The organism is Rhodococcus sp. T7 (assembly GCF_009872365.1).
In the GTDB taxonomy this organism is placed as follows: domain Bacteria; phylum Actinomycetota; class Actinomycetes; order Mycobacteriales; family Mycobacteriaceae; genus Rhodococcus_F.
Window position 1 is genome coordinate 25045 of the sequence record NZ_WXYH01000390.1, and the last position, 57671, is coordinate 82715.

The 57671-nt window shown below is 63.9% G+C and carries 50 protein-coding genes (1 of these 50 running past the window's edge); 30 read left to right on the forward strand and 20 right to left on the reverse strand.

All coding sequences use genetic code 11. The features are described from left to right. Positions 1–586 precede the first annotated feature (586 nt). The 4 genes from MLGJGCBP_RS48615 (at position 587) to MLGJGCBP_RS48630 (ending at position 4373) form a co-directional block, all read left to right on the forward strand. Positions 587–1399, forward strand: a complete 813-nt coding sequence (locus MLGJGCBP_RS48615; RefSeq protein WP_160098631.1) for a hypothetical protein — start codon at positions 587–589, stop codon at positions 1397–1399. Between the two features lie 909 nt (positions 1400–2308). Beyond that, a complete protein-coding gene (locus tag MLGJGCBP_RS48620; protein WP_160098629.1) occupies positions 2309–3208 on the forward strand; it encodes a hypothetical protein in 900 nt (299 codons plus the stop codon). A 132-nt stretch (positions 3209–3340) separates the two neighbouring features. Next, positions 3341–3940: a recombinase family protein gene (locus MLGJGCBP_RS48625; RefSeq protein WP_160098627.1), complete on the forward strand. Its 600-nt coding sequence runs from the start codon at positions 3341–3343 to the stop codon at positions 3938–3940. 175 nt (positions 3941–4115) lie between these two features. Beyond that, positions 4116–4373 carry a helix-turn-helix transcriptional regulator gene (locus MLGJGCBP_RS48630; protein ID WP_160098625.1) on the forward strand — a complete coding sequence of 86 codons (258 nt, stop codon included), beginning with the start codon at positions 4116–4118 and terminating at the stop codon, positions 4371–4373. 58 nt (positions 4374–4431) lie between these two features. On the opposite strand, the gene MLGJGCBP_RS48635 is transcribed toward MLGJGCBP_RS48630, so the two are convergent. From MLGJGCBP_RS48635 to MLGJGCBP_RS48680, 10 genes are all read right to left on the reverse strand, one after another. Beyond that, positions 4432–4686: a helix-turn-helix domain-containing protein gene (locus tag MLGJGCBP_RS48635; protein ID WP_160098623.1), complete on the reverse strand. Its 255-nt coding sequence runs from the start codon at positions 4684–4686 to the stop codon at positions 4432–4434. Beyond that, the gene (locus MLGJGCBP_RS48640; protein ID WP_160098621.1) at positions 4686–4901 is read right to left on the reverse strand and encodes a hypothetical protein; all 216 of its coding nucleotides are present in this window, start codon (positions 4899–4901) and stop codon (positions 4686–4688) included. Before MLGJGCBP_RS48640 ends, MLGJGCBP_RS48635 begins: the two co-directional genes overlap by 1 nt. Positions 4902–5272: 371 nt before the next feature. After that, on the reverse strand, positions 5273–6103 hold the full coding sequence (locus MLGJGCBP_RS48645) for a hypothetical protein (protein ID WP_160098619.1): 831 nt from the start codon (positions 6101–6103) through the stop codon (positions 5273–5275). Between the two features lie 186 nt (positions 6104–6289). Beyond that, positions 6290–7270: a DUF2637 domain-containing protein gene (locus MLGJGCBP_RS48650; RefSeq protein ID WP_160098617.1), complete on the reverse strand. Its 981-nt coding sequence runs from the start codon at positions 7268–7270 to the stop codon at positions 6290–6292. A gap of 215 nt (positions 7271–7485) precedes the next feature. Next, positions 7486–7857, reverse strand: coding sequence for a hypothetical protein (locus MLGJGCBP_RS48655; RefSeq protein WP_236581336.1), 372 nt, complete (start codon positions 7855–7857; stop codon positions 7486–7488). Then, positions 7854–8492 carry a ParA family protein gene (locus MLGJGCBP_RS48660; protein ID WP_160098615.1) on the reverse strand — a complete coding sequence of 213 codons (639 nt, stop codon included), beginning with the start codon at positions 8490–8492 and terminating at the stop codon, positions 7854–7856. Before MLGJGCBP_RS48660 ends, MLGJGCBP_RS48655 begins: the two co-directional genes overlap by 4 nt. A 1613-nt stretch (positions 8493–10105) precedes the next feature. After that, positions 10106–10519: a MaoC/PaaZ C-terminal domain-containing protein gene (locus MLGJGCBP_RS48665; RefSeq protein WP_160098613.1), complete on the reverse strand. Its 414-nt coding sequence runs from the start codon at positions 10517–10519 to the stop codon at positions 10106–10108. Further along, on the reverse strand, positions 10516–10983 hold the full coding sequence (locus MLGJGCBP_RS48670; protein WP_328799594.1) for an FAS1-like dehydratase domain-containing protein: 468 nt from the start codon (positions 10981–10983) through the stop codon (positions 10516–10518). The genes MLGJGCBP_RS48665 and MLGJGCBP_RS48670 overlap by 4 nt, the downstream gene beginning before the upstream one ends. A gap of 71 nt (positions 10984–11054) precedes the next feature. Beyond that, the gene (locus MLGJGCBP_RS52860; protein WP_160098611.1) at positions 11055–11429 is read right to left on the reverse strand and encodes a hypothetical protein; all 375 of its coding nucleotides are present in this window, start codon (positions 11427–11429) and stop codon (positions 11055–11057) included. A gap of 1107 nt (positions 11430–12536) precedes the next feature. After that, complete coding sequence (locus tag MLGJGCBP_RS48680) at positions 12537–12875, reverse strand: hypothetical protein (RefSeq protein WP_160098609.1); 339 nt, start codon at positions 12873–12875, stop codon at positions 12537–12539. Between the two features lie 210 nt (positions 12876–13085). On the opposite strand from MLGJGCBP_RS48680, the gene MLGJGCBP_RS48685 reads away from it, so the two are divergent. From MLGJGCBP_RS48685 to MLGJGCBP_RS48695, 3 genes are read left to right on the forward strand one after another with little or no spacing between them, the layout of a single operon-like run. Then, a complete protein-coding gene (locus MLGJGCBP_RS48685) occupies positions 13086–13553 on the forward strand; it encodes an ImmA/IrrE family metallo-endopeptidase (protein ID WP_236581335.1) in 468 nt (155 codons plus the stop codon). Continuing rightward, positions 13550–14692: a DUF6545 domain-containing protein gene (locus tag MLGJGCBP_RS48690; protein ID WP_160098605.1), complete on the forward strand. Its 1143-nt coding sequence runs from the start codon at positions 13550–13552 to the stop codon at positions 14690–14692. Before MLGJGCBP_RS48685 ends, MLGJGCBP_RS48690 begins: the two co-directional genes overlap by 4 nt. Before the next feature lie 30 nt (positions 14693–14722). Beyond that, positions 14723–16093 (forward strand): cytochrome P450, encoded by a 1371-nt coding sequence (locus tag MLGJGCBP_RS48695; RefSeq protein WP_268960772.1) that lies wholly within the window; start codon positions 14723–14725, stop codon positions 16091–16093. Here the strand turns inward: MLGJGCBP_RS48695 and MLGJGCBP_RS48700 are convergent. Both MLGJGCBP_RS48700 and MLGJGCBP_RS48705 read right to left on the reverse strand, forming a co-directional pair. Continuing rightward, a complete protein-coding gene (locus MLGJGCBP_RS48700; RefSeq protein ID WP_160098601.1) occupies positions 16080–16511 on the reverse strand; it encodes a helix-turn-helix domain-containing protein in 432 nt (143 codons plus the stop codon). The two genes, MLGJGCBP_RS48695 and MLGJGCBP_RS48700, sit on opposite strands and share 14 nt — an antisense overlap. Then, positions 16508–17278 carry a helix-turn-helix domain-containing protein gene (locus MLGJGCBP_RS48705; protein ID WP_160098599.1) on the reverse strand — a complete coding sequence of 257 codons (771 nt, stop codon included), beginning with the start codon at positions 17276–17278 and terminating at the stop codon, positions 16508–16510. Before MLGJGCBP_RS48705 ends, MLGJGCBP_RS48700 begins: the two co-directional genes overlap by 4 nt. A 696-nt stretch (positions 17279–17974) precedes the next feature. On the opposite strand from MLGJGCBP_RS48705, the gene MLGJGCBP_RS48710 reads away from it, so the two are divergent. The 21 genes from MLGJGCBP_RS48710 (at position 17975) to MLGJGCBP_RS48810 (ending at position 41312) form a co-directional block, all read left to right on the forward strand. Beyond that, positions 17975–19645 carry a cutinase family protein gene (locus MLGJGCBP_RS48710; protein WP_160098597.1) on the forward strand — a complete coding sequence of 557 codons (1671 nt, stop codon included), beginning with the start codon at positions 17975–17977 and terminating at the stop codon, positions 19643–19645. A 112-nt stretch (positions 19646–19757) separates the two neighbouring features. Further along, a complete protein-coding gene (locus MLGJGCBP_RS48715) occupies positions 19758–20828 on the forward strand; it encodes an insoluble domain protein (protein ID WP_160098595.1) in 1071 nt (356 codons plus the stop codon). Between the two features lie 55 nt (positions 20829–20883). Continuing rightward, entirely contained in the window at positions 20884–22011 is a 1128-nt protein-coding gene (locus MLGJGCBP_RS48720; RefSeq protein ID WP_160098593.1) for a hypothetical protein, read from the forward strand. Next, positions 22008–22787 (forward strand): hypothetical protein, encoded by a 780-nt coding sequence (locus MLGJGCBP_RS48725; protein ID WP_160098591.1) that lies wholly within the window; start codon positions 22008–22010, stop codon positions 22785–22787. Before MLGJGCBP_RS48720 ends, MLGJGCBP_RS48725 begins: the two co-directional genes overlap by 4 nt. Then, complete coding sequence (locus tag MLGJGCBP_RS48730; RefSeq protein WP_160098589.1) at positions 22784–23335, forward strand: hypothetical protein; 552 nt, start codon at positions 22784–22786, stop codon at positions 23333–23335. The genes MLGJGCBP_RS48725 and MLGJGCBP_RS48730 overlap by 4 nt, the downstream gene beginning before the upstream one ends. A gap of 23 nt (positions 23336–23358) precedes the next feature. Then, positions 23359–23643 carry a hypothetical protein gene (locus MLGJGCBP_RS48735; protein ID WP_160098587.1) on the forward strand — a complete coding sequence of 95 codons (285 nt, stop codon included), beginning with the start codon at positions 23359–23361 and terminating at the stop codon, positions 23641–23643. 297 nt (positions 23644–23940) lie between these two features. After that, positions 23941–24633, forward strand: coding sequence for a hypothetical protein (locus tag MLGJGCBP_RS48740; RefSeq protein WP_160098585.1), 693 nt, complete (start codon positions 23941–23943; stop codon positions 24631–24633). Further along, entirely contained in the window at positions 24630–25001 is a 372-nt protein-coding gene (locus MLGJGCBP_RS48745; RefSeq protein WP_016885092.1) for a hypothetical protein, read from the forward strand. Before MLGJGCBP_RS48740 ends, MLGJGCBP_RS48745 begins: the two co-directional genes overlap by 4 nt. Next, positions 25001–25618 (forward strand): hypothetical protein, encoded by a 618-nt coding sequence (locus MLGJGCBP_RS48750; protein ID WP_160098583.1) that lies wholly within the window; start codon positions 25001–25003, stop codon positions 25616–25618. Before MLGJGCBP_RS48745 ends, MLGJGCBP_RS48750 begins: the two co-directional genes overlap by 1 nt. After that, positions 25615–26484: a hypothetical protein gene (locus MLGJGCBP_RS48755; RefSeq protein WP_009475971.1), complete on the forward strand. Its 870-nt coding sequence runs from the start codon at positions 25615–25617 to the stop codon at positions 26482–26484. Before MLGJGCBP_RS48750 ends, MLGJGCBP_RS48755 begins: the two co-directional genes overlap by 4 nt. Beyond that, complete coding sequence (locus MLGJGCBP_RS48760; RefSeq protein ID WP_236581337.1) at positions 26478–27974, forward strand: hypothetical protein; 1497 nt, start codon at positions 26478–26480, stop codon at positions 27972–27974. Before MLGJGCBP_RS48755 ends, MLGJGCBP_RS48760 begins: the two co-directional genes overlap by 7 nt. Then, entirely contained in the window at positions 27971–29467 is a 1497-nt protein-coding gene (locus MLGJGCBP_RS48765; protein WP_160098579.1) for an SCO6880 family protein, read from the forward strand. The genes MLGJGCBP_RS48760 and MLGJGCBP_RS48765 overlap by 4 nt, the downstream gene beginning before the upstream one ends. 10 nt (positions 29468–29477) lie before the next feature. Continuing rightward, positions 29478–31343, forward strand: coding sequence for an ATP-binding protein (locus tag MLGJGCBP_RS48770; RefSeq protein WP_160098577.1), 1866 nt, complete (start codon positions 29478–29480; stop codon positions 31341–31343). Beyond that, on the forward strand, positions 31340–31645 hold the full coding sequence (locus MLGJGCBP_RS48775; protein ID WP_160098575.1) for a hypothetical protein: 306 nt from the start codon (positions 31340–31342) through the stop codon (positions 31643–31645). The genes MLGJGCBP_RS48770 and MLGJGCBP_RS48775 overlap by 4 nt, the downstream gene beginning before the upstream one ends. Continuing rightward, positions 31645–33282, forward strand: a complete 1638-nt coding sequence (locus MLGJGCBP_RS48780; protein WP_160098573.1) for a M23 family metallopeptidase — start codon at positions 31645–31647, stop codon at positions 33280–33282. The genes MLGJGCBP_RS48775 and MLGJGCBP_RS48780 overlap by 1 nt, the downstream gene beginning before the upstream one ends. Before the next feature lie 405 nt (positions 33283–33687). Next, complete coding sequence (locus tag MLGJGCBP_RS48785; RefSeq protein ID WP_442972121.1) at positions 33688–34239, forward strand: hypothetical protein; 552 nt, start codon at positions 33688–33690, stop codon at positions 34237–34239. Positions 34240–34319: 80 nt separating this feature from the next. Further along, positions 34320–35549, forward strand: coding sequence for a hypothetical protein (locus MLGJGCBP_RS48790; protein WP_160098571.1), 1230 nt, complete (start codon positions 34320–34322; stop codon positions 35547–35549). A 79-nt stretch (positions 35550–35628) separates the two neighbouring features. After that, positions 35629–37620: a type IV secretory system conjugative DNA transfer family protein gene (locus MLGJGCBP_RS48795; protein WP_160098569.1), complete on the forward strand. Its 1992-nt coding sequence runs from the start codon at positions 35629–35631 to the stop codon at positions 37618–37620. Next, positions 37620–38216 (forward strand): DUF4913 domain-containing protein, encoded by a 597-nt coding sequence (locus MLGJGCBP_RS48800; RefSeq protein WP_160098567.1) that lies wholly within the window; start codon positions 37620–37622, stop codon positions 38214–38216. The genes MLGJGCBP_RS48795 and MLGJGCBP_RS48800 overlap by 1 nt, the downstream gene beginning before the upstream one ends. 593 nt (positions 38217–38809) lie before the next feature. After that, positions 38810–39901 (forward strand): hypothetical protein, encoded by a 1092-nt coding sequence (locus MLGJGCBP_RS48805; protein WP_160098565.1) that lies wholly within the window; start codon positions 38810–38812, stop codon positions 39899–39901. Positions 39902–40106: 205 nt separating this feature from the next. Continuing rightward, positions 40107–41312 carry a protein kinase family protein gene (locus MLGJGCBP_RS48810; protein WP_160098563.1) on the forward strand — a complete coding sequence of 402 codons (1206 nt, stop codon included), beginning with the start codon at positions 40107–40109 and terminating at the stop codon, positions 41310–41312. Positions 41313–41425: 113 nt separating this feature from the next. Here MLGJGCBP_RS48810 and MLGJGCBP_RS48815 read toward each other — a convergent pair whose 3' ends face one another. The 3 genes from MLGJGCBP_RS48815 to mobF all read right to left on the reverse strand — a co-directional run bounded on the left by MLGJGCBP_RS48815 (position 41426) and on the right by mobF (position 48682). After that, positions 41426–42724: a PIN domain-containing protein gene (locus MLGJGCBP_RS48815; RefSeq protein ID WP_160098561.1), complete on the reverse strand. Its 1299-nt coding sequence runs from the start codon at positions 42722–42724 to the stop codon at positions 41426–41428. 212 nt (positions 42725–42936) lie between these two features. Further along, positions 42937–44283, reverse strand: coding sequence for a hypothetical protein (locus MLGJGCBP_RS48820; protein WP_160098559.1), 1347 nt, complete (start codon positions 44281–44283; stop codon positions 42937–42939). Positions 44284–44341: 58 nt separating this feature from the next. Further along, the gene (gene mobF, locus MLGJGCBP_RS48825) at positions 44342–48682 is read right to left on the reverse strand and encodes a MobF family relaxase (protein WP_160098557.1); all 4341 of its coding nucleotides are present in this window, start codon (positions 48680–48682) and stop codon (positions 44342–44344) included. 236 nt (positions 48683–48918) lie between these two features. Between mobF and MLGJGCBP_RS48830 the strand changes: the two genes are divergently transcribed. Together MLGJGCBP_RS48830 and MLGJGCBP_RS48835 are read left to right on the forward strand one after the other, a co-directional pair. Next, entirely contained in the window at positions 48919–49551 is a 633-nt protein-coding gene (locus MLGJGCBP_RS48830; RefSeq protein WP_160098555.1) for a hypothetical protein, read from the forward strand. Between the two features lie 192 nt (positions 49552–49743). Then, positions 49744–50313, forward strand: a complete 570-nt coding sequence (locus MLGJGCBP_RS48835) for an HNH endonuclease (protein ID WP_160098553.1) — start codon at positions 49744–49746, stop codon at positions 50311–50313. Between the two features lie 27 nt (positions 50314–50340). On the opposite strand, the gene MLGJGCBP_RS48840 is transcribed toward MLGJGCBP_RS48835, so the two are convergent. From MLGJGCBP_RS48840 to MLGJGCBP_RS48860, 5 genes are all read right to left on the reverse strand, one after another. After that, positions 50341–51333 carry a pentapeptide repeat-containing protein gene (locus MLGJGCBP_RS48840; protein ID WP_160098551.1) on the reverse strand — a complete coding sequence of 331 codons (993 nt, stop codon included), beginning with the start codon at positions 51331–51333 and terminating at the stop codon, positions 50341–50343. Positions 51334–51543: 210 nt separating this feature from the next. Beyond that, positions 51544–52509 (reverse strand): Fic/DOC family protein, encoded by a 966-nt coding sequence (locus MLGJGCBP_RS48845; RefSeq protein WP_160098549.1) that lies wholly within the window; start codon positions 52507–52509, stop codon positions 51544–51546. Then, a complete protein-coding gene (locus tag MLGJGCBP_RS48850) occupies positions 52506–52694 on the reverse strand; it encodes a hypothetical protein (protein ID WP_160098547.1) in 189 nt (62 codons plus the stop codon). Before MLGJGCBP_RS48850 ends, MLGJGCBP_RS48845 begins: the two co-directional genes overlap by 4 nt. Before the next feature lie 46 nt (positions 52695–52740). Next, on the reverse strand, positions 52741–53490 hold the full coding sequence (locus tag MLGJGCBP_RS48855) for a hypothetical protein (protein ID WP_160098545.1): 750 nt from the start codon (positions 53488–53490) through the stop codon (positions 52741–52743). 62 nt (positions 53491–53552) lie between these two features. Next, positions 53553–57671: the final stretch of a helicase-related protein gene (locus MLGJGCBP_RS48860; RefSeq protein WP_160098543.1), read on the reverse strand. It continues 4944 nt past the right edge of the window; only the last 4119 of its 9063 coding nucleotides appear in the window; its start codon lies off the right edge, out of view; the stop codon is at positions 53553–53555.

The window sequence follows — 57671 nt, forward strand, 5'->3', positions numbered from 1 at the left end:
GATTCTCAGCAATCATTCGAATCCGAACGACGCACGAACTTTCAATGAGAATCCGAACTCTTCAACGAGAAGCTACAACAACAGACAAAATGGACATTCGCTGCCCAGTACCTATCGTGTCCTGACTCGGTGAAGGTGGCGACGACTCAGTGAATCTGGCGAGTGTGGCGGTCTATCTGGCGGACGGCTCAGCGAACCTGCCGAATCCAAGGTGGTCACCCCAGCGATCGGGAATGAATCGAGGCACCGAGTTCCATGCTCGCCACGTTCTTTGAGTCCGAAGTCGCCGCGGCGACTGAATAGACCTGGCGAACAGCAGGTGCGGCCGCTGCGATCTCGCCAGATCCACTGAGTCAGGACATATCGCTCGACTGGGGAACGCACAACAGGGGACGTGTCAATCCCCCACCCCTCTTCAACGCCGGGGCGGTGGTCGAATCGCAGGTCGGCGATCCCGCATCGGACAACCCTGACCCGACGCACCGGAAGAGCGCATTCCGAACGACTCCAATGCAGCGCCCGGATCCGGGCGGGCAGCCGCAGCGAGCGTAACGATATGAAATGAATTAGCCGATACGATTTCCCCATGGGCGAGCGCAAGCCGGGTAGACCCCGGGAGTATCCGTCGGACGCCGACCGGGTTCGGGCCTGGCGCGCCAGGCAGAAGGAGAAGACCACCCAGGCCGCGCCGGACACCCCGGAGACACCGCCGGATCCGGCCGAGGCTGCGGCCACGCTCACTCAGGCCCTGCCGCTGCTACGGCAGGAAACCGGTGACGCCGTAGCGAAGCTGTCCGCGGTCGCCGACCGGATCACCAGCGCCGTCGACCGTCTCGGAGATCCCGCCGCCATCGATGCGCACCTGCGCCGCGCCCAGGTAACCGCGGACAAGGTGCGGGCCGACGCCGCCGCCGAACTCGAGCAGCTCCGCGACCAACTCGACACAGCGCTCGACGACCGAACCAATGCCGATGCCGCCGCCCAGGCCGCGGAGCGGACGGCAGAGGAATCCGCCGCCGAATTGGCCGACGCCCGGCGTCAGCACACCGAGCAGGTGCGCGCGCTGACGGCCGCCCACGAGGAGGAGATTGCCGAGCAGCATCGCCTCGTCGAATCCCTGCGTACCCGGGCGACCGAGCGCGAGAACGAGATCACCCTGGTCCGCAAGGAAGCGGACCGCGCCTCCGCTGCCGCCGCGGCGACGATCGACCGCCTCGAATCGGACCTCCACGACGCTCGATCCGCGGTGCAGTCCGAACGCGCCCGCGTGGACGAAGTCCGCGACGAACTCGCCACCACCAAAGCCGATCTCGCGACCGCCCTGGCGCAAGCAACTGCCGCCCGTGAACGAGCCGAAGAGCTACGTGCCGATCTCGCCGACGCTCGCAGCCGCGCATAGGCGAGAACGTCCCGCGGTGAGCGCCGGGTCCGGTAGCGGGGGCCCAGGGCCCGTGCTGTCCGGCTGCAGTGTTCGACGAGATCGACGCACAAGTGGTTACCCAGCCCGGAACATCCCCGTGCAGTCGAGTATTGATGCAGTGCAGCCGACTTCTGAGACTGACACCCAATACGGCGCTCACAGAGCAAGACTGTCTCAGAAACGTCCGACACCCACGAGCGGGCGACTCAGGGGCTGAGACGGGTTTCTGAGACACGTCACAGTTTGATAACTTTCGACTTCGGATTGACCGGTAGACCTCCCCCAACGTGCCGATCTGCTCGAGCAGCCCTCACTTGCGGCGTTAGCCCGACGGTGTCTCGCGTTTCGGTGTCTCGGAAATGACCATTTCTGGGGCACCTTCGATCCGAGAACTTCCTCCGCATGGGGCCCGGATGGGAACGCCGGACAGCCGTCGCGCCGGATTCGACGGACAGAGAGATAGCTCGCCAGAGTCCACCGAGACGACCACTCCGTCACGGGTGGTGAGATCCGTAGATCCGTAGATCCGCATGTCCGTCGATCCGTAGACGCTCACCTACAGACAGACCTTGGGTCACGTGTGTCTCACGACCCGGTGTATAAGAAATGGTCGAATCTGAGACTGTAGGACTCGTCAAAGCGGCCGGAGTCCAGGCGACCAGCTGCCTCCAAAAGGGGAGGGGCCCGCACCTGCCCTCTCTTCAAGCGGCGCCGACTGAACGACTTTGCTGCAGCGCAATGCTTCTGCGAAACTGATATTAGCGATCTTGCGACAAGAGTAATGTTTCGGAGGTACTGGACCGAAGGGAGTCAAGCTCAAGCTTTCGGGGTTTCTATATCCGAGAACATCCTATGTTCAGTCGATTATTTCGCAGCAGAGGTGTCAGCATGGATCTATCCCCAGTGCACCGTCGTCCTGGAGAATCTAACGAGGCTCTCAAAATTCGGGAGAAGTGGGCGTCGTACGCCAATAGTAAATGGTGCGATCAGGCCGCATTCGACAGAATTAGATCCATCTATTCATCTCCGCCCGACTGGAACATCGACGAGAATATTTCAATTTACGCCCGGTCCGCACTCTCTACTAATGAGATACTCAATAGCGGGAAGTACAACCCGGTTCCGTGGACTATCAGACGGGATCCGCCTAACGTCTTCAAGCCAACATGGGCGCAGACCCCACTACCTCCAGCGCCTTCCTACCTGGAACCTCGATTCTATGGATCGATGGCGCGTCCTCCGGACTTGATGAACACGACATCGAAATACATCCCTGCTTGGTCATTGCCAATAAAATACGAGCCAAGCATTGATTTGAGCACACGTGCACCTAACGAGAGCGTCCTCGAAGCCATCGCCGATCACGCCAGCTTGAATGCACGGCAAGCCGAACTGGCTAATTTCTTGATCGACCGCAGCGGTCCCACGGTAATTGACCCGTGGGATAGATCAGGTTGGGGACCTCCGAGATTCCAACAACAAGTGCTGCCAATGTCGTACGCAAGTGTCGGAAAGGCCATTAAACGCGGCGCACAGTTAGTCTGGGACAACAAGAAATGGGTGGCGAAAATCGGGAAACATATCCTCGGGCCCGTGGGGCTAGTGGGTGATGCCATTGATGCAGCAAGGTTTATAGCCTGGATGCACGGAGAAGGCGTCTTTGACAATGTAATTGTGGCGAATGCCCCGAGGCTTGAATATCAACCAGGCCCACAAAATTTTGTGTTCGTATGGCCGGATAAAACTAGCACATCCGTTCCACAGACATGGGTGCCGATACTAAGCTGACGCGCGCCATAGATAGTGCGTCGCGGAGTCGCACCTGGTCCTGAGGGGCAGCGATACCAAGAACCAGCAGATGAGGCGGACCCGACGGTCGTGACTACGTGAAGAGGTCTATTCGTAGAATACGATGGTTGGATGTTGACCGGGTACGCACGCTGTTCGTCGTCCGCGGACGACGAACAAGGCCAGCGTGATCAGCTGCGAGTGTTAGGCGTGGACGGCGAATCCATCTATGTGGATCACGGCCTGACGGGCACGGACAGGCCCCGACCAGGGTTGACTGCGGCCTTGTCGGCGTTGTCCGCGCGGGACACCCTGGTCGTTACCTCGCTGGATCGGCTGGCACGCTCGGTCGCCGATCTCAGCGCGATCGCCACCGATCTCCAGGCCCGCGATGTGCTGTTGATGTTCGACGGCACGGTCCACGACCCGCGGGATCCTATTGGGCGAACGGTGTTCGCGATGTTGTCGACCACCTTCGCCGAGTTCGAGTCCGGCCTGATTCGTCTGCGCACGATGGAGGGCAATGCCCGCCGTAAGGCTGCGGGCGGTTTCGCCGGCCGCAAGCCACTCCTCAACCCTGCGCAACAGTCGGAACTTTACGACCTGCACAACGCGGGGCATTCCGTCGTAGAGCTGACGAAGCGTTTCAATCTCAGCCAGCCAGGCCTGTACAAGTACCTCGCCCGCGAGAAGGCCCGACGGAACGCACCCACCTCCCCCGCCGACCACTGAGCAACGCCACCAGCTGGCATAAGGCGGCAAGTCAGCGCGGAGCGGTGTCGCGGCAGCACCGTCGGCCATTGGCACCCTGAGACACGCGCGCCAGCCTCGCGCGGACCGGGTCTGTGACTGTCCACTCGGTGTTAAGTAGGTCGTTATGGACACACCCAGCACCGAAACTGACCCTATGAGCACCGCGATCGCGAACCAGATGCGTATCCAGCGGATCATCCGGCGCTGGTCGCAGGACGACCTCGCGAAGGCGGCCGGTCTTGGTCGGTCGACCATTCTTCGACTCGAAACCACGAAGATTCCCATGAACATTCGGCACATGCAGGGGATCTCGACAGCGTTCGAGATGCCCTGGTTCGAGTTCCTGAAGCTGGTCAATGCCGAACTGGAGGGGTCCACCCAGAAGCGCGGCGACGGACTGCCCGCGTACTGACCCCGGACACGACAAGACCCCAACCCGCAGGGAAGGGCTGGGGTTCGGTTGGGTCCTATTAGCTGGTCAGGCGCTTTTCCATCGCGGCAATCAGCTTGCTGAGGGGGATCCCGAGCGCCTTCGCGATCAGGACCGCCTCCTCGACCGGTGTCACGCGGGTACCGCGGAGAATGCGCCCGATGGTCGGACCACTTATCCCGGTCATCTCCGCCAGCTGGGTGTTCGTCGTGATCCCGGCGTCGATCATCGCGTGAGCGACCACCTTCCCGAACTGCACGGAGATCTCACCCGGTTCGGTCGTCTTCTGGCCCATCAGGACACGGCGGCGAGGGTCGCCGCGTTCGGGAGTTCAGCCTGGTCACGGATCCACGCGGCCAGGTCGTCATGGTTCACGTAGCCGTCCGGATCCACCGGGGCCGGCCGACCGGACCGGCGGGCATCGAGGGTCACCTGGACGTAGTGGAACCGCTGCTCAGCGGTCATGTCGTCGCGGTGGAGGGGCTGGGGTTCGATACTGGTGTTGGTCATCGTTCGAGTCCTGTTCGTTCGGTGATCAGGTCGGGGTGGGCGCTACCGACGCCACCCCGACCGTCTTCTGGTGAGGCTATCCGGGCTGTGGGCCTCGTTTCAGTCGGCCTCATGTTCGTTTGCGCTGGGCTGCACGGAGGATCGGCGCGCGCCTACGCGGGTGCGCCCGCCGAGGAAACAGCGCGTGCAACACCGCCCACTGCGACTGCAACAGGCCGATCTCTGCCACCTCCGTGTGCAACGACGGTGTGCGCCTCCGGAAGGCTCTGCACGCCACCAACACAGGCTGTGCAACCAGCTCGTTCGAGCGAAACGGTGTCGCAGCGGCACCGATGCCGGCATCAGTTAACGCAATGCATGCATGAACTCACTCATGCATTCCGGTGTGGTCCGATGAGACTGTCGAGGTAGGCGACCTGGGATTCGAGGGCTGCGCGGATGTCGTCGATGTCGTTGCGTAGCGCGGAGGTCCGCTCGATTGAGTACTCGGCGCCGACGATGTCTTCGTAGAGTCGGTCGACGTCCGCTCCCCCGGTTGCCATCTCGGTGACGGCGTGGAGGTTGTGCACGCTCGTTGCGATAGGTGTCAGCGCGGCCTCGTAGGCGCGGAGTGCTGCGACTCGGTCGATGAGACCAGCCTCCGCCTTGGCAGCAACCACCTGCCGGCGTTCCCATTCGGCGCGTGCTCTGGCGAGGTTGTCGGTGATGTCGTTGTCCGGGACCGCTGGGGTGTTCGCGCGCAGGCTGAACAGGTCGTGTGCCGCGGCCGCGACCAGGTGTAGCTCGATGGTGAACCCGAGGACGGTTCGGTGGCCGTCGAGTAGCGGGTGCTTCCATGCGGCGTGGGAAACAACGCGTGCAACAACGTCCTCGGCGACTGCAACCAGGCGGATCTCGGGCCCCTCCTCCCGCAACGGCCAGTGCAACGACGTGTGCGCTTGTCGAAGCTCTGCACGCTGCCCGGTTGTCAGTTGCGGGTATCCGCAAGGGCGGCCCGTGACGCGGCGCCACCAACTCGGCTGTGCAACGATCTCGTTCGGGTCGATGATCACGTTCGAGAGGCCGGCGACCGCCGACTGTGTTGTTGCGGAGACGTGGGACCAGGCGATGACGGCCGTTGTACGCGGTGCACGTTGGGGGAAACGGAGTTGTTCGACCACCCACTCGCGGGCGACGTGCATCGCGTCGGTCAACTCGATCACCGTCTTTTCGCTGCGAAGGGATCAGGATGGTGCATCGCCCCGGAACGGCCTAACACTCGCGGAGAAACCGAAAGACCTCCAGCGGAGCTTTGCCACCCATTTCATCACGTGACAACAGCGTTGCTGGCCGGAGGAACTGCCGCCAACGTTGACGGCAGTTCGCTCCGGCCATGCAACGGGACATGTTTACGCGGGCTGTAGTTCTCGTGCGGGCCGGAAGTCGGTCTCGGTGTCGAACGGTTGCGGCAGTGGAGGCACGGAGAAGCCCTCGTCTTCCGCGGCGGCGACGAACGCCTTCCATCGTCTGCACACAGTGGATCGGTCCACGTTGATCTGCTGTGCAACGGTGACCTGCTTGAGGTGCGGTTCACGCACAAGCATTTCCGCAACCTCCTTCACCGGCTCGGGCAGCGCGCATTCCGTGAGGAACTGGGTGAGTCCTTCGTGGGTCTGCGGCCACCCGTTGCGGGTCCGCGGTACAACTGGTTCGTCCTGTTGCCTGGGCGGCTCAACGATGTTGACGTTTCCGGTTCGAGTGGCGCCGAGGTCAGCGGTTGCTTCGACCTGTTGCGCCACCGGTGCGGCTTCGGGTGCAGCCTCGTAGGTTGCCGGTGCGATGGATCCTGCTCGCTCGATAACCGGTGAGGGCTCGCCCGTAGGCCCCTGCAACGCGTGTGCACGCTCTTCACGGAAGGCACGCAACATCAGGGTCGACATGTGCATCAGTCCCAGCCACAGCAGCGGGAAGATCATCGCCATGCCTAACGCAGCGGGTGCCGGTTGCGGGATGAAGCCGAGATCCTCTCCCGCTGCAACACGAGCAGCGTTTCGCACTGCGAGCTGGTAGGCGTGGTAGCCGTTGCCAGCAACGCTCAGCCCCACAGCCCCCACGGCAAACGCCAGGCAATACCGACGGGACCAGCGGTGCCTCTCAGCTTTCAGCTCAACATAACCGAACGTTGCGGCAGCCTGCGCAATGTCGATTGCAACGGGTGCCATCCAGGAGAATCCGGGGCGTACGCCGATCTCAACGGCGAGCTGCCGGAGCGAATCGAACGACAGCGTGAAGGCGAGCGCGCCCATCCCCACTGCCATCAGGCCAACAGCGGTCAACGCGAGCGTGCTCGCCCGCAACGGTGGTGCATCCTGAGTTGTATCGTCTGCCATAGCTGGGAAACCTCCAGATTCCTGGTGAGGGGCCCGCCACACGGAGCTGCAACTCCCCGGCGGGCCCCGCTGCGTGTGCGGTCGACCGTTGCGTGTTTCCGCATCTGCGGCTGCGGTGGCCTGTGTGTCTAAGGGGGTCCGTCGGTGCGCGCCGGCAGGACTTCCCCGTATCCGCGTTTACGGATCCTCGTGTTTACGGATTTACGGATTTGCAACTAGAAACGGGTGCTGTGCAGGTCCTTCTTGACCTGCTCGCTCAGGTCGGGATCTGCAAGGAGTCTTTCCACGAGTGCAACAAGCACGTCCTGGGCCGTCACTCGGGCTACGCCGAGTTCTCTTGCTGCGGCGCGCTGCCAGTCCCCCAGCCGGTCATTCTGATCGGGCGAGAGATCGACGTTCTTACGGATGTCCTTCTGACGGGGAGCGATAACCGCGCGAACAGCAGCCTTACGGGGCTTGTCTTCTTGCACCCTCGTCACTGGGGCCGCCGCTACTGGCTCTTGATCCTCCCCCGGTTGGGGTTGCACCACCGCTTGCATTCGCGCACGCTCGGCACCCGCGCGGATCCGATCTTTTGCGGAAGTCATGCGATCTCCTTCTGCACTTCGAGGTCGAGGAGCTCGCTCACCGCATCCCCATAGGCCGAGTTGAGTGCATTCTCGATCGGCAACCCGAACGCCTGGGCGTAGCGCTCGAGGCGGCCAACAGTTGGCTTGAGAACAAGGTCACCTTCTTCTGCAACCGCTTCTCGATACCCCTCCGTCGAAGCCGCATTTGCAACGGTCCGGGTGAACAGGACCGCAAAGATCGGCGCGTCCCCATCCCGAAGTTCGGTGACTTCCACGAGCAATTGCCGCACCGCGGGAAGTCGGTTGTACTCCATCGGAGTCGGGGCCATCGGGCAGACTACGTGCGTTGCAAGTCGTGCAGCCGAGAGCACGATACTTCGCTGCTCCTTCATCGGCGGCGTGTCGATGACCACAGCGTCGTACTTGCCGTTCGCAATACCCGGCAGCTGCCTGTGCAAGTTCGGGACAGCCATGCCGATGACCGGGAAAGGCCATTCACCGAGACTCCCCCACTGCAGAAGTGACTCGTTCTCTCCGTCTGCGTCAACGGCGAGGACCTTGAGTCCCGATTCGTGGAGTGCGTGGGCGATGAAGGCGGCTGACGTGGTTTTCGAGGAACCACCCTTCAGATTCAGTGTTGTGATGACAAGCATGTCTCCCACTTCCGCATGTCCGCTCCTACGTGTTTCCGTATTTCCGTGTGTCCGCATGAATTTGCACTGGTAGACCCCGAATTTTGCGGGCGTACAAGCTGAGTCGCACGAACTGCAAGGTGCGTACTAGCGGATCTACGGAGGTCAGCGTACGCGGACTTCAGCATCTACTGATGGACTGACACGCGGAAAAACGGCTTTCCGTGTTTCCGCAAATCCGTATTTACGGATCAGCGTGGTACATCCGCGCACCCCACCTCGCACCGTCGCAGCAACGCTGACTCAAAGGCCCTGCGCAACGGTTGCGGAGCTGCACGACCCGGTTGCCGACGCTGCACGAAGACCTTGCATGATTGCGGCCCCAGGCCGGCCGGTGCAATTCACGTGCACCCGCTCCGCTTCTACGGATCTGCGGATCTACGGACTTGCGAAGGCAGGGGGCTCTCGTCGCGGTCAGTGCGGGCTTATGCGCCGACCACGGCCGTGGCAGTGCGATATCCGGCCGACCGACTCCCGCGGCTACCGGTTTGCGGATCTACGGACTTGCGGATCTACGGACTTGCGGATCTACGGTCAGCGTTTGCAGGAATATTCGCCCGCCGGCTGGCCCTGGCAGTGCTCGTTGCCCGTGGTGGGCGGTCGCGGCTCCGTTCCGACCTACGGAAATACGGATCTACTGACTTACGTCGTGGCCGCCGGGGGTGGATACCCCCGTGCGGTGCGGTTGCACGACTATGGTCGCGGCAGTGCACGACGGTCGGGTCGCTCCGCAAATACGGATCTGCGGATCTACGGACTTGCGGTCTGGGTGCAATCGCGGCCGCAAGGTCTGCGTCGGATCTCGGTCGAGCTTCCGGCAGGGGAATGGTGCTGCAATCCGACCGAGCTCGCCTGCACGACCGTTGCGGTCCGGAACGCAAGACTTGTCGCGCGTGCACTCTTGCCTCATCGTCCGCGTCTAATGATTCACGGATCTACGGACTTACGGAGTTACGTCAACCACCGTGCACGACACGCCTTCACGGTGCACGCACGCCTGGGTAGCGAGTGCGGTCGAGCCCAAACGGTACGTCTACGTATTTACTGATATGCGAATATACGGAATTACGGATCTCACGCCCAGTTCCATGTGCCGCAGTCGACCCCTGGGTAGGACTAGTCATCCCGTTTCGATGGGGGAGTGGGTGGGTTACGCCGGATCAGCATCGCCGCACCGTGCACATCTCCGCCGCCGCCGACAGCGTGTCGGGTTGCGAGTGAGCGAACCATTCGGCAGTGTGAAAGTAGGCCGGTTGCGGCGGGTCGGCCTTTCCTCCCCGTTGGGCGGACGGGGCGTGAGCATGGATGAAGAAGCCGGGCTCCATTGCCGCCGCACCTCTACCATTGCGCGCCGACGAGTTCCGCTACGTGATTCGGAGTAGTCGTTCGCCTGGCTCACCTACGACGACGCCTTGTGGGCGGCGCCTTGACCCACTCAACTCATGACCAGGAGCGCCCTCCTCGTAGCGAGTGTTAGGCCCCCGGATGCCCTTCCCAGCGTATTCGGGGACCTAACCCACAGTGCGCAGAAGGAGGAGTCACTCTTTCGCGATGCTCGCGGCGTAGCCGCTGGCCTAACGCGCGACGGTGGCCTGGGTCTTTCCGAGCACCGTGGTGTCGTCACACTTCACAACGAGATCGACGCGGATGCTGTCGTCTTCGACTTTCCCGACCTTGGCGGTGACGACGACTTTGGCGCCCGCTGATGCATCGACGACTACGGGGCGGGTGAAGCGGGTCTCGTAGCTTCGGATTCGTGTCGAGTCACCGCCGAGCCAGTCGATGACGGTTTGCAGGGCGAGCGCGCCGGTAAGCATGCCGTGGGCCAAGACTCCGGGAAGTCCGGCGTCTTTGGCGGCCTGGTCGCTGTAGTGGATGGAGTTGAAGTCTCCCGCTGCTCCTGCGTATCGGACCAGGCTTTCGCGAGTGATGAGATGAGTGTCCTCGGCGAGGATGTCGCCCTTGGCGAGTGTCTGTGCCTGGGTCATTGGGGTGCTCCGATCATCAGCGACGAGGTGATGGTGACGACGTGGTGACCGTCCCGGTCTCGGATCTCGCTTGTGGTGTTCATGATCGCGGCGTCGCCGCGTTCGGTGACGCCGGTCACCGTGAGGATCGTGGTGAGCTCGTCTCCTGCGACGATGTGTCGGCTGAAGTCGAGTTTCTCGGTTGTGTGAACGGCAACGTGCCGGGTGCGATCAATTCCCGTGTCGGGGTCGGTGATCAGGTGGTCCACCGCGCCGCCCTGCACGACTGTGGTGAAGGTCGGGGGAGCGACGACGTCGGCGTGGCCGGCCCGCTGAGCGGCCACCGGGTCGTGATGGATCGGGCTTGTGGCGGACACGGCGCGGGCGAACTCGCGGATCTTTTCGCGGCCGACTTGGTATGGATCCCCGGCAGTGAAGACTCGGCCTGGGAGCTCGGGATTCAGTAGAGACACGCCGGTCACCATATCTGCGCGGCGTGCTCGTCTCTCGGTATGTCCGCTCCTGGACAGGTGGACGCGGACTCGGCGGTTGGCGCTCATGATGTGCGGAACGTTCGCTTTTGCGCGCAGCGCTGGGCGATGGCGCGGGCGGCGGCCCGGCCGGGGCCGTCGAGATCGGCGATTGCTTGTGCCCGTTTGCGTTGGCCCTCCTCGACCATGGTTTTCGTTCGTTCGCTTTCTGCGGCCTGGGCCTCGGCTTCTTGGGCGTGAGCGATTGCGTCGAGGACGTGGGGTGGGAAGTCGAGATCGGTCTTGTTGAGGAGCCATTGCATGAACAGGATCGGGTGGTCGGGTGTGAGTCCGCGCCCGAGACGCCGGGCTTCCTCGTCCAGGAGTGCGTTGATGTCTCCTCCGGTGAACCCGTGGGCCGCGGCTGAGGCGAGAACGTTCGCCCACTGGTCCACCGACATTGGGCGTGCCCAGGCCGGAGATCGGCGGTCACGGAGCCACTGAGCGGCCAGCAATTGCCCCTTGCGGTCGATCGGTGGGCGCTTACGCCGGGGAGGCCTCTTCGTCCGGGCCGGTCGGCGCGAAGCGGCGGCGTTTTCCACAGCTTTTCCTGTAGAGATAACCCTCTTACGAGAGGGAAGAGACCAAAAGATTTCCCCGCTGGGGTGGGGTGCCATCTTGGTATGACCTGGGCGAACACAGGCTGAGTTATCCACAGGCTTGGGCGGGTGGAGCGCCCACACCGATGCCCATCCCCGGCTCTTGTCCTTTACGCCATGGGAGTCGTACCGCTCCTCCTTCGTACGGCGTCGACCTGCAAAGACCTCGGTGGCCACCCCGAGCAGCAGCAGGGTGGTACGGGCTCGCTGCACCGTCCGCTCCCCGAGCCCGGTACGAGTGACGACCGTCGAGACGGCAAGTCGCGACTCACGGCCAGTACGGAAGTCAGCAGCGGACGCCATCTCCGTGGCGATAGCGATCACGGTGCGGAGCGACACTCCACCTCCAGTGGCCGCGACCAGTATGGGACGGATCTCGGGATACCGGGCAGTGAAGATGGCCTTGACCACGGTGATCCAGTGCTCGCGACCAAGCCAGCAGGCGATGCCGGCGTAGGCGTCCTCCTCGAGTTCGAGGTGGATCGGGCCGCTCTTCCGGCGTATCTCGATCTGCCGGGTGATCGCGATACGCGCCTCAGGGCTGCGGGCACGCGAAAACCTCCCGGCGAGGGTTCGCTCGGTGACCGTTCGCGCCACACCCAGGCGAGGGCAGTGGGGCAGTCCGGTGCGATATCCGGAGGGCAGCGATCGAGTACGCGGACGATTCGTACACGCGATCGCATCGTTATGGACGACACGGGTGGTATTGAATACCGGCGCAAACAGACGCGCGGTATCATGAGAGCTGTCACGCACGACAGTTCCCTTCAGGGGAAGCGCAGTAGAGACGAGTTGGCGCTCGTCTCACTCGAACTCGGAACACCCTCGGCCCCGCCAGGTCGGGGGTTTTCCTAGTTTTGAGCTACTGCTGATTTGAGTATTGAGTTGCTGAGATCGCTCTCTCGAAGATCAGGCAGACAGCTGCAACACCTCCCGCACGCCCTCTCCGTCAGCGACGGCCTTCTCGGCGTTGTACGTGCCGTCGAAAATTGGCACGAGCAAATCCGCTGTGACCTCACCGTTCAGGTCAGTGCGGCCGACAAGCGTCGCAAGTACATCGGCTAGGAACTGCGACTCGGAGACTTCAGGGCCGACAACATTCATGGCTGCGCGCCGCCGGTTGAGCTCTTCGCGGCGGCGGTTGAGTTCTTGTCGAACAGCGGGCGGGACGCGCGTCAGGATCGCCTCACGGGGTCCCTTACTGGGTAGCGGCACAGTGCCCCCTTTCTCCGGGTCGATGGTGCGCACTTATCCTGTTACAGGAAGGTGCTCGGACCCCGCAGACACGCCGAACGAAATCGACTTTGTTGATTCTTTGTAGGTTTTTCGTACTCCCTGGCCCAGATTACTACGACCGTGCGGTTCGATATGGTTGCGCTTCGTGCCCTATGTCGTGCATCACCGTCAACTTCGGGGGAAGGACAGCCAATGCGTGTAGGGGGTAACCACACGAAACGCGTGGATGAGGTCCTCAGCCGGATCCCTTTGTCACCACCGTGGACAGTGCACGAGTTTTTGGCTTGGCTGGAGAAAGACACCGGCCGCCCGATTCGTCTGCTGCCGTATCCGGAGGGCACGGTGATCGGCAACCGCCGCTGTGGAGTCCTGTTCGGCCTGGCGGATGAGGACATCATCATGTACGACCCCAACCGCAGTGAGCGACATCAGCGGCAGACAATCTTCCATGAGGTCGGGCACGTCCTCTGCTGCCACAAAGGTGAGCCGTTCAGCCCCACCGACAGCCCGCTGACCAGCGGCATAGATCCGGATGCGATCAGGTACATGATGCGCCGGACGAGTTTTGACACCACCACCGAAGCCGAGGCGGAACTGCTCGGCACCAAGCTCGCTGTGCTCTCGCAGGGCAGCATCGCCGATGACGGCAGAGGACACTTCAACCGCATCATCTCGACGGTGGTCCAGTGAGCGAGGCCCCCCTTGCCGCCAGCGACCTGCTGATCAAAGAAGCGACGTCGGAGCTGCCGTACGCGTACAGCCTCGTTCTGCTTGCCACCATGGTTGTCGTCATTGTGGCGCGCAACATCTTCCTCGGTCGCCGTCAGGTCGATCGGCAGCTCACTCTGGCATTGGCGTGGTGGTTACTCGCCGCACTCTTGCGGGAGAGCTGGCTGCAGCAGATCTTGATGACCCACACCGCGCTGAGTCTCGGTGACATTCGTTTGATGACCCACACCGCGGCGCTATGCGCCGCGATCCCGTGCTTTCTGATGGTCCGATCGTGGGCATACCTGGAGAAGTTCGGGCCACGGATCATCTTGACCCTGTACGCCGGCCTCGCCGCCTTGTTGTCGGTAATGGCATGGGTGTCTTCGTCCGCGCGACGTGCCGACATCGCAATCGAGGAGCTCGAGGACTGGCACACCGCGCTGTACCACGTGCTGTACGCGACGCCGATGCCGATCGCCTTCGCCTTCGTCATTGCCGGGTGCATCAAGGTGCTACTCACAGAACGAACCCGCAGGAACGTGGCTATCACCTCAATCGCCATCGTGAGCTGCACGATCGCAGGGGTCGACCACCTCACGCGCGGTCTGAGCGCTGTGATGCTGGCGGTCGGATGGGAGAACTGGCTCACCGAGGCGCGCTCGGAGGCGAATGACCTGCTGTTCCTCCCCAGCATCACGCTGGTGTCCTTGCTCGCGGCGATGCCTGTCATCCCCGCAATTCGGGCGCGCCTGAATAGTGACCCGTCATCTCGCGCCGCCAGACGCTTGGAGCCGATGTGGCGGGTACTCATCACCGCCATGCCCGAGGTCACGCTCGACTCGACGGAAGGATCGGTGGGCATCGAGCGTGAGCATCGGATGCGGATCGAGTGTGAGGATGCGCTTTTGCAGTTGTTGCCGTGGATGCCGGCCACCGGACTAGAGGCGGAGCGCAGCCCTGCTGAGAGAGCCGAGGCGGTGGCCGATGCACTCGTTCGCTATCAGGCGTCAGCGCACCCCAGCCACCGCAACAGCGTTCATGCGCCGCCCCGGTGGCTCACAGATGAAGAGGAACTCCTGCGCGTCGCTGATGCCTGGACCATGACCCGCGGCGTTTAGCCGTTTCGAGCAGTATTGGAGAACTGGAAAGTGTCGACTGCCATTTCACAGGCGCCGAAGCGAATCCCACATCCCCCGAAGCGTATCCCGTTCATCGGAGACGTCTTGGGGATGGACCGGGACGCGCCCAACCAGAAGACGCTCGAGCGTTTCGGGGAACTGGGCCCGATCTACCGACGCACGATCATGGGCACTGATCTCACGTTCGTCGGTTCAGCTGAGCTTGCTGCCACTGTCTTCGACGAAGAGCATTGGGAGAAGTTCATCGGGCGACCGCTGGAGAATCTCCGCGCGATTGCCGCTGACGGCCTCTTCACGGCCTACAACTGGGAGTCGAACTGGGCGAAGGCCCATGAGGTTCTCATGCCCGGATTCACCAAAGAGGCGATGGTCTCCTATCACGGTGTCATGGCTGCGACCGTCGACGAGTTGTCCGCGAGCATCGAGCGACAAGGCGAGGCGTACATCCCGACTGTCGAGGAGATGGGCAAGCTCACCCTCGAGGTGATCGGACGGTGCGGATTCAACTACACATTCGACTCCTTCACCCAAGCACAGGAACACCCGTTCGTAGCTGCGATGAGCCGCACGCTGACCTACGCCCAGAAGGCCGGGATCCCGGTGCCCTTCGTCGGCAAGCTGCTGCGCCGGAAGGATGAGGAGCAGAACCGCAAGGACTACCAGCTACTCGTCGACACCGTCGACGACGTCATCGCGGAACGAATCAAGTCAGGGGAGCGCCGGCCTGACTTGCTCGATCACATGCTGCATTCGGACAGCGATGTCGCACTCGATCCCGAGAACATTCGGAATCAGGTTCTCACTTTCCTGATCGCCGGTCACGAAACCTCGGTCAATGCGCTCAGCTTCGCGCTGCACTTCATCGCGCAGAATCCCGATGTCGCCCGACGCATGCGTGAAGAGGCGAACGCGGTCTTCGGCGGTCGTGCCGCGGCATACGAGGACGTCGCCAAACTGCGCTATACCCGCCAGGTGATCAACGAATCTCTACGTCTGTGGCCGACGGCGCCGGGCTTCTTCCGAGCTGCGAAGCACGACACAACTGTCGGTGACTACGCCTTCTCGAAGGGTGAATGGGTCTTTGTGCTCCTGCTGGCGACTCAGCGAGATGCAGCATGGGGGCCTGACGCAGCGGAGTTCAATCCTGACCGGTTTGCGCCTGAGGCGAACCGCGGCCGCGCTCCCGAGTTGTTCAAGCCGTTCGGCACCGGCATTCGCTCGTGCATTGGACGTCAGTTTGCGCTGCACGAGATGGCATTGGCTCTCGCCACGCTCGTGCAGCGCTTCGACATCGAACCGGAACCGGGCTATGAACTCGTTGTTGAGGAGACTCTGACGCTGCGGCCGAAGAACCTGCGACTCAAGTTCAGCCGCGTGTAGCTTTCGCTTCGTCGTCACCGGTGAGCGGGATCGTCCTGATGTGGGCGATGAGGTCTTCCAGCTCATCTCGGGTCACGCTCGTCGCGCGTGCCTGGAAGTGCTCGATGCCCCGGTCCCGGATCTCGATCCAGAGACGAAGTCGCTGATCGATGTCGATGTCGAGTCCGGACCCGGGGCGTAGGTACGACCGGTCGACGCCCAATGCGTCGCAGAGGGCGTCGCCAACATCTGTCGGGAGTTGCTGCACGTCACCGGCTTCTACACGCTCGAGCAGCTCTACAGACACCGGGCGAGAGAGATTGCGCCCCGCCATCGTGGCGACCGCTTGCAAGGACAGGCGGGGCTCGTTGCGGTGGTGGTAGAAATCGCGCATCCGGTCGAGCTTCTGGCTCAGTGACGGGGAGAGGTGGGTCGTCATTTCGGCTTCTTCTCCTTGTTCTTGACCTGTTGCCATCGAGCTGTGAATTGGCGGTCCATCTCGGGGTCTATATCTTCCGTAGCGCGTCCTGTTAGCCATCGCATGTACAACAGGTCGATCTCGTCGGATTTGCTTGCTGAAACTGGCTTCCGGTCCAGGTAGTCGCCGATGAGCATCTCCACCATGAAGTCCCGTTGATCGCGATCCGGACCAACCTTCATTTCGAGCTGCGCAATCACCCAGGATCGCAGGATTCTGTCGACAAGGACGTCAAGTTCGGCACCAACTGCCGTCACGTCCTCACGCGTGATCGCGTCCTGTTTTGAGACATTCTCCAACCGCTTTGCCAGAGCTGACAGATCACTGACTAGCGATAGAGACATAGTCACCGAGTCTGGGCCCGCAGAGACAGCGCCTCCTCCCAAAGCGGGAGCCGAACCCGGAAGCTCTTCCAGCGGGACTGGATCGCCTCCGAGCAGAGTTCGGGCGGCCGACCCTTCTTTCCAGCGAAGTCCTGCGTCTAGGCGTCGCAGTGTCCGTGCGCTGGGTTCCTCAATCCCTCCACGCTCGATCTTTCCGGTCGTGACATCTGAGGGCCCGCCCGCCTCGGACAGCTGTTTGAGAGTCAAAGCGAGGGCTTTTCGCCTGTCGGCCACGAGTCGACCGAATCGCATCAACTCACTCTCCGCCATTTCGCTAACTCTACCGGTCAGCTGCAGCAGCAATTCACTTCGGTCAAGGCTCCGAGCTGCGTGTTCGTCGATCACCGCACCTCCCACCTTTCCGGCGACACGAAATACCGGTTAGACTTTTTCGCTTGTTTTTCGCTTGGTCTGCTTATACTATTCGTGTGCGCTCTAGTTTTGCACTCAAAGCCCGCAACTTCGTCCCACATCGGTGTTGGCCGATGGGCTCTGCGCGTGCCGGCTGGGCGCCAGAGAACGAGGGGAGACACCGATGACTGTTCACGTTCGGGTTGATCCATCCGGCCCGTCAGAGACGACCGCAATCGACGCCGACTCACAGCAACGCGTCATCCCGGCATCTCAACGGCGCCGGCCACACGTCGCAGTCGAGCATTGCGGTGGTCGTCAGCCCGGGCACACCTGCTACAGCCTCTACCTGCCGGGGTTTCCGACGTGCCCAGTAGGCCACGCGATGGTCCGCCACTCTCCGCCGCACATCTGCGTTCAACCGATCCTCTGATTCACCTGCCCGCGTCGAGGCACCTACCACCACTCTCACCTAAGGACTTTCGTCATGTTTCTGGTCTTCCTGATCACCCTCCTGTTCGGCCTCGGCGGCAACTTCCCGGGCTGGCCTGCCTGAACGTCTGCACCCAGGTCCTCCGCTCCCTGGCTTCTTTCGTAAGTGCCCTGTGGATCACTCTCATCGCCAACTACGAGTGACACCGCAATTTCCCCGGCAATGAATTGGCCCACAACGAGATTGAAGGGTTCCGAATGGAAAAGGTTCAGAGTTCTGGGAGCGGTACACCGCGCCCGGCTCGTCGGCTGGCCGCCTCAGCGGTCGTCGGCGCTGTCGCTGTGGCAGTGAGTGTCGGTGCGAATACCGTTCCTGCACACGCATCAACCAATTGGGTCGATCAGTTGGTGCAGGACTGCCCTGCATTGTTCGTCCTCGGAGGGCAGGGCACGGGCGAGTCTTCACCGGATGCTCCGGTGAAGGCCGACACGGGAATGCTCTCGAACATCATGTCGCCGCTGCTCGACCAGGCGCGACAGCTCGGTGTCGACGTCGACCGCGCCTACGTCCCGTATCCGGCGGCGTTCGGTGGTGCGGTGCCCGGCGGCAAGGAGTCGTACGCCGTGTCGGTCTCCACGGCAAAGGACAACCTCCAGACCGCGGCGGAGAAGGTCCTGGATTCGTGCCCGTCGACGAAGCTCGCGATCGCGGCCTACAGCCAGTTCGCCCACGCTGCCTCGGAGTGGCTCACAGAGGTGGGTGCCGGCAAGGTCAGCGGCGTTCCGGCATCGTCGATCGCATCGGCTGCGCTGTTCGGGTCCCCGACCCGCGCGGAGGGCGCCGGCATCTTCCCCGGGACTTCCCAGACCACTCCGTCCCCCGTCCCGGGGACCTCGGGTTCTGCGGTGAAGGCCCTTCCCGCGGTGACGGTCACGACGGCGACCGGGGCGGGGATCGGTCCGGTTGCCGACACCGCCTCCAGCTTCGGCGCATTGACCGGGCGGGTGTCGATGTGGTGCCAGACCGGTGACCTGGCCTGCGATGCCCCGCCGAAGGCTCCGATCGCGCGGGCTGTGGCGAACGTTGCGGGTCAGGCTGAGGTCGGCGGCGACCCGTTCGTCGCAGTGCAGACGATCGGACTTGCTCTCGCGTCGACCGCGTTCAACGTCGGGGTCGACGTGATCAACGAAGACATTCAGGTCCCGAAGAACTCACTCGAGAACCTCTCGATCACGCCGAAGAAGACCTTGTCGCAGCGTTTGGCTGAGGGTTCGGATCCTCGGGCGACCCCGCCGACCGGCCAAGAGGCGATTTCCGCGCTGATGAAGGTGGGCCTGGTGGCGGTGAACTCGGTGGTCACGGTCGCGAAGAAGGTGATCACGCCGGAGACGATCGCCGCTGTCGCGGCTGTGGGTCTGGCGAATCCCGTTGCCGCTTTCGGCATCATCGCCGCGAAGACGGTCAACGCGGTGATCAATCTGGTTCCGCCGGCCACGACGCAGCGCCTGGTGAAGCAGACGTTCGACCTGGTCAAGGGTGAGGTCAAGGCGAACAAGGACCTCTTCGACCTGGCGGCGCTGACGAAGTACTCGAACATTCAGGCTGCCCACGGCTCGTATGGATCGTCGGCAGCGACTGCCACCGGGCTGGCCCCGACCGCGTACGTGGCGAAGATGTTCGCCGCGGTGGCTGCCGACCTCGCGACCAGCAACAAAACGTCCTCGTCGTCGAGCTCTTCCACGAGCACGACCCGGCCGAGTGCCACGTCATTGGCGCCCACAACGTCTCGGCCCGCCAGCTCCTCGCCTTCGACGTCGTCGACTACGCCGACGTCCTCCACTTCCGTCGCCACGTCGACGGACTCGACGTTCTCACAGAACGGCCTGACCACTGATTCATCCACCGAAGGGAACAGCACACATGGGTAAGCACCGTAAGCAGGCCAGGATTGTGAGGGCTGCGGGCACAACCGCAGTCACGGCCGCGGTCATTGTCACAGCGTGCGGCGGTATCGCGCATGCAGAGCCGTCGCAGGGCGGCGTGACGACAGCGCCGTCGACGCAGTCCGGCGTCACCACGCCCGCTCCGACCACGCAGGGCGGGGTCACGACCGCTCCCGCACCCGAGCCCGTTCCGGTGCAGACCTGGGTTCCGGTGCCGGTGGAGTACCAGCAGCCGGCCAAGCCCCTCGACAACTGGGACTACAACTCGAACGAGTACGTCATCCCCTACGACCAGGGCAGTTACGTCGAGCCGATCGACTACTCGCAGCTCCACCTGCCCATGCAGCTCGAAGAGTTCACCGCACCGATTCAGGCTCCCGAGGACAAGGTTCGGCTTGGCCGGTACCTGGCCAACCGCCCGAACTGGATGAGCAAGGACACCGCCGACCGCACGAATGGCCAGACGGCCGTCATCGAAGCCCAGGTCACCGACTTCTGGCGCTCCACCGGCCTCAATGCCGATGAGGCGCAGCGCTTGGCGGCCGCGCAGGTCGCGGGCGGTGCAGCTGGGGCGGTGGGCGGTGCCCTCGCCGCCGGAGTGCCTGTCGCAGCCGTCGGTGCCCTGACTGGCGGACTTGTCGGCGGCACGATCGGCGGCACCAGCGCGGTCGTGCTGGCCGCCCCGGTTCTGACGCCGCTCGGTGTCATCCCTGCCGGTGTCGTCGGCACGGCAGCCGGTACCGGCATCGGCGCGGGTATCGGTGCGCTTGCCGGAGTTCCGGCAGCTGCGGGTGGCGCAATCGTCGGCGGCGCGATTGGCGTCGCCGCGGCCACGGCCTACGGCGCCGGTGAGGTCGGTGCACCGACCGAGGTCGAGATTCCCGATATCGATCAGCCTGCGATCACGGCGCAGACCGAAACCACCCTCGATCAGTGGGAAGCCAGCGCCCCGGTCGGCTCCGCGGCCGCCGACGCGGTCCGCGACGTGGTTGAGACTGCCCCGATCGTCGACCAGCAGGCCCGCGACGCGGTGTCGTCGCTTCCCGGGGGCGAGCAGGCTGTCGCCGCATTCGACCAGGCAGTGACCGATTTCCAGGCGAACACCGCAGTCCCCGGATTGCCGATGGGAATGATCACCGACGCGATCGGCGCGGGCATCCCGGCGTGAGCCCCTGGCGAGGGCAGGAACGCATCCTGCCCTCGCCGATCAACTTGGAGGAAAAATGGCGACGGACAATCGCACGGATCAGCTGTTTCCGGACGTTCCAGAGCATTACGGGAACGACATCATCGACTTGAGCGGTGATGTGGACTTCCCTGTGCCGCAGGAAAACTACGACACCGCCTATCCCGCCGCAGACGAAGCTCCATACGAGGACGTCGTGCTTCCGGTGGTGCAGATGGAACCGGAGATCCCGGACGCGCCTTCGCCCGTCGCCGAACACGACGACGATCCGACCGACGAACTGACCACGGTCCTGCCTGTCTACGGCTGGAGCGAGACCGACGACCACGACACCACAGTCGAGAACCCGCAGGAAGACGCCGCCGACCTCGACGGCGAGCCTGCAATCGAATTCCCCGAGACGATAGACGCCGATCCGTATGCGGACGCACCGGATTGGGTTCGCGCCCACATTCCCCGTGGTCCACTCGTCGCCCAGGAGCAGGGACGACGTGGATTGTCCGCCCGTATTCCTCGGCGCCCCACCAAAGCTGCCGTCGAGCACACCGACGTGCCCGACGACGTGGTGGTGCCCGCACCTCAGGAGCCGAAGAAGCCAAAGGTCAAGCCTGCCCGCGAGTCCTCCGTCGGCGGCAAGAAGAACCCTTGGGTCCTCGTCGGCGCGGGTGCGGCGGCACTGGCGGTAGTCGCCGGCACCGTCGTGGTGCTCGGTTCCTCCGACAACAGCCCCGACGTCGCGGTGCCCCCGCTGCCGTCTTCGGTCCGGGCCGCCGGCCCTTCCGTGGCCGCAGACGAGCCTGCCTGGTGCGAAAGCTCGACCGGGGGCGGGAAGATCGTCGGCCGCGGCCCCGGTGACCTCACCAGCGGTCCCGGTCTGATCCAGGCATTCGACTACGCGTACTACGTCGAGCACGACGGCGCGAAAGTCGCATCGATGATGCTCACCCCGAATCCGGTCGGCACCATCCAGGCCTCGATCGACGCGGCCGCCGCTACCGGCGCCGCGCACTGCCTGACCATCGCGGCCACCCCCAACCCGAACGCCTTCGACGTCCAGTTGCTCCTGCGTACCGACTCCGGTTCCGAGAGCACCATCCCGCAGCGCATCACAGTCGCCGATTCAGGTGCAGGTCTGAAAATCGCCACCCTCGAGGAGATCCGATGAGCAACGTCGTCCCCATCCGCCGCACCCCGAAGGTCGCCGAACCGGAGAAGGTGTCAGCCATGGTCGTCGCCGGTTCCGGCGGGGCCTCCACCACCACCACGACTTTCGGCCTGGCCACGGCTCTGCGGCTCGGTACTGGCAAGGACATCACCGCGATCGACTCGACCAGCGACGGAGGCAACCTGCTCTCCCGCACCCGGTTCCGTGCCGTCGATCCGGCCAGGTCAATCGACAGCCTCAGCGCCCGGATGGCAGAGACCACCTCGGGGATGGTCGTCGTCGGCAGCTCCCAGCACGGCCACAGTGCCGATCCGATGATGGTCGATCTGCTGCTCGAAGGCCGTGCGAGTGCCCGCGTCCACGACGTCGGGACCGCCCTTCGCTCATCACGCCTGGCCCCGCTGATCCAGTCCGGTGCGGCCCTGGTCGTCGTGGCCCCCGCGCGAGCGGAGCCGCTGAGCCGGATGCGAGAGGCAATGAACTGGCTCAAATCGACGTTCGGCCCGGACACCCTGGGGGAGACGATCGTGGTGGTCTCCCATCAGATGCCCACCTCCCCGGTCGAACTGGCCCCGATCCGGGCTGCACTCGCACCGCAGATCGCCGGCTTCGTCGAAGTCCCGTTCGATCCCGTCCTGGCCCGCCCGGGAGTCATCGACCACCGCCGGTTGTCCACCGCCACGATCGACGCCTGGACCGACGCCCTCGATGTCCTCGGCACACTCTCGCCCCAATCCGACACCCGCCGCGACGGCAAGACCGGAGAACTGGCATGACCACAGCAATCCACGCCGCACCGATTCCAGCGGACCGTCCGGGACCTGCTGTGTGGCTGCTCGGAGCGCACGGCGGCGCGGGAGTCTCCACCCTGGCGCACTACCTCAGCTTCACCGGGGACTGCGATCGGCAATGGCCGTGCGGCAACGACGTCGAGACCGAATCCCCGTACGTGGTGATGGTCGCCCGCGAGACGGACGACGGGTTGAAGAAGGCGCACGAGCGGCTCATCCAGCATCGCGAGGAGAACCTCGAGTGTGAGCTTCTCGGGCTGATCACCGTCGCGAACTCGCCGACCCTCGACAAAAGCGTGCGCCAGTATCGCGACGTCGTGGAGTCAGCAACGGCCGCACATTGGCGGATCAACTGGCACAGATTCCTCCCCGCAGCATCCCTGCCAGCGCTGCCCCGGTGGCATCCGCTCGACGGTGTGCCCGAACAGACCAAGGGAGCCCGTGCAGCGGTTCCCAAGGACGTGATCGATGCCGGCGTCGGCATCGTCACAGCAATCCAGCGTTCACTGCCGCATCTGCGCTCCGGGCACTGAACTCACTCACCGAAAGGACAGCCATGATCCACACCATCCACGACACCGCGATCCTCGCGATCGAATTCAACGTCACACCCGAGTTGCCGCCGGGAGCCAATGGTCTTCTGCGTCTCGTGAACTGGCTCCTGTGGGCCATCCTCCTCGCCTGCGTCGCCGCGCTCGTCTTCTCGGGCGGCAAATTCGCGTGGGAGAAGTGGAGCCAGGGCCAGACCGGCGGTGTGACGATGCTCGTCGGTTCACTCGTGGGCGCGATCGTCGCCGGTTCGGCGAACACGATCCTCAACGCAGTCACCGCCGGCGCCTGATGTTCGCGATGATCCCCGCCGATACCGGCGATCTCCCTCCGGTTAGCGGCCCCCTTCCACCCGGATTGACTATCTGGCTTCTCTGGTTCGTCGCTGGCGGGTGCGCGGTAGCAATGGTCTATTCCGTGGCCGTTCTGGCGGTGATGCGGGTGCGAAACCTCCTGACGAAGCAGGCCATAGCGCGAGCTGACGGCCCAGTCACACTCGCGATCGGAAGCGCAACCGGGGTGGTGGTCGCGACCAGTTCCGCCCTGATCCTGACGACCTTGGTGGGGCAATGAGAGAGGGATACACGCGATGACGAAGATCGACAAACCGCACTTTGCTCGTATCCGTGTCGGCACCAGCGGGTTGTCCTATTCCACGTCCGATAGGGAGACGTGGGAGCCGCAGATTCGCGCTGTCCAGGACGCCACCTTCGCTGCCGACGGGATTGCGGTCGAGCATCACGACCGCGAGGCGGCCTTTCACCGGGCAATGAGCATTGTCGGCAAGGAGCTCGCTGCCGGTGCCCGGTACACGTCGGGGGAACCGCTGATCTCCGAGCGGCGAGTCATCACCATCGCCGTTCACACCGCCCGCACCATCAGCGGTGCGCGGTCGCGGTGGGTCTACCTCGGTGCCGCTGCGGCGGTTGCTGTTGCGGCGGCGCTGACCGCGACGGTGGTATGGCGTCTGAACTGGATCCTGAACTGGCTGGTTATCGACCTCCCGCCCCGTGAACAGCAGGTTCAGGGCGGTGCGGTGATCGAGCGCGTCGTGTCCTACGGCGGGTGGGCAGTGGGACTTGTCTCGGTGTTCATGACGGGCCTCGCCCTGGTCGACGCGGCACTCGCGGTCGGCCTGTTCTACGCCCGACGGGACCGCGCAAGGATAAATGACCGCGTGGTTTCCACGCTCACGAAAGCCGCAGGGTCGCTGCTCGCAACCGGTGTGGCGTTGTTCGTACTCTCGGTCGCTATCGGTTCGATCGAGTGGGTTCAGCCGTGACGGGCACCGATCGCGGTGTGGTTCTCGCTGCGGTGGAGTTGCCCGACTACATCACCCAGGACATCAATACCGCGTTGAGCTGGATCGCCGGCATTGCTGCGGTCGTGTGCATCGCGAAGATCATCTTTGTCGGCGGCCGGATGGCGTGGGACCACAAGCACACACCGGGCTTGGAATCACCCACGGCCGCAGAGTTCCTCGCGGCGGTGTTCGGTTGGATCCTCGCGAGCGGTGCGGCCGTCACGATGGCCGTCGTTCTCATCGAGGCCGGCCGGATTCCCGAGAACTCGGCTCCGGCGCCGGACAAGCCTCCGAGCCTCGTCACTGACATCCAACAGAAGTTCCCTCCGCTCGAAGAGGAGAAGTAATGCGTGTACTTGCTTGTGCGACAGTCGCGGTTGCAGCGCTGGCGTTAGCGGGGTGCGGTGGCTCAGACGAGGAGAGCGGCGAGAGCCCCACGGTGTCGCTCACTGACGCCCCCGCGATTGCGAGCTGGTCGAGTGTGAACGGTGTGATGGTGCCGCTCGGGAAGACCGACGGCCCCACGAGCGCGGTCTGGGAGCCGCTGACCGGGTTCTCGCACACCCCGCAGGGCGCAGCGCTTGCCGCGATCGGTCAGTCCGTCCAGCTCTCGACCGCATCGGATCAGTCCTGGTCGAAGGTGCTCTCCGTTGTCGCGGCGAGTGGAGAGGGACGCGACGCCTTCGCCGTCAACCGTTCCCTGATTTCCTCGACCGGCACGGTCGACCCGGCGGTCGTCCCGTCCGTCGTCGGCTATGTGTTCGCGGACTACACCGACACCGCGGCCTCCGTCGACATCGTTCAACGCTTCCCGGACGAGTCCCTGGCCTCGACACGCACCGACGTGATCTGGGCGGACTCCGACTGGAAGCTCAACCTCTCCACCCCGGAAAACGCTGTGGCGGCGACCGCACTGACGGAACTTCCGCAGAACATGGTCGACCTGGAAGGAACGCGCAAGTGAGCGAGCAACCTACCGATACCCAAACCCCCACACCGGCCCCGCGCCCGGAACAGCCCGAATCCGGATCCGGACGCGACAATGCCACCCGCCTGCTGATGGGTGGATCGATCCTCGGTGTCATCGTCGTCGCCGCGATCATCACCAGCATCATCATCTTCGTACGCGGCGGAGACGAGCCGCTGGTTCCCGCCGGGGACCAGGGATCAGGTGCGACCGCGGCGACCCAGCCCGACCAATTCGAACCCGATCCTTTCTTCGACGAGCAGGGCCGCGTCGTCTACGCCCCACTCAACGACAACGGAGTGCTGCTGGCGCAGTCCTCGCCGGCCACCGGACGTTCCGCGGCGACCGCGCCGTCCGGGATCATGCTCCAACGCGTCCACGGAAACATGTACCTGCCGTTCTCCACCTCTGACGGACCGACGGCGTTCAGTGACACTGGGGTCGCGACCGGCTTCGCCCGCACTGCCCAAGGTGCGGGCCTGGCGGCAGTCCACTACCTGAACTACCTCGCCACCGGCAACAACCGCATCCAGATGCTCCAGGACGCGGGCCTGGTCGCCGATCCGCAGGACCAGCTCGCCGAGCAGAAGGCCTTCAACGCCTCGAATCAGCCGGGAGCCGCTCCGGACAACTTTCCCGGTCGCGTCATGCAGATGATCAAGGTGAACTTCACCGAAGATCTGGCGCGAGTCCACATCGGCGCGACAACAAATCTCAAGGACGGCCGTACCCAGAACGCCGACATTTCGCTGGACCTGGTCTGGCGTGAGGGAACCGGTTGGGTCGTGCAGGTCCAAGGCGCCAACCCGTTCGGTGCGCGAGCGGTTGCCGACTTCTCCGACGGTTGGACGTCGTGGTGGTGACGGCGCAGACCGCGTGGAAGCGGTTCCTCCTGGTCTGCCTCGTGGCATGCGCCGCACTGGTCGGCACCGCCTCGCCGGCACTCGCCCAAGAAGATCCCGGGCCGGCCGCCGCCGACACTGCCGGGGACCTGGCGATGTGCGCTGCGGTTCCGATTGGTGGCGGCGGTCTGCAGTTGGCCCTCGATGCTCTGGGCGCAGCGACTGGCACTGAAATGCCCAGCTGCGCCAATGGTGCGCAAACCGTTGCCGAGGCTCCCCAGAACTACGTCAAGAAGGTTGCGACCGGCGCGTTCGAGACGATGGGGCTGAGTTTCGGTGACGCAGGCGCCGCCGTATTGAAGTTCGCGCTCGGCTGGTGGATCACCATTCCCGGCCAGGACGAGAACTCCTTCATGGCCACACTCGGCCAGGTCACCCAGTACACGTACTGGATTCAGGTCGCATTCCTGGTGGTCTCACTGATGTTCCTCGGAATCCGGCTGATGATGGCCCGATCCGGTGCCATCCGTGATGTCTCCACCGAAGGCGTTCGGCAACTCGCTCGGGCGACGGTCCTCGCGGGCTCGCTCGGGTTCATCGTCGTACTGGGCACCCGGCTCTCGGACAACATCTCCCGCTGGTTCATCGACGGCACTGTCGGCTCGGATCCGGACGCACTCGTGGACGCGATGATTCAGATCGGAATCTACGCCTCACCTGGTGGAACGTCCTTGCTGTACGTCATCGGGATCATCGGCATTCTCGGCGGCCTGGTGATGGCGTTCCTGCTGCTGATGAGGATGGGATTACTCGTCGTCATCACCGCAGCGCTCCCGATTGCCGGCGCGGCCGGCGGCACCAAGATCGGCTCACAGGCCTACGAGAAGATGATCGCCTGGACACTCGCGTTCCTGCTGTTCAAGCCGGTCGGATCGTTCGTGATCGGCGTCGCGGCAATGCTTTTCATGCAGTCTGCGCCCTCCCGCGATGAGAACGGCGGCGCGATGACCGCATTGATCGGCGCACTCCTGCTGTGCTCGGCCGCCCTGGTCCTTCCGTCCCTGATGCGGTTGATCGTCCCGGCAGTCGGATCCCTCGGCGGCGGCGGCAGCGGTCTTGCCGCAGCCGCGGGCCTGGCCGCCGTCGGCGCCAAGGTCGGCGGCGCGATCGCGACCGGAGGCGCGTCGGCTGGAGCGTCAGGCGGGGCGGCCGCGGGAGGTATGACCTCGGCGAGTTCGACCACGACCAGCCCTTCCGGACCTTCCGGTGCGCCCCCCAGCTTCGGCACTTCCGGAATCGACGGCGGCACACCGGGCGCAAACGCCACGGGCGGCGTGGACGGCACACCGTCCAACCAGTCAGCGCCCTCCGGCGGAAACGCCGCAGGCGGGGTGGACGGCACACCCACCAACCACAACGGCGCACCGGGCGCGCCTGATGGTCCAGGCACATCCGGAGACGGCCCGACCGGAGCAATGCCACCGAGTCGCAATGGAGGTTTTGAGGGATGACGAGGACCGAGACGACGACCGAGTACCGGATGTACGGCAACTGGCGAAAGCCCAGGTCGACCGGCATGGCCGGGGCAACGTTCGGGACCACGATGCTCGGCATCGGCGCGGTCATTGCCCTGGTGTTTCTGAGCCTGGCGATCGGCTTCGTGCCCGCACTGGTTCTGGGGCTGTTCACGGCGCTTGCATTCGTGCCGTTGGTGATCGAGAAGGACGGACGTAGCGGATATGAGAGGGCACTTCTGATGATGCAGTGGCGGCGGGCGTTCAAGCGCGGAGAACACATCTACAGCTCGGGCACCTTCTCCCGCATCCCCGGGGGCCGGTACCGGCCCCCGGGTGTGCTGGCGGACACCGAGATCTACGAAGGAATCGACGGAAACAACCGGCCCTTCGGGATGATCCACATGCCGCAGGCGAACAACTACACCGTCGTTCTCGACGCGTACCCGCAGGGCAGTGAGAACTTCGACCAGTCCGTACTCGATGCTGCGGTGGGCAATTGGTCGCAGATGTTGACCGCGATGGGCGAGACCTCGGACATTGTCGCCCTGGTCGCGGTGATCGAGTCATTGCCCAACACCGGGATCGAGCTGTACGAGACCGTGTCCCAGCGGGTGCGTCATGACGCACCTAAGTTGGCCCGCGATTCGATGTACCAGTTGGCGACCGGCCTGGTCACCGGCGGCGTCCGCTTGGGGGCCCGGATTTCGATCACGTTCCAGGCTCAGACCGCGGACCGCAAGAAGGACCCCTCGGAGCAGGCGGTGGAGATCGCCCGCCGGCTGCCGGGGATCACCGAAGCCGCGGCCCGTGCCGGGGTTCCGGCCACCCCGATGAGCGCCGACGAAATCATGGGGACGGTACGCCGATCCGTCGATCCGGCGTCCCTGAGCAACATCGAACGGGCACTGTTCTCCGGTGAAGGAACCGGCCTGGAGTGGGCAGACTGTGGCCCACGCACCCAGATCGAGGAGAAGGACCGCCTGATCCACGACGGAGCGATCTCGGTGACGTGGGAGATGCGAGAAGCTCCGAAGAGCGCGGTCCACGAGACCGTCCTCAAACGACTGCTCGACCCGAACCCGGCATTGCCGATCAAGCGCGTTGCGATCATCTACCGGCCGCACTCGGCCGCGGACGCAACGGACATCGTCAACCGTGACCACCGCGACGCGATGGCTGCGGTGACATCGGGGCGCGGAATCGCATCGGCGAAGGCGAAGCTCGAAGTGGCCGCGACGGAACAGAGCCGCATGGAGGTCGCGCGCGGCCACGGCCTGACCCGTTTCGGGATCCTCATCACCGTCACCCAGCCGGTCGGCAACGCGGACGTTCCCCGAGTGGACGCACTGGTACGCGATTTGTCCATCCAGAGTCAGCTGCAGGTGCGCCGGTCATTTTGCTGGCAGTCGGCTGCGTTCTGGTCATCGCTCGGCGTCGGCGTGATTCCACCCGAGCACACGACCATTCCCTCGTTCCTGAGCAACTAAGGCGGACACAGTGGCCAAGACCAAGACCAAGACCCCCAAAGCGGTGAACATCAAGGTTCTCTCCGACGAGGACCTCGCACGCCTGGAAGCCCGTGAAGCGGCGGCGACCAACTTCGTCAGCAAGAAGGTGCTGGCCAGACTGGTCCAGCGGCAGTACGACCGGCGGGCGAACATCGCGGCGAACGAGCGGGCCCGCTCCGACTCGTCCGACCGTGACGTTCATGCCCTCGACGAGCGCGGCTTCTCCGGTGCCGGCGGTGGCCGGATGGGCGCGATCCTGCCCCCAGTCGAGTTTCGTGGCACCAACATTCAGGTGGCGGGAATCAACCCCTGGGTCGTGGGAGCGAATGCCCCTCTACTGGGAACCCCGCTGGGCCACCACCTGGCACCGCCGCATGCACCGGTGTGCTTCGACCCGCTGTCGGCGAAGGAAGCGAAGGCGATCACCGCTCCTGCCTGCATGATCATCGCTCTCAACGGCTTCGGTAAGTCGACGTTGCTACGCCGGATCGCTCTGGGCGACATCGCCGCTGGTGTGCGCGTGGTGTGGCCGGGCGACGTCAAGCCGGACGGGCGGAAGCTGACCGAGGCCGTGGCTGGTCAGTGCACCGAGGTCGGGTACGGCGGGATCGGCCGGATCAACCCGCTCGATCCCGGTCTGATCGGGGTGGCGATCGCCCTGCTCTCCGGCCGGATCGCCGAACTCGCCCACCGCATCGCACTCGAGAACGACCCGGCGCTGCGGGACGAGCTGATACTCGAGCGCCAGAAGTTGGAGCTGCAACGTCAGCAGACTCAATACGCACTGCATGCGCGCCAGGAGAACATCACCGCCGCGCTGTGTGAGATCGTGCGCGGCAAGCGGCTCGAGGACTTCGAGCAGACGCTGCTCGCGTCGGCGATTCGCCTGCTCTACACCCCGGTAGCGCAGGGAGGTGCGGGGTTCACCTCCGAGCACCCCGCAATCCTCGACGATTTGATCGCACTGCTGACGTCGAACAGTCAGGAACTCAAGGACGACGCGGTCGCCGAGACCGACGAGGAGTATCGGGCCGCGATCCAGGGGTTGCGGCGAACGCTGCGTTCGATGGTGAAGGGCCGCTTCGGGGAGGTCTTCAACGGGCAGTCGACCGTCCGCCTCGATGTCGAGGCACCCTCGATGTGCCTGGACATGTCCAGCGTCCCGCAGGACGACAAGATGATGCGTGCCGCTGTCCTGATCGCAGGGTGGAACGAGGCGTTCGCGACGATCGAAGCCGCTCACGTACGAGCAGACGCCGGCCTGGGACCGAACCTCGCGTTCAACGTGCTCATGGACGAGCTCTGGCAGGTCCTCGCATTGCCGATGATGGCCGAGCGCATCGATGCGCTGCTGCGTCTGCAGCGCGTGGTCGGTGTGGGGATCACGTTCGTGACCCACTCGATCGAGGAGCTGGAGAAGGCCGGCGCTCTGGGCCTGATCGAACGGTGCCGCGCCCGCATCATCGGCCCGGTTCCGTCGGCGGAGATCGAGCGCCTCGAGAAGGTCATCCACTTCTCGCAGATCGAGAAGAGCATGCTCACGAACTGGTCGGACGCCGCAGATCTGAATTCCCCGATCGACCAGAAGACGGCGCGGCGGCGCCAGGCTGCGGAGAAGGTCCGTCTCGCGGCCGAGGAGGCCGGAATCGTGTCGGCCGCGAAACAGGCTCCGGTCCCCAATCCTGTTGCAGCCGGTACGGGGCAGTTTCTGCTCAAACTCGGTGAGGGCGATCGTCCCGGCGTGCCGTTCAAGGTGTGGGTGACCCCGGCCGAACTCGCGTCGGGTATCCACAACACCGACGAGCGTTTGAATGCCGCGGTCAAGGATCGGGAGCATACGGGGTTCGCCGCATGACGCCCGCGCGCCGCCGCTACCGCGTGGTCGACGAGCAGACCAAGGCCGATGCGGTGGCCACGGCAATCAAGTGCATCGAGGCCGGTGACTCGTTCACCGCCTCCTGCGCCGCGGTGGCGGCGCAGCTCGACGTGTCCGAGACCGCGGTGCGCAGTTGGGTCAACGCATCCGGCCGGCGTCCGCAGCCGTCGTGGACGGTCGTGAGTCGGCTGCGCGCCGATCTCGCGGCCGCCACGGAACTCAATCGCCGCCTGGTGAATCGGTACGCCTCAGCCGACTGCGGGATGGGCGCGGCCCAGTAATGGAATCGAAGAACAGCTCACTGCTGATCGTGGTGCTCGCCTTGGTGCTCGGGATTCCGATGTCACTGATCGTTCTGCTGGCCATCCTGTTCCAGGACGAGGAAGAGCAGGCCTCGACGGACTGCCTCGGCGGTAGCGGCACATCCGTGATCGGTGGCGACATGATCGCCCCCGCAGGATCGTTCATCAAGCCGGTCGATCCGACTCTGGTGACGTTCACCTCCGGATTCGGCGAACGCGATGGTGCCCAGCACAAGGGCATCGACCTGGCCGGTCCGATCGGGACCCCGATCTACGCGGCCGCCGACGGCACAGTCGCCGACGCAGGCGAAGCGAGCGGCTTCGGGCAGTGGGTTGTTCTCGACCATGTGATCAACGGGCAGCTGTTCTCCACCGTCTACGGGCACGTCGACACCTACCTCGTCGAGGCGGGCCAGCAGGTTCGCGCGGGCCAGCAGATCGCCACCATCGGCAACCGGGGTGAATCGACCGGCCCGCACCTGCACTTCGAGACATGGCCGGGTGGCCGTACCGGCGGCGCGGCCGTGGATCCGAAGCCGCAGTACGACTCCGCACCTGCACCGGGCGAACAGAGGCCCGGACCAGCCACCCCGAGCCCGGCCCCCTCGGCGCCCGGTGGCGCGGACCTGGCGCAGGCACTGCCGGCCTCGGCCGGGTCCGAACAGAACATGCAGGTCAACACCAAACGCCTCATCCGGGCCCTGCACCTGAGATTCGGGGACCGCCTCGACACCCTCGGCGGATGGCGCGCCGACGGCGGCGGTTTCAACGACCACCCGAGCGGCCAGGCCGTCGACGCGATGATCCCGGACTACAACTCCGGAACCGGCGTCGCGACCGGCGACGCCGTCTTGGACTACGTGATGGCGAACGCCGACTTCTTCCACGTCGACTACGCGATCTGGCGGCAGACGTACTACCCGGCCGGTGGCACGCCGAACAAGATGGAGGACCGGGGCAGCGACAACGAGAACCACTTCAACCACGTCCACATCACCGTCAAGGGCGGCGGATTCGACGAAGCCACCGCACAGTGGGGTTCCCTGCCCGGCGGCAGCGGCCAGGCCACCAAATCGGCCGCCGACTGCACCATCTCCGGTGAAGGCCTCGGCGACACCCTCGCCGCCGGTACCGTGCCCACCGAGTTCGCACCGTGGATCGAACGAGCCGGGGCACTGTGCCCGCAGATCAAGCCCTCCCTTCTGGCGGCACAGCTCGCTGCGGAGAACGGCTTCCAGTACGGAGCCAATGCACCGGTCTCGAACACCGGTGCCGGTGGTCCCGCACAGTTCATGCCGGGGACGTGGGCGACATACGGCAAGGACTACGACGGCGACGGCCGCGTCGACATCAACAGCATCGGCGATGCGGTCATGGCGCAGGGCACCTACATGTGCACGATCGCGAAGACGATCGACGGCTGGATCGCCGACGGATCGGTCAAGGCAACCAACGGCCGCACCGAGCTGTACCTCGCCGGCTACAACGCGGGTGAAGGCGCAGTACAGAGCTCCGGCGGCTTCCCGACCGGGTCGACCGACTACATCGTCCAGACCCGCCCGTACGCCGACAAGATCATCGCCAACGAAGCGCAGTACCGCGCCATCAACAAATAGCCGACGGTAGGTCTCTACTTAGAGACCTCTTAATGTAGAATTGATCTGTTGCAGCATGAAGTCTCCGTATTCGTTCGAACATCCCAATCCTCGCCCACGAGAACGGAAGTCCCCGATGAAAGTGTTGGCACTGAACGCGTTGGTGTCGTGTGTCGGCGGCCTGGCAGCCCTCCGGTACGGCTTGGGCTTGCGGTCATCGGACCCGTACCGCGGAACTTGGTGCGCCGCCTCTCCGAATAGCTCCGGTTACGTCCACTGCGGCGGAATTCCGCATGGGCAACTCTTCGTCGTCATCGGAGGCACGTTGATCGTCCTGACGCTTCTTTCTCTGGTGCTCGTGGTGCTGGAACTTGTTGGCCGGCCGCTCGACTCCTCGCAGCCAGGCCGAACCATGGGAAAGGACGTATGACCATGCGCTTCTCGACGAAACTGCTGATCGCGGGAGTGTTGTCCACAGCGATGGTGCTGGCCGGTTGCGGCTCATCCGGCACCGATGACGAGCCGGTGGGCAGTGACGATCACGTGCACATCGACCCCCTGGACCCGGCGCACCTCGACGCGGACGGCACGGCCGTCACCGCGATGCAGGCAATCCTCTCGTGGCAGCCCGCAGTCGACGAGAGCAAGTCCGATGCGTTGCACCGCGCTCGCCCCTGGCTGGGTGGGGAACTGGCGACCACCGTCGACAACGACAACGGTGCAGCGACTGGTCTTCGACCTGATCGGGAGTGGCTGGCGTGGCAGCAGGCCGGTGACGCACTGACCGCCTCCTGCACCAAAGCCGACAGCACCCCAGCGGCACCGGAAGGAATGCGGACCGTCGTCATCGACGTCAGCTGCCGACAGACCGTGCTGCACACCGCCGGATCGAGCACCCCTCTCGCCGAACAGACCTGGCGCACCACCGTCACCCGGACCGACGACGGTTGGCGTCTGACCGACTTCCGCTACCAGTGAGGACATTAGGGATGAATCATGTGATCGCTCCGGACGATCCAGCTACCCGCCGCAAGTGGGTCCTTGACCATGATCCGTTTGTGACCCGAGGTGAGCTCCTTGACACCCTGAATCAGATCGCGGACTGGCCACTGAGAGTCGGCCCGGCCACGGTATTGGCCGCGCACGGGCTGACCGACCTGGCCGACACCTTGCGGGCGCTCCCGCCCGCCGGCGGACTCATGGAGGAACTACTCGACAACCCCGCAGCGGGAGAAGAACTCGAGACCACCCTGGTTGCCGGGCGGAATGCCCTGCGGGAGCTACTCGACCAGGCGGGACACCCGGCATGGATGCGCGACCTCGACCAGCGCTCGGACTCGGCGGGTATCTCCCGGCTTGTCGCGAGTGTCGCCGCCGATGTGGGAGGGACGCATTGGGTGCGCACTGCCGGGCGGGCAGCAGAAAGCATCATCCTGCTCGGTTGCAACAAGAGGCTCTTCGACAGCGCAGAACAGCGGGAAAGATTCGTCGCAGAACTCGATCTCGGGCTCCGTGTCGAGATCGCATCTCACGCCAGTCTGGTCGATTGGGTCCCCACCGGCACCCGACCCGCCGCCGCCGCCGAATCTTCCGCGCCACCACTGCCCGCTGAGGGGACCGACGATTCTGCACCCGAATCGCACACTGACCAGCAAAGAGACCGGCGGTGGCTCGTCGCCGACGAGATCTTCAGCGCCATCGACCCGATCGTCGCGCAGTCCAACCTCAACGGCGTACTGGCAGAAGCAACCGCCGACTGGGTGCTCCGCTTCGGCCCCGCAGAGGCACTGAGAGCGTGCCGATTCTGGGACGAACACGACATGGTGGCAACGCTGCCCATGGTGACGCCCGAAATGTTCCGGCAGCCCAGCCGACTCCGCCCGCACGTGCGCGCCCTCAAGCGCGCCACCCTCGCACTCGAAGAACGCGAAATCGACCTGTCCCATGCGGGGATCCACCACGACGCGCACCAGCGACTCGCCCCGGCGGGGCAGGCCTCGAGCTTGGCTGTCAAAGCCGACCTGCTCGCCCGTACACCGAGTTCGAAGGCGGGGTACTGGGCCTACCGGCTGCTGTGCACCGCCCTGACCGTCACCGAACTCGACCCCACCACCAGCAGCGACCGCCTTCGGCAAAGCCTCGAACAAGCAGTGAAGAGGATCTGGTTCACCGGCATCCCCGATATGGAGTGGATCGTCAAGCTGGACGTGCTCCGTGACATCGACCCGGACACCGATGCGCAGACCTGGCGTATCTCCGAACCCGCACCAACGCCGCTCGGCGGCTGACCAACTTCCGCTACCAGTAAGGACAACGACCATGACGGAAATGCGTCGCGATCGGCCAAAGGTGAGCAGGAACAATGAGATGGTGGTGCTCAAAGCCATCGCCGTCGCGGTCCCCGCCTCCTTCCTGCCGGTATTCGCGTACAACCTCGGCGGCGGCGAGGAGACGCTATGGCACCCGCTCGGCCTGTTCCTCGATGTGGCCCAGGGAAATCGGGCATGGCCGGGTGGCGCGACCGCAGTACTGATCGGCGAAGTTGTCGCCATCGCCGCGCTCGTGGTGGGCGGGTTCTGGCTGCTCAAGAAGACGGGGCGGCTCGAAAAGATTCAAGAGAAGCGCGCGGAGAAGCGGCTCGACAAGTACGCCGACTCCATGACGGACCCGCGAGACGTCGAGCAGACCAGCCCGGCCGCGGCCGCGGACGAGACGAGGCGGCTTGCACCGACGATCAGCGAGACTCATCCCGGTCACGGCGGCATCGTCATGGGCAACACGGTCAAATCGAACCGCGAACTTCGGATGCCGTGGGAGTGGGTGTGCATCGCGATCGCCGGTTCCCGGATGGGAAAGTCGGCGACCCTGGCGATTCCGGCCATCTGCTACGCCCCCGGATTCTGCCTTGGCACGTCCAACAAGCCCGACATCTACACCCACACCCTCTACCTGCGTAAACAGATGGGGAAGGTCTGGCTCTTCGACCTGGAGGGCGTGACCACCGGCAACCGGCGCGAGAAGGCAACCTTCTGGTTCAACCCGCTGCGCCGCGTCGACGACCTGCCGTCGGCGCGAGTGGTGTGCGACTACTTCATCTCCGCCGCCACCGACGACAATGCCCGGGTCGACGCCTACTTCGACGGCGCCGCCCGGGACCTGTTCGGCTCCTACCTCCTCGCCGCCGCGCTCGCCGGCGGTGATCTTCGGCACGTCGTGGACTGGCTCCGCGAAACACAATCCCAGATCCCGGTGAAGGTGCTCGCCCAGAACGGGTACGCCGATCTCGCGAACACCATGCAGAGCAAGCAGAGCGTCAACGCCAAACAACGGGACGGCTTCTACGACATGGCGCGCCGATTCCTCGCACCCCTGGACGAGCCTCGCTACGAAGAAGCGATCCTGCCGAACACCCGGATCACGATCGGGACGGACAGCGATGGGCGAATCCTCATCACCCCCGGCCGTGAGATCCACGACCTGCCCGAACTCGATATCGACCAGGTCATTCGCAGCACCGACACCGTCTACGCCATGAGCAAGAAGGGAGCCGGATCCGCATCCGCGCTCACCACAGCCTTGGTCGGCGCCATGGGGGACGCATTGCAGGAGTACGGCGCCCAACAGAGCGACGGGCGGGTCCCGATCCCGGCGGTCATGGTCTTGGACGAAGCCGCGAACATCTGCAAGCTGCAGCAACTCCCCGAGTGGCACTCGCACTTCGGATCCCGCGGATGCATCCTCATCACCATCCTGCAGTCACCGTCGCAGGCGAAGAAGGTGTGGGGTGAGACCAACTACGACGCCATGGTCGATGCCTCCAACATGCTCTGGTACGGCGGCAACGTCAACGACAAAGGGTTCCTGGCCTCGCTGTCCGACGAGATCGGCGACCATTTCGTCGAGGTCGAGAACCGCAGCCGCAGCGGCGGAATTCTGGGCAGTGGGCAAACAACGATCAGCACGTCGCACCAACGGGAGAAGATCCTCACCGTCGACGACCTCAAGGCCCTGCCGCAAACTCGGGCCATCGTCACGATGGGCGGCAGCAAGCCGCTGCTGGTCCGCAAGAACTTCTGGGGCAACACACCATTCGCCGACGACATCAAGCGGTCCCTCGCCGAGTGCAAGGCCAGCACCGACCGCGTCGAGCAGAAGGCGCTGCCGGTCGGATTCTCCGATCGGGAGGCGTCGGAGGCACCCACCGGGCCGATCCCACGGATCGCTGCCGCAGCCGACAAGGACCTGATCGAGCTACCCGTTCAGCAGAGCGGCGTCGCGCCGACCACGAGCGTCGACGTAGCACCTGATGCCGTCGACGACATCTTCGAGTCCGAATTCTTCGCGGAAGGAAGGCAGTGATGGTCAATCTCTCAGCAACCGACGACGAGTGGCAGACCGACGACGAGACGGGGTACGAGAACCCCTACGACTACGACCCGAACGCCGCCGACGAGAACGACCCCACCGTCGACGGGGACGATCCCAGCCTCGACCTCGACGAAGACACGGACGCGATCACCGAGGACGAAGACGACGAGCTCGAGGACGTCGAGGCCGACGAAGAGGATGGCGAGCTCGCCGAGATCGAGCCGATGTATCCCACCTACGAGGCGTGGGTAGAAGGATGGTTCACCCAGGTCATCCGCCGGAAAATGGGTCCCGGCGGCGGCGAAAGCGGCCTGGCCTGGGACGCGAGATGGTGGCTGTACCCCGAAGTCGCCGGCCGACTCAAATCCCTCTGGTTTGGATGGGAAGAAGCCCGAGCCTCCGACAAAGCGTCGGCAATGTCGAACTGGTGGATCCACCAGCTCGACCCGCATCTGCGGGTGATCTTCGACAGCGACTCCGGCCCCATGTCTCATGCGAAGCGCGACGGTTCGTTCTCGGGCTGGCCCGCCCTTCCGTACGAGCCCATGCCACCCAGCCTCCGCGACGAATACCCCGCCGACAGCTGAGCTCAGCGCATCAAACTCCTACAGAAGGGTCAGTTGTGCACTGCCCGAGCGACGAGAACGAGGTCGCCATCCACTTCGGTAAGGATGGCGACCTCCTTTTCGTTCAGTCGTGCAGTCGATCGAGGTCACTGGACTGCACGACACAGGTCAGTCGATCACGTTATGAGCGGCACCAGCAACGGCCGCGCCTGCCATGATCGATGCCACCGGTCCACCCGCTGCGAATGCCACTACGGATGCAGCGGCCGTGAGCGCGCCGATAACAACCCACCGCAACGGCAACCCGCCACTCGACGATGGCCGCGGATCGGCCGCTCCCGCCTGAACCCTGTTCCGAAGTAACCTGAACACGTCGAACTCCGATCTCTATTTGGATGCACGAGTGCGACACACGACGGCCTCCGGTTGCGCCCGGGGGTCGTCAGTCGCATTACCGCCGGCTCCCAAGCCGGTCCTTCCAAGCCCCTGACCAGCGGCTCTATGGACAGAGTGCACGACGCACGAGCTTCGCGCCACCTGCCTTTGCTACACTTGCTCGACAGCTTGACCTGACCTTCCGAGACTCTAGGAAACGACGAGATGCAGAGTAGCTTATGACAGGTCAAGGCGTTCAGATCAATTGGTCGAAAATAACTGAAGCGGCAGGCCTCTACGCGTCCGGTACTGAGCTGAGGCAGGTCCAAACCCGGCTTAAGCGGCTTGGGAAACTTGCAGGGCCCATAGAGCACGCCACCGAAGCACTTCGCGGACTCTCAGATGGCAAGCTCAGCGAAGTCCGGATTCGACACGACTTCCTATATCAGGAGAAGCCGCTCGTCGGATCCGACCGGAAGATGCCTTCACGGGCGGAACGCCCGCCAGCATCACGCCTTGTCAGCCCTCGAGGGGCTGCACTCAAGTTGTTCCTGATCGCCCTGTACGAGGCGCAGACGCGTACGAAGCCAGGAAACCGTCCCGACAACACCAGACCGATCGTCAGAAGGGGCCGGTTCGACGTCGGGTGGATCGATCTGGTGGCGTCCGCCGCCGAATCATCGGGCGCAGGCAGAACTAGCCATCGGGAGCTGGAGAAGCGTGCACGCCAGATCCGCGAGACAGTCAAGAAGCTCGCCGACGACGACCATCTGCTATTGACCCTTCCCAATGGAACGAAGAGCACGGGAAACTACGAAGGGTTTCTCCTCAACCACGAGGGCGGGGTCAGTCCACTCGGCACGCCGCCGCCCCGTTACACGGTTCCGGTAGTCAAAGACGCCGACTTCTTCACCGTCCCCGTCGAGTTGTTCACAAACGGCTGGATCTACGCACTTGAAGACACCGAACTCGTCTTTCTCCTCATGGTCGCCCGTAATCAGCCCAGTGACCCCAACACGGCCTTCCGAATCACGGCGGCAGAACGAATCCAGCACTACGGCGTCGGACCACACACATACGACAGCCACAAGCTCCTTGCGCAGATGGGAATCGTCGAAGTAACCGACGACACCCACCGATACCCTGACGGTCGTGTCGCCGACTACAACGGCAACAACGCCTTACCGCACCAACTCCGTTTCACGCCTGATGGCCTCGAGAAGCAAGCGACCGAACCAACTGTCGGGTACCTTGAGTCCCGCGTACCCCCCAGCGCTCGCGTGCCATCCAGCTCGGCCGGCACCGGTGTCGAGCCTGCTGCGCCTGCGTAGATCCAGGTCCAACCATGTCTCGTAGGTCAGTCGTGCACTGCCGGAGCGACGAGAAGGAGGTCGCTACCCATTGCCACGGTCGACGGGGAAGTTTTCCCTAATCCGAGAGCCTTCTCGGATCGGCGGGGTGGCGACCTTTTTCCTGTTCAGGGCTGCTGAGGGTCTGCGTTGCTTATGCCACCGACGGCGATGCCAAAATACAGGCGTGACGACACCAGCGGAGAGACGTCTAGAGCGGATCCTCAGGAAGTACAGCAGCGCCGAACTGATCGATGCCGACTACCTCGAGTTGTACCTTGGCCACCGAAATCCCTTCCAGAGCGGAGATCAGCTCAAGCACGCGTTCGCTTCGATCCACGAGCGACTCGATAGCGAGTTCGATTTCATGAACACCAAGGCGCGCAATGGGGAGTCGGGGCACTTCAACGCCGATAACAGTCGCGAGTTGCTCGGCCTGATCGATGAAGTGCGCGACTTGAAATCCGCGTTGGAGGGGACTGGAAAGGCCCTCACCATCGTGCCGGAGTATGAGCGTGTTCTGGACGGTTCTAAGGGTTGGCTGGTCCAGAGCGGCGGAAGTCTAATCCCCGAGGGTTTTACGCCGGTGGTGGTGGAGAAGTACGACTCGGTGTTCGGGCTAGCGGACACCGCATTGGAACTGGCCGACCACTCAAGGGTCGATCTCACCCTCGTGGGTGAAGGTGCCTACGCGATCGTCCATAAGTTCGTGGATCCGAACTACGACCTCACGATCGCCAGGAAGAAGCTGAAGCGTGGGGCCGACGAGCGGGACATCGCACGATTCCGTCGTGAGTACGAAATCATGAAGGGCCTCGATTTCCCGAACATTCTCAAGGTCTACCGGTACAACGAGGCAGAGAACTCCTACACCATGGAGTTCTGTGAGAGCACACTTGAGCAGTACATCAAGCACCGAAACAACCAGCAGAACTTCGACTTCGGTACCCGCCGAAGGATTGCGCTCCAGTTCCTCTTCGGACTGAACTACCTGCACAGATCACTCATCTGTCACCGAGACCTGAGCCTGAAGAACGTCCTGCTCCGCGCGTATTCCAGTGGGGCGGTCACGGTCAAGCTCTCGGATTTCGGCCTGGCGAAACCGCGCGATTCCGACTTCACGAAGACAGAGACCGAGATCCGGGGAACGATTGTGGATCCCGCACTCGACGCCTTCAAAGAGTTTGAACCAGTCAACGATATCTACCCGGTCGGATTCGTGTTGTCGTACATATTCAGAGGCGTCAAGCAGCTCCTACCGGGTTCCACTCCGCTCGGCGAGATCGTCCAGAAGTGCTCTCACTCAGATCCGAAGCTCCGGTATCAGTCGGTGCTGGAGATCATCGCGGCGGTCGAAAACCTAGAGTTCAGGCCGGAAGGAACTCCGGCCTGACCATCGAGGTGTCGCCCAGATGGTGAACTACACGAGCCGACTCGGCTCATCTCGGGTGCAGCAAGGACTGCGAGTATCCGATCGAGCCCCTTGAACGGGGATCGCGACGGCGATTAATCGTCTGAGACATCACCCGATCGACGCATCTCGTCGTCACGCTTCCAGTACGCGTCGAGCATTTCGCGGGTCCCTGGAGGAAGGTTTGCGGCGCGGTAGAGACCTTCGAGCGATTCAGAGGGAAGGTTTGCAGCAGCGTGGCGCAGAACTCCCGCGAAGTATGCGTCAGATCTAGGTTCTACCTGCGTCTGCCACAGCCAGACGCGACGCATCGGGTCATCAGGGAGCGCCTCGATGGCTGTCACGACTAAGTCTTCCACTGCGCCTTCGGCGCTGATGGCTACACGGCCGAGCACCTGCAGCTTCTTACTGATCACTTCGACATTCCCGACTGAGTCTGTGATCTCGAGATTCGGTTCAACGAGCGTAGTGAACTGGGCGGTCCAGGAGCCGGCGGCACGACGTGCGGCGTCGTTGAACTGCAAGGCGCTCGCCGATCGCGGTAGCGATTGAACGTGTGCTTCGACTGTTCTCGGGGGTAGCGCAGCCTTGCTCGGATCGAGAGGAAAGGTCGCCACCTGCAGCGCGAGGAATCTGTCGAGCTTGGTGGTATCGATCTTGGCGACCAGCGCTTCTCGCTCCTCGTCAGGGAGAGCGGCGAACTGGGCGGCCAGGTGCTGCTCAAGTCGTTCCAGGGTTCGTACGTACAAGACCCGGTCTGATGAAAGACCACGACTGGCAAGATCCTCCAGCAACTCGGGATGTAATGGGTAGGGACACGTGTCCTCCGAGATGGCGTGATTTTTTTCCTGGGGCCGCCCGAAGTCGTTGTGATTGGCGCTGACGAACCAAACCTCGCAATCCGGATGTGAACGCGCGATGTCGAGTACGGTCAGCCAGATCAAGGTGTCGCGGTAACCATCCTTTGCAGACGGCTCACCTTGTGTCCGATCCTGGCGGCGTTCGAAATATGGTGCGCGCCGCTCTGATGCCCGACGCGCAATTTCCAAATGATCCGCGTCATCGGGAACCGGAACCAACTCGGTGTCAATCTGCTTGAGCAGTTCGCGGAGTTCCGTCTCGTAACCGTCCATCTGCTTCTCAATGGCCGCAGACATTTCTTTCAAAGTTGAGGAAAGTCCGAACTCGCCTACACGGAGCTTGTCGACGGCACGCTTCTCCTTGTCCCATGAACGCCGAACAACGTTCACTGCCTCCATCTCTACGACCACTGGGACCTTGAACTGCACATCCCACTCGGAGGCCTTGTCGATCAAACCCCTCCATCCCTTCGATCTCAGCCGGGGGGAACTGACAATAGCGTTGGTGTCAATGACCACGATCGTTGCGCTCACCTGTTCATTCTGCTGGGCAGAAGGGCACCCCGAAGCCAAAGCGGCGGAACGGCCCGCGAGCTTTGTCGTAGCCACGTTCTAGACTGGCCGAGCGACGAGAAAGAGGTCGCCACCCACTGCCATGGTCGACGGGGAGGTTTCCCTGTCGCCCTGATCCGAGAAGTGTTCTCGGATCGGCGGGGTGGCGACCTCTTTCTCTGTTCGGGGCCGCTCTAAACCGAGTGCGCGGCGTCTCGGCGGTGCCCGCGGTCGAGTTCCGACTCCTGCTCGAAGGCGAGTTCGCTCTCTTCGTCGGGCCGCTGTTCGACGTTGAGGAGTTCCTTGATGGATCGGGGGTGGCTGGACATGGCTGCCTTCATCGCGGGGGCGATGCTGGCGGCCAGGTTCGCGAGTTCCTCGTTGAGCTGGGTGAGGTTGATCGGCGAGAGATTGGCGGCGACGTCGTCGTCGCCGGCGACTGGTCCGGCTGCTTGGGCGAGTCCTCGTCCCACCGAGTCGAGCACGCTCTTGGTCTTATCGACCTTCGATTGGCCACCGCTGGCGGATGCATTCTCCGCCGATTCTTCCGCTGCGGTTTCGGGCACGGGCCCGAGCTGAGCTTCGGAAAGCTGGGCGAGCTGGTCGTAGGCGGGAAGCCCCCGCGCGGCGACATATCCCAGTGCGACAGCAGATGCTGCGTCGAAGACGCGGCGATCGTTGGTCGTCTCTCGCTCGATGCGCTCCTGGTCGGCGACCGCGAGTTCTTCCTTCGTTGTCTCGTTGGCGGCGTGGAAGAGGACCGCGTTTCGGCGTTCGTGCTCGCGCAGGGAGCGCAGCCGTGCGTCGTTGTCCTGGACGAGTTTGTTCAGGCGTTGGGCGTTGGCCGAATCCGCGCCTTCGAGGTGGCGTGCCGCGGCGGCGGCGGCCAGGACCTGGATTCGGGTCTGGTCGATCGGTGCCCCGCGGTAGACGCCCAGCACCTCGCGGATCGGTTTGGGGCGGGCGACCTTTTGGCCGGTTCGATGGCGTTCCTCGACGTCGGTCAGGAACGCGGCGATGTCGTTCACTCGCTGATTCGGCGGCGGTGCGGCGCGCTGCTTCGACCGTTTCGTCTGGTTGTCGCGGGGTCTCGCCACGATGGGATCGACACGTACTCCGTCGTCGACCGCTCGTGTAGGGGTGGGGGCGGGTTCCTTAGTGAGTGCCGGCGAGTGTGCGTAGTCGTCTGACCAGTCCGGTTCGTCGGCGGCTACCTGTTCACCGTCTTCGCCTGTTGCCCAGGACGGGTCGAGGTCGAGTTGCTCTTGCGGTTCGAGCGAGCCCGCGTCGGCCGCCGCGGATTCGTTGGATCGGCCGGAAGTCGGTTGGATGCCGGCCTCGCGGTTGTCGGGCTCCTGATCGTGGTACTCCCAGTCTCCCGAGGGAGTTCGTCGCGGTACGCGTAGGCGTCGCGGTGCGTCGAGGTCGAGTTCCTCCTCGTACCCGGTCACCTCTTCGGAGTCGTAGTTCCGTTCGGCCCAATCGGCTTCCTCGTCCATGCGCTGCTGGTACTCGTCGGTGGTTCGGTCGATGTCGGCCAATGTCTTCTCCTCCTCGTTTCCCCCCTCGCTGGTAACGGCGAGGATGTTCAGTGCTCAGCTACAGCTCCGGCCCTCGATCGTGTTCCTCGTCGTAGGGCGGTTCCTCGTCATAGGGCGGCGGCGGTTCCTGCTCGTAGATGGGCGGTGCTTCTTGCTCGTAGATGGGCGGTTCCGGGTCGTTCTGCTGCTCGGTGACCTGTGCGGTCCGGCGCCGCGGTCCTGCTGCGCTGCTTTCGGTCCGTTGACGTTGTTCTGCCTCGATGAGCTTGAGCCGCTTCCGGTCGGTGGCGAGCGACTTTTCGAGTCGCGCGATTCGCGTCTGGAGCTGCCCGAGCACCCGCTCGTCCGTCTGCTCGGCCCGCTGGCGGCGTCCGTGGTTGGCGCGGTTCGCGGCCGCCGATGCTTCGATCGCACCCCATCGTCGTTCGGACGGCGCATCCGCTTCGGCGGCCTGCCGGGCGGCGCTGGCCTGTTCGATCTGTTCGGCGGTGGCGGCGGAATCGCGCTGGATCCGGTCATGGATCTCTCGGGCGCGGCGCACCGCGAGGATCTTCTGCTCTTCGGCCTCGATCTCAGCGATGACCGAATTGACCGCGCCTGCGTTGGATTCGTTGGTCGCACGATCAAGTTCGTGCTTCGCCGATCCGAGCATCTGCCGTGTGTCGGAGATGCGACGGCGCGCGGCCGCGGCGGCGGTGTTCAGCTCGTCGGTGGCGTACGCCGAGTAGACACTGGCCGCCTGGCGTGGCGCGGTGATCTGCTCGATCTGCTTCTTCACTGCCTCGGTGCGGACCTCATTCAGTGATGCGAACGGGTCTGCAACGTCGTCGCCTACGTTCCACAGAATCCGTGAGACCGCGACCTCAGTGGCGGTGCTGTGGAACAGGGCTTGCTTGCGTGGATCGGTACCGGGGTCGCCGAGTGCTGCGGCCCATTCCGCGCCGCTGTCGATCGCCTTCTCGATGTAGGTGTCGACGTAGGCGTGCATCTGTTCCTGGTGCTGGCGGGCGTAGGCGGCGAGGATCTTGTCCTCGCCGGCCGCGGCCTCGGAGAGGAGCGGAACGCGGTATCGGGCAACAGTGTCCGTGCGGCGACGGGGCAGCATTCCGGGTGCGGTTGCCTTGCCGAGCGCATCGGCCATGACCTTGCCGGGGGTGTTCTTCTCGTCGTCGAGCTTGCCCTTCTTGCCGACCGCCCGCATCACATTGGCGGCGTCGGTGAGGAGCTGGCGGGTGTCCCAGCCGAACGTCTCTGACTGTGCGACGGTCTCGACGATCTTGTCCCAACCGCCGAATGTGTGGACCCAGGTGAACTGTTTGTCGGTGAGGATTTCGTCCAGCAGCGCGGCGGTGTGTTCCTCGTACAGGGCACTGACGGCCGCGATGTAGCCGTCCTTGATGGCGCCGAACGACTCGGCGTGAACGCGGGCCTCTTCGATCATCTGGTGCGCGGTGCGCTGCGATCCGTCGCGGGCCAAGATGCCCTTGATGACCCCGAGAGCGCCGGGATGCTCATCGGGTCGATGCTCGAAGTCCCAATCGGGGAGTTCGTCTTCCGCCGCGTAGGCGATGTTCTTGCTCTTGCCTCGTGTCATCGCGACGTAGAAGCCCTGCCGGTCCATCCCCGCGGAGGTCAGGACGTGGCAGGACCCGACCGTCATTCCCTGCGACCGGTGGACCGTGGCGGCATAGCCGAGTTGGACGTTCTCGGCGATGTAGTCGGAAGCGACGACAACGCGGCCGCCGCTGGCGTGGTTCTCCAGGCGCAGTGAGCCGTCGGCGCCGATCTCGACGATGGTCCACAGATCACCATTGTTGACGCGTCCGGTGCGTTTGCCCCTGTCGTCCTTCACGACGTACTTGCTGTTGTTCTTGCGGGTGACCACGACGTCGCCGACCGCCCCTTCGAGCCCATCGGCGAGCACGATCCCGGGCCCGGTGACGGTGCCGTTGTCCCGGTAGTACGCGGTGGCTTTCAGGTTCAGTTCGCGCACCAGGTCGTTGGTCGGGGCGACCATGAGGGTGACCTCGTCGTCTTCGACGTCGGCGACGTAGGCGTTGAAGACCTTGTCGGCGAGCTCATGAGTCATGGCCGACTGAATGCGGTCGTTCTCCTCATACCACTCGATCGCGCTCTCGTCGCCGTCGCGGAGCATCAGGCTCGCGGCCGCTTCACCCTCGGTGCGGAATCGGTGGATCTTCGACAGGAACGGTGCAAAGGTGCGCTCGGCCAGATCGCGAAGAACACCGCCGGACTCCACTGAGGCCAACTGCTGGTGATCGCCGAGAAGGCGCACCACGGCCCCGGCATCCGCCGCGATTCGAGTGAGGTCGGCAAGGTTTCGAGCCGATGCCATGCCGGCCTCGTCCACCAAAAGAAGGTCTCCAGCGTCGATCCCAGTCGGGACGCCGTGCTTGTCGCGGGTCAGGATGTCCGCGATGGTGCGGCCCTCGACCTCGATTTCCGATCCGAGAACTTCCGCGGCGCGGGCAGATGGTCCGAGTGCGATGACCTTGCCGTTCGTCTGTTCCCATGCTCGGGCGACCACTTTGGCGGCGGTGGTCTTTCCGGCGCCCGCGGCGCCGACGGCCACGGCGACCGTCTTCTTGGCGGTGAGGAAGTGCTCGATCATCGCGATCTGATCGGTTCCGAGGTGGAACCCGTCGATCTTCGATTCCTTCGCGACGGCCTTCTCGATCTTCCGGATCTGGCGCCGGATGACACGATCCGCGACGGTCAGTTCGCTCGCGGCGTCGGCCTTGCTGCGCATGAATGACTCAGCGGCGAGGACCGACTCGGAGGTGTAGCGCATGGTGGTGCGGTCGACGGTGTGCAGTCGAACCAGACCACCTTCGATCTCCTCGGACAGCTTGTCCGGGGCAACGTAGATCTCGGTGAACACGGGGATGCAATGGTTCTTCACGAGGGTGTCGACGGCCGCGCGGACATAGACGTCCAGGTCGAGGTCGTCGGCGAAGCTGAACGCTCGGGCTTGCCTCTGGACCTCGGCGGTGAGGCTGTAAACGGTCCAGGTTCCGACCTTGCGGGACAAGTCTTCTTCGACGGTGCGGATCAATTCTGGGAGGTCGGCGGGGCCGAACGGAGGTCGGTTGTCGTGGCCGGTCTGTGCCTCTTCCACCAGCTGCTGGGGTGAGGTGTCGACGATGATTGCGCGTGCCCGCTCGTCCCACTCGGCCCGCAGTTCTGCCATCGACCGGGGCGGGTTCTTCGCGTTGCGGGTGTCCAACGTTGCCTGCTGCGCTTGTGCGAACTGGACCTTCTTCGGCGGATTCTTGCCGTGGCGGGCGGTGTACTCGCGGGCCAGTTCTGCCTGCCGGTCCACGATGGCCTGACGGCGCGAGAACTCTTCGATCAGCGCCAGTGGGATGCCTTCGACTTCGTAGACCGGCTGCTTTCCGGCAGGGGTGTCGGCGCGTGGTGCGAAGCTCACGCCGAGGCTGCGTGCCACCAGATCCGCGACTCGGGTGTTGTACCGCTCGGACGCTGAGACGGCCGCACGGTAAAACATGCGGCCGTCGATAGTGGTCCACTTACCCTCCGCGTAGACCCGGTTCAGGACCGCGCAGTGAGTGTGCAGGTTCGGGTCGCCGACTCGGTTGTCCCAGTGGTCGAATCGGGCGATGAGCAGACCCTCGGCCTTGACCATCCGCGTTCCTCCGGCGCCGCGCCGGGTGTAGGTCAGTTCGTCCTCGACGTACCCCAAGGTCTCGTCGACGGCCTGGCGGTGCGCCGCCTCGATGACCTCCTTCACGCGTGGATCGCCCAGCCCCCACAGCAACGAGACTGACTTCATGGGCGTGAAGACGAGGTCGTAGCCCGCGACTGGCTGCCGCATCTTCCGGTAGCTGTCGGCGATGAATTTCGTAACCTCAGCGTCGCTCAGCAGAGCTGCCTTGTCGCCCTTCGCCTTCCTAAGATGGCGCACCGCGACGTCCCACTTGATGGCATCCTTCGCCGCGGATTCGGGAAACTTCCCGGTCGCGCGCTTGTAGTCGTTGCACCGATCCACGACCTCGTGGACGTACTCCTGCGAGGCGGTGAACCAGCTGAACGGCCGCCCGAGCGCCGTTGCGGCGGACCAGTCATAGCGTTCCTGCTGCGAGGCCGTCACCGGCGGCATCGTGGCAAAAGCGTTCGGAGTTCGCGCTGCGCCAAACGACGAACGCATGGCACTTTCGGTAACTGTGTCACCGATGGCGACTCCGGCTCGCGCCGTAGCTTTCCCGTACCAACGCCCGGGCGGGGTGCCCTTGGCGTTGTAGTAATCGATGACGTCGCCCTTTTTCGACTCGGTCGCGTCACCGGCCGCGACGTGGTTCGTCAGGTACGTGTATCCATCCCCAGCTGAGAGCTTGTGGATGGTCATCATGGCGACCATTGTGCCAGGTGGCACCTTTAGTGCAAGAGGTGTGTAAAAGATTTTGTCCCTGCCGCAGGTAGGGACTGTTTATACGGTGCCGTCAGAATCAGTTTCTTCTCGCCGGAGGCGAGGGTGTTAGGTAGTTGCTCGCTCGAACGGTGAAGGTGTCGCATCGCTTCGGGTTTTGATTTCACAGATTGCTGCCTCCGTGTTGCGCCCTCCCCCGAGGGTGTCGAGCCGATACACTTCGCGCCATGGCCACCTCATCTGAAGCGGCGGCGATCCGCTCCCGCAGACTGCACACCGTCAAGAACGTCGATGCGAACGTCAAGGCAGCACGACAGCGCGCGCTCGAACATCAGAAGCTCATCGAGGAGTTGGCGAAGCCGCTGAACGCGGTGTCGGAGAAGCTCGCCGACCTCGACCATGAAGGGGACGCGGTCCTGGCTGCAGGTGCTCGCCGCATCGAGTCGTTGAAGAGCGGGCTCGAGAAGAAGATCGAGAAGCTCAAGGCAGACACCGCCGCGAAAATCGAACAGACCAAGAAGGACACGGAGACCAAGCTCGAGGAGCTCCAGAACTCGCAGCGCGAGTCCGAAGACGCGCTGCTGCTCGAGTACGCACAGGCGATCGTGCAGTTCTCACACGGCGGATCGAACGCCGACCTCGCCACCGTCCTCGGCATCACCCAGAAGAAGGCGAAGGAACTGGTCGCATCGTCGACGACCGAACTGAAGAAGGCCGGTATCGCCGCCCCCCAGACCACCGAAACCGCGGCCGCAGCAAAGACGTCGGCGCCGTCCACGAAAGAGCCCGAAGCCCCGGCGGAAGACAAGGACGAGGCTCAGGTCGCACCAGTCGACTCGCCCGCCCTCGCCTCGGCGTGACGATCGCACCCGGGGCTGAAACTTTCGGAAGGCTAGACCGTGACCCTCTACGACGTGTTCCCGTGGATACAGCCCGTGTGGCAGGGTGCGATCGACCTCTGGCTCTCGCTGTGGTGGCCGGGGTCGATATGAACGACATGGACCGGCTAGGTCGATCGGACCGGACGGCACAGGCGCAGGTTCGGGTGATCGGTGATTGAAGAAGTCGAGCCGGGGTTGTGGCCTGCAGAAGAATCTGACGGCACCAGCCCCGGCTCCGTTGATGTTCCGGCCGGCACTCGCCGACGGCGCTCCGTCGATACGACACTTGCGCCGAACGCGCGCGCGATTGCACTGTTCTGGTCGAAGGTCGTGAAGTCCCCGACGTGTTGGTACTGGACTGGGGCAATCAGCGCGCCGGATGGGTACGGACGATTCAACTACCAACGCGACAACCGCCAGCGGACGGTGCTCGCGCACCGCTTCTCGGTGGAGCTGGTGCACGGTCCGATGGACGACGGGGTCGTTTGCGAGCACAAATGCAACGAGCCGCTCTGCGTCCGTGTGCACGCGGATCATCTGGTGCAGTCGACGTACTCGGAGAATGTTCGTTTCGCGATCGCGCTCGGCCGGTTATCCGGGCACACACTCCTCGATGGGAGTGGGCGGTCTCGGGTCGATCGCTCACTCGCAATTCGTGATGCACTGAGGCACGGCTACAACGAAGACGCGGTGCTTCGCGCAAAGACTGATCCTGGCCCCGATCAAGATGTTTTGTTTTGAGATAGCAGGCCCGGCCTCACATCGGATTCACAGATCGCCTATGACCTCGAATGACGACGGTCGAGTTGGTATTTCAAATCCTTCGGGCCAGATGGTTCCTTCATCCCAGATAGCTGCCATGAGACTTCGTTCGGACGAATCAATTATCGCCGTCCGTAGGTCGGCGCCAGACAGATTCGCATTTATCAGCCATGCGCGCGTCAGATTGACCTTGTGAAGTCTCGCGCCAGATAGATCTGCGCCGCCCAGTCGTGCGTCGGACAGATTGGACTCGATCATGAACGGCTTGCGTGTCAGCTTCACGCGGTGCATCTTCGCACCAGAGAAGTTCGCACCTGCAAGGTTGGCATGGGATAGATCCGCACCCTGAATCTCAGCACCGGAGAAGTCGAGTCTTGCCAGTTTCATGTCCGCGAGATTCGCCCCCGACAGATCGACTCGTAGCGATCGATTGTTGTTAAGTCTGTCTACACTTCGCCACTTCTGTCCCTGTTCCCGCCACTGCGGTGCCCGGTCTCCCAGGACCATCGCAATAGAGGTGCGAACCGAAAATTCACCAGCATCGAACACACGCTGATCCGGACCACGCGAATCCTCATCGAGCATCCGCCGATTAGCACGGAGGTATGAACACAACAGATTCACGCAGACCTGTATCTCTGAGTACGCGAGTTCCTCCTGGCTCGTCGATTCACCGAATCGAATCCAGTCATCTGCAAGGGCAGCGAGTGCGTAGGTCCCGGCCTCGCGAATTGCGGGGCTCTCGTCGGCGAGCTGGCTGGCCGCAGTCGTGTAACGCTTTCGAAGATCAGCTTCTCTGTCACGCTCGCTCGTGTCCTTGTGATGTTCGGTGTCCAAGGCACGGCTCTTCTCGCCGTTGTGAAAGGCAAGATAGCCGGCTCCGATGGCCCCAGCTCCGGCGAGCGCCGTAGCGATAGGTTGAGCGGCGATGTCCCACAGTTGGGTACTTCCAGGAACGGTAACGACTCGGCCAGCAAGGTAACCGAAGCCGAGTCCCACAACACCTACACACGACGGAAACACAAATCGCGCGACTCGCGAACGCCTTGCTTCCTCCACCTCACCCACACCACCTTTCAACGACCTTTCTCCTGCTGCTGTGGATGAGTCATGCGACATTCCGCCGGCCACGCTCCACCCCCGTCTGATGTCGCCTGATCCTATGGCGTGACGGGGACACCTCTTCCGAGTGATCCAGATTGGGCGGCTCTACAGCTCGTACCCGGTGCCGCTTGAGTGCGACCGGTCCGGTCCGCCCGCCTCTACTGACTCCCCTCCTTCGGTCTTGCCCAAAAGCATCCGGCCGATGGGGCGGGGATGCCCCGCGGTCGCCGTTCGCACAGCACTCAGGTCGTAGCTGCGACCCGGAGTCGACTCCGCCGGATCGTGCTGTGGTGCAGTGACGACCACGGCGGCGTCGATCGTCTCTCGTAGCAGCGTGGTCTCACCGGTCTGCATGTACTCGAATCGTCCCCACACAAACTGCTCCCGCAGATCCCCGACCAACGAACTTTCCTGGGGAAGGTTCGCTTCGACGGGTTGGAATCGTGCTGTGTCGAAGGAGTAGCCGGCGTCCGCGCTGAGTTGTGTGAAGAACGCGAATTGCGCCCGGGTGTTTCCCTCCCGGAACGGGTGGACGTAGTTGATCCGCGCCCACACCTTGGTCAGCTCGTCGACGAAGGTCTCGCGGTCGAGTCCGCGTAAGTGGTTCTTGGCGGCCATTCGATCGAGCACCGCGGTGCCGTATCCGCGGACCTCTTTGGCTGCGAAGTAGCGGTGCGGGATCTCCGGTGGGTTTCGGATGCCGTTCCGGTACGCCTGCACGTCCGGGCCGAGTTTGACCATCGGCCAATCGCGTGGGGCGGTGCGGAGTTCGCCGGCCCATGGGTAGACGTCCTGGAACAGGTGGTGGTGGATCCGGCGTAGGTGCTGCAGGTCGTAGTTGCCGGGGATCGGCTCTCGTCTGAGCTCGGACATGCGCTTGTATGTCGACAGCCCCTCGTATACGTCGAGCACCTCCGGGTCGGTGATCCCGTACGGCCGATCGGCGGACACGCGAACGAGGTTGCGCATGACAGCACCGGAGATGTCCGGGAATCCGGTGGCATCCCATTGCACCGTCGACGGAATGTAATAGTCGATCCACTCCTGTGAGAACGGGCGGGGGCGGGTCACTGCTCGGTCTGGCCTCGTCGACGAAGGATCGAGTCGAGAGCATCGTCGAGCGTGATGTTCTCCTGCAGCAGTTGGACGAGGAGTTCCTTGGTGGGCTCGTCCATCGTTCGGCCCTCGATCGCCATGATCGGCGCCAGCCGCTCGTACTCGGCGCGTGCCTGCGCCTCGGTGAGTCGTTCGGACATCGTGCCCCTCCTGTGGTTTCTGGCCAATCGAAGATTTGCCAGTTGGTTAGATGGGGGTGATGGCGTCAATCAGCACCCGGCGGCTAAATCTCTGATCAGATCCCGCGTCGATGAAGCGGTCTCGGGCGGCGAAGATTGCATCTCGCAGGTCCATCAGTTGCTCGGCCGTCTGCTCGTAGGTGGGTGATGTGTCGTCGCGTTCGCGCGGCTGCCTAATCTCACAGTGGTAGTCCTCACCACCACCGATCGGTATGTCCTCGCTAGTCCTTTCGGCCAAGGACCTGCGCCAAAAATCGTCAAGGGCTTTCCACCAATCGGTCCACGCGGCCTGCACAACAGGGTCGCGAAACTTCTGATTGGCGTAGGCATCCGTGAAGTCACTTATCTTGCGCATGTCGCTCTGTCGCCACGACCTTCCTGAAAACTCTCCAGACGTGAGCCAACCCAGTCGACCACTGTCCTCGGGAAGCTCGGTGAGGATCTTGTCGAACAGGAACTGGTCATCCGCGTCAGGCTTCGCGAGCGCTTGCTGCAGAGCGCGATTTTCTGTCTCGAGCTGTTCGATCCTGCCGTCGCGTTGCTGGTTCGATTCGAACCATCCGACGCCCGTGTACCACCACGCAACCACGAGGACACCCAACACGCCTAGTAGGACTGCTGGATGGTCGCCCAGCGGCGTCATCACCTTGTCTATGGCCCACTGATACCACCCTGGGACGAAGAGTGTGCCGATCGCCAGCACCGGCGGCAGTATCAGCCGTAGGTACCCGTAGATGTTCCGCCGATTGCCGTTCACTCGATCATTCTGACTGCCATGTGGAATTTTTCGGGCGCGCGCGTTTTCGTGTCGGCGTTCGATTAGACGGCACGTTCGCCTTCTTCGTCGATGCCGTAGCCGTGGTCGATCTCGGCTTCCGGGTGGATCGGGGTGACGTTCCCATCGTCCGCGGCAGTGGTGTCGCCGATGACATCTCGGATCGGGCGGGCGTGTCCGCTGCTGGCGGCCTTGATGCCGTCGATGACGGACTGCTCCACGAGCGTGGCGACCGGTTGGGCCAGCTCGATGATGGCGTCGGTCGACTGATCAGGTGCCGGTGTTTGTCCGCGCACCTGGATGCCGCGGTGGAGGCTGGCCTCGTACAGCTTCTCCCGGGGCACCTCGCGTTCCTTGGCGAGCTTGTCGGCGCTCCGTTCGCCGGTGGCGAAGGCGTCGCCGCGGCGGTTGGCGGCTCCGCGATCGGTCTGCCCGGTGCCGTCCCAGGATTCCCAGTTCCACTGCCGACCGTGCCAGTACGTGCGGGCGCCGGGCATTCCGGAGTTGGGGTCGAAGCCGTACCGCCACTCGTATTCGCTGGCGTCGAGTGTTTGCCAGGGCCGCCGTTGGAGGTCTTCGGCGCGGGCTTGGCCGTTTTCTTCCCATTCCTTGCGGGCAGCGGCCATTCGCCCGGGCACGCTCGCGATCACCGCTTCTCGGGTCATCCCTTGCTCCTCCGCCCATCCTTCGGTCGGGTTGAGGTCGAGCGACCATCCTCGGTACTGGCCGTCGGCCCGGCGCCGTTCGGTGTCGAGCCGCTCGCGGCGTAGCGCCTCGGGTGAGTTCTCCCGGGAGTTGACCTCGAGGCTCAGTTCGTGAGCCTCGAGTTTCGCCTGTTCGAGTTCGTCTTCCTGGGTGAACACCAGCTCGGGTTCGGCGGTGGCGACGTCGAGTTTGGCCTTGTCGCGTTCGAGTTGAGCTGCGAGTGCGTCGCCGCGGTTGCTGACGGCGGAGAGGTGATTTCGGGTGGACTGGATGAACCCGGTGGTGGCGCTGTCGAGTGCGACGATGTCGATCATCTTGTCGCGCTCGATGTAGCGCTCCTCCCCCGCGATGTCGACGATGTAGTTGGCGAGGGTGTGCGAGTAGCCGAGGGTGATCGGGACTCCGTTGATCGACCCGATCGGAAGGAACTTGCGTGCCTTCGTGACCTCTTCGCGGGCCTGTGCCAGCGATTCCTTGACCGCATCGCGAAGTTCGGGTGCCTCGCTGTCGGGCACCGCGCGGCCGGCGACGTGCCAGATGCGTTTGCTGCGGTCCTCGACGGCGAGCCAGTCCTGGAGTTTCCCGCTCTGTTCCCTCAGTTCGGGCAGCCGTTCCGTCGCGGCTGCGATCTGCCGTTCGAGGGAGCGGATCGTGGCCTGTCGGGCGGCGTTGTTGTTGGTGACGGCGTTGCGTTGAGCTTCGAGCATGGTGACCTTCTGCTCGGCCTCGACCTGCTGGACGAAGACCGGGTCGCCGGTGGCGGCGGCCTTGGTCTGCGCCCACGACAACGACAGGTCGCCGCCGACGTCCTCCATCGTCTGGGGGACGTCTTCACGGCGCAGCTGGGCGACGAACCCGGACTTGCGGGCGACGTACTGGTACATCATCGCGTCGTAGGAGCGGCGGGCCACGACGTTGATGACGCTGACCTTCTCGAAGGTGTTGCCCTGGCGGATGATGCGTCCGATCCGCTGTTCCATGTCCGCGGCCGTCCAGGCCGGATCGAGGTTGACGAGCTGTTTGAGTGCGCGCTGGACGTTGAGTCCGGTGCCGCCCTTCTTCGTCGAGGTCAGCAGGACACGGATCCGCCCGTCGCGGCATGCCTCGGTGAGTTTGGCTTTTGCCTTGGGCGAGTTGTGGTCGTGCATGAAGGCGATTTCCTCGGGTTTCATCCCGCGTGCGATCAGGGCGTCGCGCAGTTCGGTGTAGACGTTGCGGGCGCGGCGGCTGTCGCCGACCTTCGGTGTCCCGCGGTCGCAGAACACGAGCTGGAAGGCGCCGGTCATGTCCGGGCCGTATTTGTCGGCCGGAATGACCACGTCGGCGTTGTCGACGTAGGCGTTCCAGATGGCGTCGGCGGCGACCTCGACCCGGGAGTTCTCCGGGGGCGGGGACGGCAGGTTCGCCAGTCTCGGGTGCATGGCGACGTTGCGCCCGTCGGTGGAGATCTTGAGCGTGTTGTCGATGTGCATCTCATCGCCCTTGACGTTGCCCAGGCGTTCGTCGAGGTCGGCGACGAAATCGAGGACGTCATGGCCCTGGTCGAATTCGAGGATCGTGGGCGTTCCTCCCTCGATGACGGGCAGCCGAACCGGGATCTGGTCGGCGGTCACGACGTCCCGGAACTGGTCGAGCATCGCGACGAGCTGGGGCACGTTCGCGTACTCGGCCATGCGGGTGACCATCCGCAGTTTGGTTCCGGTGATGTTCATTTCGACCGCGGTGACGGGCTTGGCGAAGGTGCCGGCCCAGTTGTCGATCCGGCTCATTCCCGTCCGCACCAGCAGGTCCGGCCGCAGCATCTTGGTCATCACCCAGATCTCCGACATGGCGTTGGTGATCGGGGTGCCGGTGGCGAAGGCCATCGCCTTGGCGGGCGCGTTGGGTTTGCCGGCCCGGGCGTTGCGGTCCTGGGCTTGCTTGCGCAGGAACCGCGCCTTCATTTCCAGGTCGGTGGCCCGCTGCGACCCTTCCGCTACCGACAGGTCAGCGGAGTTCGAGGGCCGTGAGAGGTTCTTGTAGTCGTGCGCCTCGTCGATGAACATGAAGTCGCACCCGGACTGCTCGAAGCTCAGACCGTCGTCGGTGGACTTCTGCCCGACGATCGTCTCGATGCGCTTCTTCATCGCCTTGATCGCGTTCTCGATCTGTTTGACGGAGAACTCAGATCCGGACTTGGTGGCGGCCGCGAGGGCGCCCCGCAGTTCGGCTTCCTCGTTCTCGAGGTACTCGATCTGCGCCTCGCGTTTCATCGCGATCAGCCCGAACACGGACTGCGGGACGATCACCATGTCCCAGTCACCGACGGCGGTCTGCCCGATGAACCGTTGCCGGTCCTCGATCCCGTCGAGCTCGGAGGCGACGAGGATCTTCGCGTTCGGGTAGGCGTCGCGGGCCTCGTTGCCCCACTGTGAGAGCAGGTGGTTGGGGACGACGACCCACGGCTGGCGGACCTGCCCGAGTCGTTTGGCCTCCATGCAGGACACCGTCATGGTCAACGTCTTGCCGGCGCCGACGACGTGATCGAGCAGGATCGTCTCGTCGTGCAGGAACCGTTGGACGGCGGCGGCCTGGTAGTCGTACAGCTCGTACTTGGGGTTCAGCCCGGGGAACTGCTTGAACTCGGTGCCGTACTTCGGTTTGACGAACGAGTTGCACAGCTCGTTGTAGGTGGCGGCGAGTGTGACGTAGCGGTCGCCGTCCGACCACAACCATTCGGCGAACCGCTCCTGCAGAGCGGCCGCGTTCGACCGGGCCGCGGCCGTCAATTCGGGATGGAACCGCGGCTTCGGGGACCGCTCCAGTTCCTCGGCGGTCTTGAGGACCTGAACAGCCTTGTTGTTGGCGATCAGGTTGAACATTTCGACGCCGGAGAGCTGGGCGCTGCCGTACTTGTCGGTGTAGCCGCTGGTGGGGTTCTTGTGGCGGCTGTTCTGCTCGGTCTCGAAATTCCAGTTGCCGCTGACCTTGTCGAACTCGGTCGTGAGCCGGTTCGGGTTGAGGCCGAACTCCTTGATGAGGAATTCCCGGTAGTACTCAATCGGTACCCAGATCGCGCCGGGCCGGACACCGATGGCGGCCGGATCGACGTCGGGCGGGATGACCCGTTCGAGGGCTTCGACAGCCCCGCCGTAGAGCTCGGGGTCCTCGGCCGCCAGGCGCTGGGCCTTGGCGTGCTTGTCGCGGACGTGCCCGGAGAGGAACGTCTCGGCGATCTCCCATTCGCCGGGGTGATCGAGGGACGGGAACATGCGCCCGCGGGCCTGGTCGATGACATCGCCGACCTCGAGGTCGAGCAACTCCCCCATCCGCTCGGGTGAGAGGTAGCCGAGTTCGTCGAAGCTGATCGCCATTGCCTCGTCGACATGGTCGGCCGTCTCGGCTCGACTCTTGAACGGGGTGGTGTCCTCGGTGAAGATCGGTGACTTGCTGGCCTCGGCATCGGTGCCGTCGAACCG

Bases quoted from the DNA above. Each gene is read 5' to 3' on its own strand.
- MLGJGCBP_RS48615 (WP_160098631.1), top strand. From the start codon at position 587: ATGGGCGAGCGCAAGCCGGGTAGACCCCGGGAGTATCCGTCGGACGCC.
- MLGJGCBP_RS48620 (WP_160098629.1), top strand. From the start codon at position 2,309: ATGGATCTATCCCCAGTGCACCGTCGTCCTGGAGAATCTAACGAGGCT.
- MLGJGCBP_RS48625 (WP_160098627.1), top strand. From the start codon at position 3,341: ATGTTGACCGGGTACGCACGCTGTTCGTCGTCCGCGGACGACGAACAA.
- MLGJGCBP_RS48630 (WP_160098625.1), top strand. From the start codon at position 4,116: ATGAGCACCGCGATCGCGAACCAGATGCGTATCCAGCGGATCATCCGG.
- MLGJGCBP_RS48635 (WP_160098623.1), bottom strand. From the start codon at position 4,686: ATGGGCCAGAAGACGACCGAACCGGGTGAGATCTCCGTGCAGTTCGGG.
- MLGJGCBP_RS48640 (WP_160098621.1), bottom strand. From the start codon at position 4,901: ATGACCAACACCAGTATCGAACCCCAGCCCCTCCACCGCGACGACATG.
- MLGJGCBP_RS48650 (WP_160098617.1), bottom strand. From the start codon at position 7,270: ATGGCAGACGATACAACTCAGGATGCACCACCGTTGCGGGCGAGCACG.
- MLGJGCBP_RS48655 (WP_236581336.1), bottom strand. From the start codon at position 7,857: ATGACTTCCGCAAAAGATCGGATCCGCGCGGGTGCCGAGCGTGCGCGA.
- MLGJGCBP_RS48660 (WP_160098615.1), bottom strand. From the start codon at position 8,492: ATGCTTGTCATCACAACACTGAATCTGAAGGGTGGTTCCTCGAAAACC.
- MLGJGCBP_RS48665 (WP_160098613.1), bottom strand. From the start codon at position 10,519: ATGACCCAGGCACAGACACTCGCCAAGGGCGACATCCTCGCCGAGGAC.
- MLGJGCBP_RS48670 (WP_328799594.1), bottom strand. From the start codon at position 10,983: ATGGTGACCGGCGTGTCTCTACTGAATCCCGAGCTCCCAGGCCGAGTC.
- MLGJGCBP_RS52860 (WP_160098611.1), bottom strand. From the start codon at position 11,429: ATGTCGGTGGACCAGTGGGCGAACGTTCTCGCCTCAGCCGCGGCCCAC.
- MLGJGCBP_RS48700 (WP_160098601.1), bottom strand. From the start codon at position 16,511: ATGACGACCCACCTCTCCCCGTCACTGAGCCAGAAGCTCGACCGGATG.
- MLGJGCBP_RS48710 (WP_160098597.1), top strand. From the start codon at position 17,975: ATGGAAAAGGTTCAGAGTTCTGGGAGCGGTACACCGCGCCCGGCTCGT.
- MLGJGCBP_RS48720 (WP_160098593.1), top strand. From the start codon at position 20,884: ATGGCGACGGACAATCGCACGGATCAGCTGTTTCCGGACGTTCCAGAG.
- MLGJGCBP_RS48725 (WP_160098591.1), top strand. From the start codon at position 22,008: ATGAGCAACGTCGTCCCCATCCGCCGCACCCCGAAGGTCGCCGAACCG.
- MLGJGCBP_RS48730 (WP_160098589.1), top strand. From the start codon at position 22,784: ATGACCACAGCAATCCACGCCGCACCGATTCCAGCGGACCGTCCGGGA.
- MLGJGCBP_RS48735 (WP_160098587.1), top strand. From the start codon at position 23,359: ATGATCCACACCATCCACGACACCGCGATCCTCGCGATCGAATTCAAC.
- MLGJGCBP_RS48740 (WP_160098585.1), top strand. From the start codon at position 23,941: ATGACGAAGATCGACAAACCGCACTTTGCTCGTATCCGTGTCGGCACC.
- MLGJGCBP_RS48750 (WP_160098583.1), top strand. From the start codon at position 25,001: ATGCGTGTACTTGCTTGTGCGACAGTCGCGGTTGCAGCGCTGGCGTTA.
- MLGJGCBP_RS48765 (WP_160098579.1), top strand. From the start codon at position 27,971: ATGACGAGGACCGAGACGACGACCGAGTACCGGATGTACGGCAACTGG.
- MLGJGCBP_RS48775 (WP_160098575.1), top strand. From the start codon at position 31,340: ATGACGCCCGCGCGCCGCCGCTACCGCGTGGTCGACGAGCAGACCAAG.
- MLGJGCBP_RS48780 (WP_160098573.1), top strand. From the start codon at position 31,645: ATGGAATCGAAGAACAGCTCACTGCTGATCGTGGTGCTCGCCTTGGTG.
- MLGJGCBP_RS48785 (WP_442972121.1), top strand. From the start codon at position 33,688: ATGACCATGCGCTTCTCGACGAAACTGCTGATCGCGGGAGTGTTGTCC.
- MLGJGCBP_RS48795 (WP_160098569.1), top strand. From the start codon at position 35,629: ATGGTGGTGCTCAAAGCCATCGCCGTCGCGGTCCCCGCCTCCTTCCTG.
- MLGJGCBP_RS48800 (WP_160098567.1), top strand. From the start codon at position 37,620: ATGGTCAATCTCTCAGCAACCGACGACGAGTGGCAGACCGACGACGAG.
- MLGJGCBP_RS48805 (WP_160098565.1), top strand. From the start codon at position 38,810: ATGACAGGTCAAGGCGTTCAGATCAATTGGTCGAAAATAACTGAAGCG.
- mobF (WP_160098557.1), bottom strand. From the start codon at position 48,682: ATGGTCGCCATGATGACCATCCACAAGCTCTCAGCTGGGGATGGATAC.
- MLGJGCBP_RS48830 (WP_160098555.1), top strand. From the start codon at position 48,919: ATGGCCACCTCATCTGAAGCGGCGGCGATCCGCTCCCGCAGACTGCAC.
- MLGJGCBP_RS48850 (WP_160098547.1), bottom strand. From the start codon at position 52,694: ATGTCCGAACGACTCACCGAGGCGCAGGCACGCGCCGAGTACGAGCGG.